The following is a 57,671-nucleotide window of genomic DNA, read 5'->3' as shown; positions in this document are numbered from 1 at the left end:
ATTCCTACTATATGCATAGGAGCTGGACCAAGCTGTGATGGACAAGTTCTAGTAATTCATGACCTTTTAGGCTTCAGTGAGACTAAACCTTATTTCGCGAAGAACTACATAAACCTAAACGAGATAATTAAAAATGCCGTATCTCAATACAGCAACGATGTAAAATCTGGTACCTTTCCTTCAAAGGAAAACTACAAGGACAGAGCTAATTGAGACATTCTCTCTGAAATGAATTTTAAGGATTCCTTTAAATTATCCTTGTTGTTAAATGATTGAAAGATTCTTTGAAGTTCATCCTTACTCATGTTTTTCATTTCTTTAACCCTTGTCGTAAGTTTTGGAACTACCCTGATGAAATTGTCAACTATAGTTATTGAAGCTGTCATAGAGGTTCTAGATAAAGGATTTAAATCTACGGCTATCACCTTTTTGCCTAACTTAATTAGGGCTTCAGTTCTATCGCCATCCTCCATAGCTAAGAACACTGTATCTGCCCTATATATCCCTCTAGAGCTTACCTTTCTCCTTTCACTGAATAATTCTTGAATCGTTTCTGACGCATCGATACCTACTCCTAGAACCTCTGATGCTCCAGCATCCCTTAAAATTTCGCCTATTTTCTTTTCTCTCTCTTCGTTCCTGTAAAACAAGTTTACCTCCAGAGGAGCATGTACTTCCTTAGATAGTTCAACGAGCTCCTTAGGAGCTAATGCAGCCATATTGCCGTTTACTGAAATTACAGGGTAAGACGATAAAAGGAGAAGTGCTGCAGCAGCTTCTATACTCCTTTCCGCGAACGCGTTAGTCCTCTCTCCTAAAAGGTAATCGAAACATTCTCCTCTACCGTGAGCTATTAGACCTTGTGGAACAACTGCACCTGTCTCCATCTGTTCTACCAGCTTTTCCCTGACAAGCAGGGTGTCTTTTCTGGGATGGGTACTTGGAATTAAATTACGGATGCTCCAAACTTTGATATCGTGTGAAGAGTCCACACTCCTTCCTTCGGATCTCCAATTTTAACTATTATGCCCTTCTTCCTATACGACAAAGGATAAGGAGAAATGAATCCCAAATCTTCGGTGAACTTCCTAGCTATTGAGAATAAATCCTGAAGAGGTAAGTTACAGCTATTTACCACTACATCCTTAACCCAATCTAGCCCAGAAATAATAGTAGATGTAGGAAGTTTCTCCAATATCTTTGAATAGATAACGCTCGAGTAATCATGCAGTCTAACTACCTCGCCGTAACCTGGAGCTCCAGGCTTCTTTCTGCATACTATGCCTCCAGAAATTTGAGAAATGACATCGCCAAATCCGTTTCCAGAAATTATCTCGCTTTCGTGTGCAGCAACCAGAGCTCTTTCCTCATCTATGCCTAACAGCTCGGATGCCGCAATAGCATAAGCCACGCTTAGTGCTCCACTTAAGCCATACCCGTAACCTAAGGGAACCCTGGAGTATGCCTCAATTTTAACCTTACCTAATTTTTCTTGTAGGAACTTTATGTTTGGCATTTCCATGAGTGGAATGCCGTTAAGAAGAGTACCTTCACCTCTCTTGGCCTCCGCTATTAAGGAAGGCTCTAACGTCATGGATATACCTATGGATCCACTTTGCTCAACAGTGGAAGATTTTACAGGATACCATAACAATGAAACCGATAAAGGGACCCTTATTAAAACCATGTTATTAACTTTCTAGAAAACATTAATAGATCTTATTTAATATTAATTACGGTAAATGTGATCTTAGACGCCTCAGTATTCAGTAGAGCTGCTAAATACATTGATCCTAATGACTTCAAGAAGTTCTATCCAAAGGAGGAAATGGAAATAACGTTAGGTAGGCTTACTTCCATGAATGGTACTTTACTGAAATTAAATAACGTCAAAGTGAGAAGCTCCCCTGAAAGGACATCTGACGGAAAGGCGGCTAAGATCATAGAGCAAGTTAACAATGTATACGCCAAATTTCAAGTTCCAGCCGGAGCTACATTCTCTGACGTTATAGCAGAAACCGAAAAAGAGGGATTCTATCCGGCATTATTTCCCATGTATCTAGAGGGAACCGTAGGTGGCTTTGTAGCTACCAATGGGTCTGGATTTGGAAGTTACAGATTCGGTTTCGTGAACTTCAAGAAGTCCGTGCACGTTCTCGAGAACGATAACGTGAAGATGCTTGCTGTTAAGTACAACGAGCTTCTAGAGAGCAAGACTGAGATCCCTTATGCATGGAGTGGAATAATTTACGAAGACGGAACGACCCTCTATTATTCCCCTGTCTACTACTCGTCTCTAATTTCTGAGCAAGATAGAGGTAATATCAATACTGGAGACCTTATCAAGAAAATTCATCAACAGACTAAGAAAGTTATCAAAAGGGATTATATACCAGTCATTTTAAGGACTTCTGTAGATAACTTGCCCAGAATTAAGTCTTCTTTTAATATGGATTATACATGTGGATATATTATTAATCATAATTCACCTTCGAAACAAGGTGTTTTAATTGGATCTATAGAGGAATCGAGGATATCTGATTTAATGAATTTCCTCAAGTCTAACGCTGAAGTGTATCCGTGGCCATCTTTATCTGAATACGAAGAGATACATAAATTCATAATTGACAAATTAAGAAATCTAAAGAAACCTGAAGTTAAAATTCCGAAGAGGTTCACCAGAGCTAGAAATGAATATATTGACTCAATGAAATGCATTAACTGTGGAATCTGCCTCAACTCATGTTTATCTTTTAAAATAACTAAAAATCCACTTTACTCTCCTCCTGGAAGATTTGGTAGAATATTGACAGAACGTGATGCTGACTTCTGCTTTGGATGTAAGGAATGTGAGGAATCTTGTCCAGTAGGTATTCAAATTTCATCAATAATGGAAGTTCTACCTAAATTCAACGAAACTTATGAGAAGTTATCTGTAGATACTCCCAAGGCTAGCCTAGACATAAAGCAAATGGTGATGGAGTTAGATTCGAAATATAGAAACAAGCCTGTCTTTCTTCTAGTATCAGGTTGTGCAACTAAGTATGATCCCCTTGGATTAAAGGGATTTCTAGGTTTCTTACACTCCTCTAATGGAAATCTTCCTCCAGGAATGTCACCAAGGGTTAACTTGATAGATGGAGAGTGCTGCGGATTTCCTGAGTACATTTCTGGAAACGAGGAGGAAGCTAGAAAGTATGTCATGAGAATAAGGGAGCTCAAAGAACAAGTTGGAGCTCAAGGCGTCTATTTCCTTTGTCCTGAGGGATTATATGTTTACAATAAACTTAGCGAGGATGATGGCATTTTAGCTTATGATGTTCTCAAGGCAAACGTAAACCAGGAAGAAGTTCACGCTGGCTGCTGGGCTAAGAAACTGGGGATAACTGGAAGTCATGGAGAATGTGCAGGAGTCTGGGCTATGTCATATAAAGGAGGAACCTTTCCCATTACAGCAAAGAACTATTCAACGATTTGTCCTTTCTCTACTTGGAAATTTGGGACAGCATCAGTCTATAGCAAATTTGTTATCAAGGATATAGGTACACAACAAACTTCAAGCTCATTCAATGATACGGATTTGGTAGAGATTATTATAGATTCCGTAAAGAGATCGCTCTTAAACGCTGCTGACGAGATAGCTGGAAAGGTATATTTCTGGAAGTCTGGTGGATCTCAGTACTTCATATTAATTTCGTCTTCAATAGCAAAGAAGTATTTCTATAAGACATTATTCGAAAACATAACCAAGAATCAACAGTTAAAGGAAGCCACTAAGGAAATCATAGCAAACAAAACCTTATTTAACGAGAAGATAAAATCTATCTCTGAAATAATTTCACATCAGAGTTTTGATGATGCAATAACTAAACTTCAACAGAGAATCTTGCAGTCTCCTAATTTGGAATACTCCATGAAAGATGTAGTGAATTCCAATGATTTTATAAATGCCTTGAACAGAATATCCAAGTTAATCATCACGCCTTCTATAATATCAGATGCATTAGCTGAGGCCGCATACCTCTAAGTTAACGACCTCATAAATAAAAGGTTAGGAGTTGGAAAGTAATTAATGAAAATCAAAGTACTTTACTTTGCCCTGCTCAAAGATATAACAGGAATTCAGGAGGAATCCATAGAAACTAATTGTTCCAACGTTCAATGCCTAAAGGAACAGTTAGAGAAAAAATGGGGGCAGGCTTTCTCTAGCCTTATAGAAGGAAAAAAGGGAATAAAGGTAATTTTCCTTATTAATGGAGAAATAAAAGATGAAATTAAAGATGGCGACGAAGTGGCGTTAATGCCACCTCCAGCTGGAGGGGATTTAATCAGAGGAAGAATAGATATACTAGAAGAAATAAGGAAGTTTAGAGAGTCTGCTCCCCCGGAGGCAGGTTCCCTTGTAGTTTACGTAGGTTTCGTCAAGGGAAAGATAGAAGACCACCAAGTGCTTGAGTTAGATTACGAAAGTTATGACGATTATACCAAGAAGCGTTTTCAAGAAATAGAAAGAGACATAAAGGCTAAGTATAAGGACATAGTTGATATAAAAATTGTACATGCAATAGATAATATGAAGCCTGGAGAGAACGTAATGCTAATAATGGCGCTAGGAAGAGGAAGGCAGGATTCCATAGAGGCTGTGAAGGAAACCGTAGAGCTAGTTAAACATACAACGGGAATTTGGAAGCTCGAGAAGAGGGACGACGGTGACTTCTGGGTGGTAGCGGGGAATACTAGGGTGAAGAAAGGCGATGTCTAGACATTTGTATAGCTTGTTGTCAATTGCAGGATTTGACTCAGGTAACGGTGCTGGCGTGGAAACCGATATCAAGGTATTCGACTTATTAGGCTTCCATGGTGTTGGCGCAATAACTGCAATAACTTCACAGAATACCACCGGCGTTAAGAAAATATATCCTTTAACAGGGGAACAACTAAGGGAACAGATAAGGACTATCTTTGAGGATTTTGAGGTCATTGGAGTTAAGACTGGAATGGTGTACAACTCTGAACAAGTTAAGGTAATAAAGGATGAACTAAGAGATAAGAACTTACCAATAGTGGTAGATCCAGTAATTTTCGCGAAGGATGGGACTTCTCTCATTGATGAACCTAAGAGCTTTATTGAACTTATCAAGGGAGCATTTGCCATTACCCCCAATGCGGATGAGGCTACAATCCTCATAAAAGGAAGAAAAGAAGAAGTGAAGAATCAAAGGGAACTTTGCACTGACCTTCTCAATAAGTATGATAATAATTACGTTGTGCTTAAGGGAGGTCATATACCAGGGGATAAGTCAAAGGATGTGTTGTGCTGGAAGGAAGGAATTACCGAGTTCTATTTACCTAGAAGATTATCCAAGGATACACACGGAACCGGTAGCGTATTCGCTTCAGCCCTTCTTGCATATTACTTGAAAGTTGGAAACATGATCGAAGCTGTATCAAAAGCTAAACTTCTAGTATACGAGGGAATATCTCACGGAATAAACGCTGGTAGAGGAATAGGACCTATCGATCCTTCAGTGCAACTCAGGAAAGAAGCCATGAAGTTTAAGGTCATGGAAGATATGAGAAGGTTCTCACATTTTATTAACCAATATAACAATAACTTCTATCATCTAATTCCAGAGGTTCAATCAAACTTAGCACACTCCATAGAACCAGAACTTGTAGACGATCTAAATGATATAGCTACATTTGAAGGAAGAATCATAAAGGAATGGAATGGCAACGTAAGAGTAGGCTTTCCATCGGTCTTCGGATACCCTACCCATACGGCTAGGCTTCTATTGGGCTTAATAAAGAGGGGAGTGAAATGTGATTCTTTGATAAATGTAAGGTTTGATGAGAGATACGTCAAGGCTTTGATGGACAATGGTTATAGAGTAATAGAAATAGACCGGGAAAAAGAACCTACATGGGGAGAAGGTAAAACCATGGAATGGATTGCGGAATTATCCTATAGAGAAAACGCAACTGTGGCATTTGACAGAGGGATGAAGGGAAAGGAAGCTATGATCAGAATATGGTCCTACGGTATATATGATATTATAAAAGCTTTGAAAGTATTGCTAGACTAGGTGTAAATCATGATTCTACAAGCAATAACTTCGTGCAAGAACTTAGTTAGAACGGGCTGGATGCAGAGCGGAGTTCCTCCATCCTCAGGAGATACTGTAGCCTCGCATTCATTTGAGGCTGCGATATTAGCATATTATTTAGCAACAGAACTGAGCAAAAGAGGAGTGAAGGTAAATCCAGATCACGCGTCAGCTATAGCTCTTTTTCATGATTTGGGAGAGTCGTTGTTAGGAGACCTCCCAAAGTGGGCATCCCAAAGGATAAACAAAAGGGAAGCTGAGCTTGAAGCATTCAAGGAAATAGGGGTAGGTGAAGATTTGTTCGCTGAACTAAAAAATGGCGAGACAATGGAGGCGAAAATAGCAAAGCTCTCCGATAGACTCTCCACGTGCATTGAAGCTAAGAGGCTTATTAAACGTGGATATAGCGTAGAAAGAATTGTGGAAAGCTATATGCCGGAGATAGAGAGAATTCTAAACGATCCTAATCTATCTCTCTTGAGGGAAACTGTTAACGAGATGCTCTCCTAATTGGCGTTTCTGACCTCGCTTTTAGGAGTAACTTTCCATTCATATTTTGAGTGTAGAAGTCCCTTAATATATCCCTTTAACAATGCCCAATAGAAAGGTAAACCATAACTTAAGTTAGCGTTACGATTTACGTAAATTGTGGGAATTGAAAGAGATACGTAAATTAACAATGAAACGATGAAGGGTAAAGGACTAACTAATGGAGCAATTAGAAGATCAACGCCTAGGACAAAGAAAGGAAGTATGTAAAGTCCCCATTGATTGACATAAAGGAATCCTTCTATTCCTCTAAGTCCTTTACCTAACATATAGAACGATTCGGAAAATAGCTCGCCTGATCCATAAGCCCAACGGGAAAGCTGAGAAACCAGAGATTGAACGTTGGGAGGAGACAAGGTATAAATTAATGGATCCTGAATGTACGTAACCTTTATTCCACTTAAGAAGAGCCTTATTCCAATTTCGAGATCTTCCGCCATAGAGCCTTCCTTGAATTCACCTATCTTCTTTAAAACTTCTTTTTTCAGCAACAAGGACGATCCATTTGGAAATATTGGTAAACCTAGCTTAGACCTACCTCTGAAAAGGGATCGCATGGAAAACTCTGTCATTGCAGAGTAGGATCTCTCTAGTTGATTCTTGAACTTCTCCCTAACCTTGAGCTTAAACGCTATGGCGTCACAGTCTAACAAGGAGACCTTATCCATAAAGTCACTTTCCAATCTAGCCTCAACGTCTAGGAAAAGCAGGGTATCGTTCTGACTAGCTTGAACTCCTAAGTTGAGAGCACCAGCCTTTCTTCCCTTTCCATTACCCTTGATTACCTTAGCGAAATCATATTTCCTAGCTAAATTCTTGATTTTTTGCAATGTATCTTCCTCATCGTCTGAAACTATGATTAACTCGAAATCATGAAAAGATTGCGTTGATAGGTTGCTTAGGAACTCTTCAACTGTCGGAAGTTCCTCACCCTTTATTGCAGTAACTATGCTTATCTTCTTACGATTTCCCCGCTTTACTATATCTTGATAATCACTCACATTATAATATAAAAACTGTAATAAGTTCCACGCGGAAGGAAATAGAATTACAATTAAGCTGAGAAAAAACGCTATTGAAAAGTCTAGATTAAACGACATATGCTATTTAGTTACTAAAGCCTTCTTTATGTTGTCTATTGCCTCTGAAGCCGTGCCCCATCCTGAAATTTTGACCCATTTACCCGGCTCTAATTCCTTGTAATGCTCAAAGAAATGAACCATCTTATTTTTCAGCGCATCTGGAATGTCGGTTATTTCCCTTATGTTTGAGAAAGTTGGATCTATCTTGTCCTTTGGAACTGCTATTATCTTAGTATCAACTCCTTCCTCGTCAGTCATTCGTATCATTCCTATTGGTCTGGCCTCAATAACTGTGCCAGGATAGAAAGGTTGATTGCTTATAACAAGAACATCTATAGGATCTCCATCGTCGGCCTTGGTACCAGGAACGAAACCGTAGTTGAACGGATAAACCATGGAGGTATATAAAACCCTGTCAACCTTTACTACTTCTTCCTCTTCATCATATTCATACTTTACATTAGATCCCATGGGGATTTCTATTAAAACATTTACTAATTTTGGAAAGTCTTTTCCTGCTGACAACTTCATGATTCTCACCTTAAAATATCACCATTAATATTTAAGTGATTCTTTAAGGAGATAAGGCTTTCAAAGGGGAAACTAACGTAATTGATTGACCGACTCATTAAAATAAATCTTTTTAATATAGAATAAGTTTCTTTTATACTAATTAAATAATAATATAGATAGTAACTAAGGTAATTATTTCATTTAATATGAAAACTAAGTATAATGAAAGATTTTTAATACAACTGTGCCTAATAGAATTCATGGGCTTATTTAAGAAGGAGAAAACCATAAACACATCCGTTCCTCTAGAACAAATAGTAAACAGCTTTGTGACATATCTTCAAGGACAAGGTTGGAAAGTACAACAACTTAGCGGGAACGGAAAGGCTGTCATCCAAGCTCAAAAGGCTGGAATATTGAGAGATATATTCACTGCCGATAGAGCGTTAACATTCACCTTAGAACAAGCAGGCAATAATCAAGTTCTAGTGAGAGTGGGAGCAGGAAAATGGATCCAAAACATTGCTGTAACAGCTATAGAAACAATAGTGCTTTCAGAGCTATTTCTATTCGTTGACGTTCCAGAAATGCTATGGAATACCCATGTGGAATCAGAATTACTCAAAAGATTGGAGCAAATTGCCCAAGGTATGACAGTTTAAGACATAAGAGAAAAAAAGAACTAATTTTTTATTATTTTTATTGTGACTTCTTACTTTTACAGCTGAATTTTTATATCACTATTTTATTAAGAAGGCAGAAATTGATAAAGCCTTATAAAAAGAACTATATGTATATATAAAACGATAAGATCAATTTATACTTTTCCCTTTCTGAGACAATAAAGAGGAGTGAAAAATTATCTCCTTAGTTGTGGCGGCGCTACCTTTAAGCTACTCATAGCTTGTACTTCCCTTATTGACTCCTCAGGCCTTATGCTGTATTTGATTATGTATTTCTTAACTTCCCTATAGCTCTCGGGACTCTGTACTACTGGCTTAGCTGAAGCTAAGAGCTTCAAGTACATGGACCTCTTCTCTATTTCTGCTTTAGCCTCATCTAAGCTCCTTCCCATCTCCTCTATTCTAGATCTCAGGATCTTAGCTGAATCTAGCTCTAGTAAATGAACGTCTGACCTTGGCTCCCAGCTCACAACCCTTCTATAATCGTTAGGAGAGACTATTTCATCTACACCTACAGCACGCCTCCTTAGCACAACCTTGTCCCCAACGAATACTGGAAGTCTTCTCACGTTAACCACTATGTTCATCATGGAGATCCACTCTTGCGGTATATTCAGAGGGTTATTCATCAACCTCTTTATAGCAGAAGCCGTATCATAAGCGTGAAACGTCGTTGCACCGCCGTGTCCTGTGGATATTGCTTGAAACAATACGTAAGCCTCTTGACCTCTTATCTCTCCCACTACTATTAGATCTGGTCTATACCTTAGGGAGAGCTTCAGCAAATCCATTAACGAGATCTCCTTTCCAGTTCCGCCATATGCTGTTCTAGAGTATAACTGAACCCAGTTATCGTTTGCTATCCTTATTTCTGGAATATCCTCTATGGAAACTATCTTCATAGACTCTTTTACTAGATTCAAGAGCGAACCTAGAACTGTAGTTTTTCCCGCTCCAGTGACACCTATTACCATAAATGACATTTTCATATCTATGGCATACCACAAGTACGCTGCTGCATCCGCTGATAAAACCCCAGAATTTATCAAATCTAATATAGTAATTGGCTTATCCGCAAATCGCCTAATTACGAAGCTGGAACCTCTTGCGCTTACCTCGTTCCTGAACGTTGCAGCAATTCTATCTCCCTTTGGTAACATACCGTCTGCTATAGGATCTGCAATTGATATTGTTCTTCCGGTTAATGAAAGTAGTCTCAAAACTATTTGATCGCTTAGCTCATTACCATCTAGATCATATTCAAGGATTTTCATATTTTTAGAGAAAACTACGTTTGTAGGAACATACTCAAAGCTCCTATGGTAAACGTAAACTGGTAAGTCTAAACCAGAATAAGATATATCTTCTACCTCGCTATCGGCAATCAATGACGTTAATACGTTGTATCCAAACATATTCCTGAGTAAATAGTAAAGGGCTACGTTAGCACTTATGGACAACTGATAAAGGGTCCCCTTTTGACCTCCTATTATGCCAAGGTCTTTCCTCTTAGTGTCGAGATCAATTAAAACTTTACCTATGTTAATATCAACTGACTTACTTAGAAGCTCCCTCTCTATTTCCTCTATGATTTGCATGTAAAGCGAGAAAGTAGATTGATCAATTGGGGGTTCAAACAAGTTGTACTTATAAATTCCCTTCTCTTTATCGTAAGTAATGAAGACGTGTGGATTAACTATGTTATACTCTATATTATTTTCCAACAAAGAGTTTTTTACCTTTTCTGGAAGTATTGTCTTTAAATCAATGTCATAGTCAGATATAACTTCAGTTATATCCTGCGAGATGACAGAAACAGGATATAAGGTAACCGGTAAATCTTTGATATTCAACATAACGTCGCTAGTGGCGGACCCAATGCCACTTTTTGGTTTAAATTTAATTGAAGGAAACTTTGGCATAAGAATATAAATAGAAAAAGAGGTATATTAACTTTTAGAATGTTGGCCTTGCCGTAGATACTAAAGTTATATGTTGAGCTATTATAAGCAATATTACAGTTATTATAACCAGTATAGCAGAATGAATTAGACCTACTGAGGTTCTTCCAGAGCTTAGTTTTCCTACTAGAAGCCCTGCTAAGAATGAATTGAAAAGTGAAGATACAGATATAATATACAAAGCGTTAGGTAGCAGAACTTGAGCTTCCGCTAAAGGGCCATATGATAGACTTGCACCATGTTGTTGAGATAACACGTAAACCATGGAGTTGCCCAATAGAACTGATGCTACAAGAGCTAGAATTATACCGACGTAAGGAGTATACAGAAGTACCTTTATCCTTGAAATATATTCCCTCCTAATTCTTATCTGAGTAGAAATCTGGTCTGCCAAAAATTCCACAGTTTCCGGAGTTAAGCTACCTATCTCTATCATATCTGCTAAACTTATTAGAGACACCTTGCTTGAGAAATCCATTATTTGCTCTGCAGCCTTCTTGAACGAGTCCTTTAAAGGGTAACCTAATCTATTGTAGATATCAATAGTGTCCAGTACTGTATTGAACTTGCCCATTTCCTTGCTTCCCCTCAAGTTTCTAATTACAGCTTCTGGGGATAAACCGGCTCTCAATCCCTCTGATACTGCCCTCAAGAAAGCCACAACATAAATATCGTAACCAGTGCCTCTTTTCACTTCCTTCATTGCTAGGATACCAGGCGGAATTGAGGCTATCAATAAGCCTATTGTTATGGCTATTACAGTTGGGTTTATGCTAGATTCTGCTCCACTTAGCGTAAGGAACATTACCAATTGATTCGGAGTTCCAACAAAGGGAGGTATCTTGTTAATTATAGCTAAAATAACAAACATTACTAGCAGGCCTACTGGGAACGTTATAAAGAACAGTTTGTTTGCTTTAAGAGGTCTTTCAGGGAATTTGAACTGAGTTGCGTCGACTATATAGACAAATAACAAGTTTATTGCAGGTATTAGCAATACTGCCATTGCACCCAACAATTTGAATGATGAACCGCCTCCAAAAGACGGAAACAGTGCTTCAATTATCATGGCTAAGAAGAAAGTTATGAAACCTGAAGATAGCCAAATTACGTACCCTTCACCTATACCTTCTAACTTAGAGGCGCATCTGCAGCTGATACTTCAACGGCCTTAAGCAAATCCTTAGTCTTACTGTATATTGTATCTACTACAGGAGCACCAGTCCTTATTGCAGTAACGTAAGTCGTTAGGAAATCATTAAATAACTTAGAAGGAGAAATTGGTAGGGAATTTGTTATGGCTTCCTCCGTGCTTTCACCTAGAAATTTCATTCTCTTTGAAATATAAGCTGAAATTCCGCTTATGTTAGCAAGGGCATTAGACCTAGCCAAATAGTCAAACACGAACCTTACATTAAGTCCAGCCTTTAGAAAGACTAAGAATACCGAAGAGAATATAGGCGTTTCGCTGTCTATTCCTATTCTCCTACTCTCAATTCTTTGTGAAACGTTAATAGTATAAACTAAATACACTAAAGGGGGAATTATTATTCCAAATATGATCATCATCATTCCAACCGCTAGGTACTTGACATCATGAAGCCTTAGAAAATCTAAGAAGAGAAAGCCTCCAAAGACGAGCATTATTACTGTAAGGATCGAAGAGATTAGGAGAAATGATATTAGCCTTGATGCGTAAATTCTGGGGTCATCATTTAAGCCTGCCCTTTTTAGCTTCTCATCAAAAGACTTTGCCAATCCTTTGGCAAAACCGGAATTATAAAATAGTAAATCGAAAACTCCATACTGGGCACCCTTAGAGACTACGCCAATTCTTTGCTCATTCTCTTTTTTATTACCTTTCCTTAAGCTAAATTTCTGTCTACTCACATTATTAATGGTAAATTTCTATGATATAACTATTTCGTATGGATTTCTATTATATCCTTATCTTCGAGAATATGATCGCCACCAACTTTCTGTCCAGGGAACTTTACTGATTTACCCCATACCCTTGCATAACGCATTCCTTCTGCAAGGGAAGAATGCAATCTCCTTGCAACATCCATCACGGTAGATCCTTTTCTCATAATCAGCGGGTCCCCGGTGGCGTCTTCTCCAGGCTCCTTGGTGTAAACCCTTATAACGTCAAGACTCTCAAAAAGAACTTTCGGCAACTCTCTCCTTGCCACGTTAAAAGTTAAAGAGTAAACATCTACACCAAGAGGCTTTGGGGATACCAGAACGCCGGGCTTGAAGGTAACTGATTCAAATATAGCTTTCTCTACATCATCCATAGTTATTTCCCCGAGGATCCTAACAATTGCAGACTTTATTCCAAACCCTTCAAGATACTTTCTAATCTCGCTTTCGCTAGAATCTACTATTTTGCCTAAGTTAACTATTCTAAGCCCAGAGTTTCCATATCTGGATCTCTCTATGATAACCTTACCACGAGGTTTCTTTAGAAGTACGTTGTTATCCTCTAAGAATTTTTTTATTTGTTCGTACTCCTGAAGATCGTTTGCAACGATAACTATAGCGTCGGCGTTTCTGGCAAGACCAACAACTTTACTCAATGGAACGGTAAGGGGAGGGTTAACTAACTGCAACTTAATGTCCTCAAATGGAGCCATACCGGGAACTGGAACATCTCTAGGTATAACCTTCACGTTAGTGAGTGCTCTCAACAACTCAGTTCTCAGAAAGGCGTCTCCTAAGAGCACTACTTGACCTGCGCCTGCCTTCTCCACAAATATGGAAAATGATCTTTTCCCTCCCCCTTTTCTCTTCTCTTTTTCTGCTTCCTCTTTTAGTTCAGCTAACCTTCTCTTTGCCCAATACACTAAGTTTTCTGTGCCCTTATGTTTTGGAACATAACTTAGAAAGTCTTGTATTGCCTTAATCTTCTCCTCAGGGGTCTTTGCGTCCATCACCTTCATCCATTTTGCCTTTGCCTCCGCAGGTAAGTTAGTTACCAACTCCAGACCCCCCTTTTTTCAAGATAATAGTTAGGTGCAATACGATTTAATATCTTCCATGACCTCCTTAAAAAAGGCGGAGGAGGTTCGCCTTTTTCGTGTATTTTGGAAATCCAATTGATTGTCTTTTCGTCTGAAGGATACCCTGAACCAACATCACCATATTTTTCCTTAATCTTATCTATTTCCTTATCCCTTATCACCTTTGCTATGATACTGGCTGCACTACACTCAACGAAGTTCACATCAGCTTGATGAACAACGTTAGCTTCTATACCTAGGAGCTTCAAGTAGACTATAACCTCAGTTTCTCGTCCAACCTTGTCAACAGTGACTCGATTGGGCTTAAGATATAACATGGATGAAATGATCTTATTTACGGCTTGATAAGTCAGAGAATTCAAGTTGTTCAAGTCTATCTCTTGAGGTTGCACTTTTACTACTGAAAACGCGGACGCTATTTCCACAATCTCATAGAAAAGTTTCTCCCTACTTTTCCTGGACAGAGCTTTGCTGTCCCTTACTCCTTTATCTTTTAACTTATCCAACAGACTATCCTCAATTGCAACGCCTGCCACTACCATTGGACCTATTATAGGTCCCCTTCCGGCTTCATCAATTCCAATTATCATAATCTCAGAGATATAACTAATTTACCGGTTCTCTTTCCGTTCTTTAAGGATTCTCCTTCAAAACTTTCCTTAACTTCAGCCTTGACCATAGAAATGATGGATGATACTAACCTTTTCGCCACGGTTCTACTAATGAAATAGTAATCTACTCCTTCCTTTCCTATCTTGATGTCTGATAGATTGTTAATCACTTCATTAGAAAAGAAGGATTCAAAGAAAACTCTCTTCTCATTCAGACTTCCATTTCTAGTCCTTAATTGAACTACTGCGTCATAAAATCTGCCTCTCTTTTTCATGCAAGAGTCGCATAATGCCTCTTCTAAGTTAACATAAACTAGCTTTTGAACGTGTATAACTTCATTTGCAACTTTTCCAGAGAACGAAATTAAGGCAACATCTTTTCCATTCTTGTCCTTAGACATCTGCAGATCACTTTGATATTCAGTTAATTTATCGTCCATTTTAGCCCTCCTCATAATCTCATTATAGACTAAGTCTTCTATGGATAGATTTTCTATCCTGACCCATTTCCCGGAAATCCATTTCGAACCACATATTCTACATGTTCTTATGGTTACAGAACTGGGTACCTCAATCAAATCTTTTCTTTTTGCATAACAGGATGGACAAAGTAATCCAATGAGCTCCACGTCTTCTCTTCCACATGAAACGCAGAACTTTCGCCTGGACATGAGAATCCCCTTAAAGGTTGTAAACTTGAGCTATTTTTACTCCACTTATTTCCCTTACTCCGTCTTTATGTACTATACCTTTTTTTACAGCCTCTTCTACTAGGGAAGAACCCACTATGCTCATTACGGTAGCTTCATCTATTAGACCTAAGGCATAATCAGATTCCACTAAATCGCCTCCATAAAACTTCTCATTAACGTCTAACACCATGTCATTTTCCCTGAACCTCTTTCCTAGTAGCCCTTCCTCGCAAAGGTTTATGAGAACGTATCCCTGTGACCTTATTATATTAATGTGAACCTTCATGAAGGATCACAGGGGCTTTATTGGCGTCTGTGCTCCACATGCTAAACACGATATGTACCAAACCTTCTTGTCCATCTTGAGAACTGTATCTATGCTCTTGCAGGTCATACACTGAACGTAAGAATGAATGAACCTCTCCATAAGGGTGTTAATAACTTGGGAAGAGAACTTACCTTGTATAACCAGTTGACCGTTTCCCTCAGCTGTCCCTGGAGCTGCAAGTTCTTTAAGCAAGTATTTCGTGCATGTCTTAACATCCCTTCTTAATCTGTCACAGTATTCTCCGAAGTTCTTAACTATTGTAGTATTTCCTATATTATATACTACAAGTTCAGGCAGAGCTTGAATACCTTGTTTCTTAGCCCTCTCTGGAACCTTCGAGTAGAGCCTATCTAGCAAAGATAAATATTCTTTCTCCGTACTCACACTAACCCTATTAACACCCGGGTTTAAATTAATGATGATAGGATTTGGCTCAGAAGATTTACTTTGAGACATACGGATGCACTTTGAATAAGGGAGATACACTGATAATGAAGACTATACTTAAGGATAGGGAGTTTGTTGAAAGACCAGATGAAGCTGACGTTATAATAATAAACACTTGTGCGGTGAGGCTCGAAACAGAGGAAAGAATGAAGAAAAGGATTGGAGAACTAAGAAAACTAGGCAAGAAGCTAGTTGTTGCAGGGTGCATGAGCGGTGCAGAGCCTGGCACTGTCCTGAGCGTAGCACCAGAAGCCTCGCTAATAGGACCCCAAGCAATCGAGAGAATCCAAGACATCGTCGACGGAAAAGTAAAGTCAATACTGAACGGAGAAAGGGCATCAATGACCCCGCATGTAATGGAAGGAAAAATAGGCATATTGCCAATTGCAGATGGATGTGCGGGAGATTGCAGTTTTTGTATAACTAAATTAGCTAGAAGAAAGCTGAGGAGTTATCCTTTGCGTTCTATACTGGAGTCAGCTAAGTTTGCTCTTTCAAGGGGCGCGATAGAACTAGAACTCACGGGACAAGACACATCAGCTTATGGACTTGACTTTGGCGGGAAAATTAGATTACCAGATCTTGTGAGGGAAGTAACTAACCTAGAAGGTAATTTCATGGTTAGAATAGGCATGATGACTCCAGAGCAAGCCCAATCAATTATTGACGATCTAATAGAAGTGCTTAGACATGAAAAGGTCTATAAGTTCATCCATTTGCCGGTTCAAAGCGGTGATGATAATGTGTTAAAGATCATGAACAGAAAATATACAATAGATCAATACATCTCCATGGTTAAGGAACTTAGGAACAAGGTACCATATATAAATGTCACTACGGATATAATTATTGGGCATCCCGGAGAGGACGAAAATGCATTCGAGAATACGTTATCGCTGATGAAGAGCTTAAGATTTGAGAGAATACATCTTGCAATTTATTCCATGAGATCTAACACTAGAAGTGCATCAATGCCCCAGATTCCTGATAAGATAAAGAAGGAAAGAATGGAAATAGCATACAAATTATACGAAGGTATTTCACTATCCATTCATAAAGAATATGAAGGTAAGAACGCTAGCATAGTTTTAACAGAGATAGGTAAGAAAGGCTCTGTAATAGGTAGAACTTTGAATTACATACCCGTCGTTATAAGAGATAGCACTGATCTAGGCAAGAGAGTTAATGTTAGAATAGACGAAGCGTCATTCTTCGATCTAAAGGGGCATTTAATTTAAAAAGTTTAAATAGTATAAATACTCTCTTCTATTGATGGAAAACGTATACATTGTATCAGCCGTGAGAACTCCAATAGGTAGGTTCGGCGGAGCATATAGAGATATTCACCCAGCGGATCTTGGAGCAATTACCATAAAGGAAGCACTTTACAGAGGTAAGGTTGATCCTAAAGACGTAGAGATCACCATAATGGGAAATATACTTAGAGCAGGGCACGGGCAAGATGTTGCTAGACAAGCATCAGTCAAGGCTGGAATACCTATGGAGGTGGACGGATACTCCGTCGACATGGTTTGCTCTTCGGGTATGATGAGCGTAATGAACGCCGTCCAAATGATAAAGAGCGGAGATGCTGACGTTGTTGTAGCAGGAGGCGTAGAAAGTATGAGCCAATCTATGCTCGCAGTTAGAAGTAACATTAGGTGGGGTGTAAAGACCATAATGCCACCAAACAAGGTAGAGTTCATTGACACCATGCAAATGGACGGATTAACTGATCCGTTCAACATGAAGCTCATGGGACAGGAAGCCGACATGGTTGCTAAGTCACATGACTTTACTAGGAGGGAATTAGACGAGGTTGCTTATCAAAGTCAAAAGAGAGCATATGAAGCAACAGTAAAGGGATTGATGAAAGACGAATTAGTTAATGTAGAGATTAACGGACAGAAAATTACTGTAGATGAAGGAATAAGGCCGGATACTTCCTTAGAAAAGCTAGAGAAGTTAAGGCCAGCATTTACTCAAGATGGCTTCCATACCGCAGGCAACTCCTCCCAGCTTTCGGACGGAGCTTCCGCGATGGTTCTAATGAGCGAGAGGGCAGCAAAGGAAAGAGGATTAGAACCGTTGGCAAAAGTTTTAGGCTACAGTTGGGCTGGAATAGAAAGTTGGAAATTTACAGAAGCACCGATATTTGCAGTTAAAAAATTGCTAAAGAAACTCAACGCTGAAATAACGGATTTCGATTACTTCGAAAACAACGAGGCATTCGCAGTAAACAGCGTATTAGCTAACAGATATCTAGGAATACCTTATGATAAGTTAAACGTTTTTGGAGGCGCGATAGCTATAGGCCATCCTATAGGAGCCAGCGGTGCCAGGATAATTACTACCCTGATTAACGTTCTCAGTAAGATGGATGGAAAGAAGGGAATTGCAAGCATATGCCATGGTACAGGAGGATCTACTGCTATCGCAATTGAGTTGCTAAGAAAGATGTAATTTTACATTATTACTTTATATTTTTCATTTCATATATAAGCACATATATTAATTTATTAACTTTATGAACAGAAAAAAGATAGTTTCTTTGATTCACTACATTCATATGCCTATTTTAACAGTATTTTTCCTAAAGAATACAAAAATATTAAAAAGGCAAGTTTGAAGAAGTCGTAAATAATTTTTTATGTAACATTCCCTATAAATAGGCAGATAGGTGGTTAACTAGTTGTCTAAAAAAGTTAAGCAACCAGAAATTCCAAGCAATAGAAACGTACCAAAACCCGGTGATGGGGAGGCTATTTGTGTAGTTAAGAAGATGTTAGGCGGAGATCACATAGTGGTCAGCTGTTTAGATGGCAAAGAGAGAATGGCAAGAATACCTGGAAAAATCAGAAAGAAGGTCTGGATGAGGGAAGGAGACGTAGTTTTGGTAGGAATATGGGACTTTCAACCCAACAAGTGTGATATAACTTACAAGTATAATAACGATGATATAAAGAGATTAATTGAAGAAAAGGTAGTTTCAAGGGAAGTTCTAGATCAACTAAGAGGTTAATTATGCCAAAAAAGCCTCTTGATTTCAAGAAGAAAGAAGAAAAACGAAGAAAGGATGAGGATCTGTTTAAGGTAGTAGATTCAGCTATTGACACGGCTACTTACAACGGCCTCATGCTCGTTTCTAAAAAGCTCAATTTAGAAGAGATTTTTGGATCTATTTCCTCTGGAAAGGAGGCTAAAATATATCCTGCGAAGGATTTTAAAGGAAAGTTCTACGCCTTGAAGGTTTTTTACGTATCTACAGCACAGAGTAAAAAGGCTCTAATCAAATACACTAAAGGGGATTACAGATTTGAAGGAGCTAAAGTAGGAAGTACAAGAAGCCTGGTAGAACTCTGGACAAAGAAGGAATTTAGGAACTTAAGGGACATGTTTGACGCTGGAGTTAGGGTTCCAGAACCTTACATATTCTTCAGGAATATATTGGTAATGGACTTTATAGGCGAGAATGGAGTAAGGGCACCGCTCCTCAAGGAATTGCCAGACGATGAAATAAATGAGGATGTTTACATGGATATCTTAGAACAGATTACTAAGATGATAAAGAAAGCAAGGCTCGTTCACGGTGATCTAAGCGAATACAACATACTAGTTAAAGATAAAAAGCCTTACATTATTGACGTAAGCCAAGCCCTTCCCATAGAACATGATAAATCGTTAGAACTGTTAAAGAACGATGTGGAAAACATTAATAGGTTCTTTGCTAACAAAGGGATAGAAGTGCAAGGAACTGATTCGTTCCTTTCTAATCTTCTAGGTGATTTAGATGTTCATAACTGTGGAGGATCAGAAGATACAGGAAGTAAACAAGATAATCCAGAGACTGGGAGAGATGACCAGCTCTGAAATTACCTTCGATGAAAGAACGAAGACATATAATGTAATCCCAAAGGGAAATCCTTACGACGCCATGAAGGCAACTAACGTAATAAAGGCCATAGGTTTAGGTTTCAACGTTTCCGACGCTCTTAAACTTCTGAGCGATGAATATGAACTGGAAACAATAGATTTGAAGGACATAACGGGTAAGGATCAAGATGATATGAGAAGGATAAAAGCTAGGGTAATAGGAGAGAAGGGAAAGACCAGAAAGTTCATCGAAGAATATACCGGTGTAATTATGTCAATTCATGAAAACTACATCTCTTTCATAGGTCCCTTTGATCAAGTTAGCGTAGCAAGAAAGGCCGTAGAGTTAATTATCGTGGGTAAGGAACATCAATCAGTGTACAAATATTTAGACAGAGCAGAGAAAGAGCTAATGCAGTACAAGATGGATAAGCTAAAAAGATCAAGTAACAAGTTTTATGAAATCTAGCTCATCAACGCCTTTCATCCTAGATGTAACGTTCTTTATCACCTTGCCGTAAGACGAGATAACTTCTCTGTTGTGAGTATCCTCAATGAAAGTTAATATATCCTCAGTTTTTCCCTCGTAGATTAACCTAAAGAATCGAAGGAGTATCCTTTTAGGTTCGCTCAAGATTTCCTCAGTAACAAGTAAACTTGGCTCAGGCTTCATAAGTAGAGTTAAATGAGGTCCGTCTAATGTAGCTATCATTGCTATTTTATATGCACTGTACTCTTTCGTAGGAGACCTCTTTGTAGCCTTTACCTCGATATAGAAAGTTTGACCTTCTTTGTCAGCTTCTATATCATGAGTCGGCATATCAACTGATCTTATGTTTGTGAATTTCATATCTTCCAATATCCTGCGAGCTCTGTATTCCATTGCGAAACCAAATATTATCCCCTTTGCTCTGGACAAGGCGTACTCTAATTCCTCATCGGAAAAGTTATACTCAGATTTCAACTCATCCAGCGTATTCACAGAGGTAATAAATATCCTCAAAGAATATAAGCTTAGATAAAGGATACGAAAAACGTAATGAAAAAGAAGGTCACGTTGCTTCTTTTTAAAAAACAGTAGCAAGAATCTGAGCTCCATCGTTGATATATATTATATAAACCATGGGGTTCTTGAGCTACCGTTAGTCGAAGAAAATACCAAGGACTCCTCGTCTATCCAATGATGGAGTATTATCGGTTACATGTCTCTTAAAAATAAGCCAGGGAAATCATGAATTGAGTGAAATAGCGTGAGCGTAGGTATAGATTCGAGATCTTACGTTTCAGACTTTGATTTGAAAATCGGTGAGGCAGTGGCCCACATAGTGAGTGCTTCATCAGTAGTAGAGCAGTTGGGAGAATGGGATTCCTCTCTTCAAGAAACGGTAAGGAAGTACGTTGACTTTTGGATCGTCGAAATGTCTCCCATATCCTACATCCCCGGCATGGTAGAAGCCATCGGAGATATGATAAACAAGAGGATAACGAGAATTTTAGATGAGATATCAGAGGATGAATTAGGTTACTCTCTGGATGTAATTCTAGAGTTCAAAAGGAAAACTGACCTTGGTATACCAACCATGGACCAGGCTGATGTAGAGGTTAGATGCGAAAGAATTTTAACTGCCTTAGGAGTAGATATAAACAAATTGGCTAGATTTTTAGAAAGAGATAGATTAAATGGTCTGATCTCCGCAGTTGTAATAGCGATAGGAATATCTTCAGTACGTGATAGACAATGGACTCAGGAATCTCAATAACTGCTGAGAAGTTGGTCGATGTAACTATTAAAAAAGCTTGTCATATAAAAATTGATAATCAGGAAATTATAAAGTTAGTAGGTATTTCATCAAGAGAGATAGCTTTTCGAGTTACTGATAGCATTTCTTACTGGCTTACGTCTTCTCAAAATTCACTTTTGTATTGTAAAATCTGCAATAAAGGACCTTTCACAAAAAAAGGGTTGTATCTACACTTAAGTCGGCTTCATAGACAGGATATAAAGGCTCTTCTAGAGGAGGAGATAAAAAGGGAAGTTAGGACAGCCCTTTAAGTGCTTTATCTAAATCTTCTATTAGATCGTTCGCATCTTCTATTCCTACAGAAAGCCTAAGTAGAGATTCACTGATTCCTACGGCTTTTCTCTCCTCCGGAGATAGCGTACGGTGACTCATAGAGGGGGGATGCGAGATTACTGAATTTACTCCTCCCAACGTTTGAGCTGCCACTATGACGTTAAGAGACTTCATTACTTTGATTGCGTCATCTGCAGTCCCTTTCACATCAAAGCTGACTACTCCTCCGAATCCCTTCAAAATACGTGATGCAATGTTAAAGTCTTGATGTGACTTAAGTCCGGGGTAGTATACCTTAGATACGCGCGGATGGTCCTCTAGGAATTCAGCTATGGTCATCGCGTTACGGTTTATAACGTCCATTCTGATCTTTAAGGTCTTCATGCCCCTTATTGTTAAATAAGCAGTATGAGGATCTAGGGATGTACCCATAGTTCGCCTTATTAGATCCACCTTTGTCATCACTTCCTTTGGGCCTGCAGCTAACCCTACTATTACGTCATTATGACCAGCTATGAACTTTGAAGCACTCTCTACGACTACGTCAGCATTTAGATCAATAGGCTTCATATTGATGGGAGTTGCAAAAGTGTTGTCTACTATTATAGATCCTCCTTTCTCCTTGGCTACCTTTGAGATCTCTTCTACGTCAAGGACTCTCAAGAGAGGGTTCGTAATGCTCTCTAGGAAGACAACATCGACTCTCTTAAGCGACTCTATTAACTCTATTAAGGAAGATGAACCTACTGGAGATACTTCGATCTTGACTCCCCAGCCACGTAGGAAATCATTGAAAAACCTAAAGGACCTGCCGAACATGTCCTTGTGTATTACTACCACTTTACCAGGAGATACATAATGAAATAGCGTAGTTGAAATTGCGCCCATTCCAGAGGAGAAGGAAACCCCCATTTCTGCATTTTCCAGTTGGGCTATTTTCCTAGATAACTCACAGATAGTCGGATTAGCTTCACGTGAATATCTATATTTTTCGCCCTCTGGAAACTCAAAAGCAACAGTCTGGTAAATAGGAGTTGTTATTGCACCAGTTTCTTTGTCTACGCTTTCGTTTACAGATTTTGTAGACTCATTCAACCTTCACACCACCTGCAATTTTAGCTTCTTTTACCTGAGCTGAATATCCAAATGACGCTATCAATTTTTTGCCTTCTTCTTCTATAGCCTTTATCTCAGATTCATGGTCAACTAAAACTAATATCGAAGGACCTGCTCCGCTTACACATGCCCCTATGGCATTATGTGAAAGGGAGATCTTCTTTAGCTCAGGATAGAAAGGAAACATAGGTAACCTAGCTTTCTCCACTATTTCGTCATTTAGTCCATTTGAAATGAGTTTCCTGTCTCCGCGTTCAAGTCCAAGCATAAGAGAGAATCCGAATCTCATATTTTTAACATAACTTGACATATCTACAGTTTTCGGAACTAACTCTCTTGCTTTTTTTGTCTTATCCTTAGCTTCAATTGAAGGTATGAAAAGTATGAACTTGAAGTCATAATTCACGTTGAGGTTAACTGTCCTCTCTCCGAGGACTGCAACGAAACCACCGAAAATGCTTGCCGCGACATTATCTGGATGAGGAGATCCCGCTATTGCTCCCTCGCCTAACATGGAATACTTAACCATGGAATCCTTGCTTAGACCTAGAGAGAACAAAGAATTAACTGCTGCTACTGCTGCTGCAGCAGATGCACCGCTGCTACCTAAACCTAAACCTGCAGGTATTCCCTTCTTTACTTTCAGGATAATCCCTTCCTTTATCCCATAATCCTTCATTAGTGACAAAACTGAAAATCCCGCTGAATTCTTAGTGGGATCTTCGGGTATGTTACTATTATCTGTCATTACAACCCTTAATCCACCCTCTGACGTGCATGCTTCAACTTCGTCATAGAAAGCATCATGAGCCACGGAAAGTATGTCGAAACCTGACCCTAAGTTAGCCGAGCTTGAGTATGCTATAGATCTTTTACATACCACGGAAGAAAAAGGGATAGCACGAATTTAAGCACTCCTGCCTATGAACTAGACAAATTAAGATCTAGAATTTAATTTTCTATTTTATTCTTTATAACTTTAACTAAGTCTATTCCTTTATCGGTTAGCGCTACAAAGTAAATCTTTTCCTCGCCTATTTTTTCTCCTTTGATGAACGCGTCATTAGATATCACCTTTGCTTTTCCTATAAAACGAGGTGCCAGAGATCTATATTTCAACTTTATAGAAGGGTTATTAACTAGCTTAGAAAGCGAGACCCAATCATCATAACCTACACAACTCCCATTTCCGTTAGTCACCAAGTCTCTTTTTATTTCTAGATCGAAATGTGAAGGCTTTTTATAAAGCGAACTAATTACGAGGAGGTCACCCACATTATGCTCCAACATCTTAATTGCTGGATAGCTTCCTAAAGGATAAACTGAAGCGTCAAGATTGGTTAAGAGCGGATCCTCTTCACCTATAATCACAGGATCGTCATGAAAGCTAGTTACTTCTACCTTGATCTTTTCGCCCTCCTTAACGTAAGAGCCTTCTGTTAAACCTATGTAACCATGTGCCATGGAAAAAGTGCCGATCATGTAACTGTCGAACTTTAAAGGTAAGGCGAAATATTCATTTCCTTTCCTCAACAATAAAACAGGTACGTAAGTGAACCTTTTGCTGTCAGCCTTTACGTCAATTAGCGATATAGCTTCTAACGTCGAGTTCTCCTTAATCTGAGCATTAAATAGAAGCCGTGACGCAGGTCTAACTACCTTACGATAAACCATTATTGAAGACACCATATTTCCTGGAAGGCCTACAACAGGAACTCCGCGTATTAACCCGAGGAATGTTGGTTTACCAGGCTTGAACTTAATGCCATGAAATATCATTTGACCTAATTCATTGATAACTCTGTAGACGTAATCCCTCTCCCCCGCACTTGTACCTCCAGTTGTGATCACCAGATCAGATGTTTCCACTGCACTGGATATAGCGTTTTTAATAGCTTCATAATCGTCCTTAACTTGTTCCAGATTGAGTACCTCAAAACCGTCTTCGCTCAACGCGGCCTTAAGATAGAACATATTTGACTCGTAAACTTTTCCTAGAGTTAGTTCTTCTCCCGGTGGAACCAACTCGTCCCCCGTACTGATCACTGTAACCTTTGGCTTCGCGAAAACGTAAACCTTAGTTTTACCCATTGCAGAAAGGAGACCTATCACTTCAGGTGATACCAAGGTTCCCTTTCGGATTGCTTTAATTCCAGCAGGAAGATCGCTGCCTATCCACCCTACGTTTAGCCCAAAACTTACCTTATTTTTTACTATTATCTTACCTTCAATTACCTCTACGTCCTCTACTTTAACTACTGCGTCTGCACCTTCAGGTATCATAGCTCCAGTATCAACTTCCACTGCCTCTTCACAAGTGTCGATACTGATTTTAGAATTCTCACCTATGTTTATCTTGCCTTTCAAGGTAAATGAGGAAGGGGTACATGAACTCTTTACTGCATATCCGTCAACGGTAGATCTGGAGAAGGAAGGTAAGTCGATCGGAGAATAGATATCTCTGGATATAACCCTTCCTAAGGCTTCATCTAAGGGTATTTCTTTTTCCTTCATTCTCGGCTTAGGAACTAGCTTAAATTTCTCTATTGCTTCCTCACTACTTATTAGGGAAGAATCCTTTAAAATAGACCTCATTGATGTATATGAACTAGAAAATAGATTTAAAATATAATTAAAGAGGCTTTCTCCAACTCATTTAATATAGTTACTACGGGTTCAATTAACTGATCTTTACTTATCTCGTTCTCTTTACCCTCATCTTCGGATTCCTTCTTTAATTCTTCTTCTATCTTATTTACAATATTTTCAACGCTTGTAGAACCATCACATAAAGACCATACATAGTAAGCTATAGGATGAACTTCGAATACCTTGTCATCTCCCAGTTTTATCATGAAGTTTTGACCGTCTTCGGCCATGTCTAAAAATTCGCCCTTCTTAGTTGGCTTCTTTTCTTTTACTTCATTAAAATCCATTACTCCTCTTCCCCTTCGTTCCTTCTTCTTCCGCCGTAGTTATTGTAACCTCCTTGTCTATAACCTCCAAATCTTCGGCCTCCTCCCCTGTTAAAGTTGCGTCTAGGAGGCGCGTAGTCCTGAGGTGCTTCTGGTATTGTTTCAGGTATTTCCGACTCCTCCGGTATTTCTTCGTCAGACTCAGAAAATGTCGATTTACTTCCAGCGTTAAGCTGAACTTGTCCTCTAAACGCTGTAGTCCATACATTGTCTATTTTAACCACCGAACCCTCCTTCAGAGGCTCTTCCTGCTTACCCCAGATTGTAAGCTTTGCCCTACCAGTTTCATCTCCTACCATTACTTCGCTTATTGTTCTGGGACCATTCTTGGTTTGTATATCCTTGGGTTCAGAAACCTGAAGAACCCTTACAACTATAGAAATACTTTCCATTCCAGGTTTTAAATTACCTATTTTTTCTACCATACTACTCGACTCTTACGATTTATTTAACTAACCTCGTAGACCGCATTTAAAAAGTTTGTTTAAGAAGGTTATCAAGGTATTTTTAGCGTTAATTAATTCCTTCATTCGTATTCCGCTACTATTGAATAAAGAGGTTCATTGTCTTGTATATACGCTAGCTAAAGAATAATGTAAATCCTCTACCATTAAAGAGTATCAACTATAAAAAAGTAGAAGAAATTTCCATATGAGACTAAATCTCAATAATATAAACAAGAAGTATTATACCTTATTTATTAAAAAAAGAAAACCTTTCTTAATAACAACTATGTTATGAATTATCTTCCTCATTGACAGTGATTAAAGTAGATCCGTTTACAGTCATGCTATGAGCATAGTTCGATACTTGATAATATATGTATATAGTAACGCTGTAGTTACCGGGCTGTAAATACACTTTCTCCTCATCATGAGAGTCCGCTTTATGATGATCATTATTGTTATTATGATCCGAAGTTAAGATTACTGTATAATTTGCAAATTTTATAACTGCAGTAAAGTTAGAGAATTCTCCTTTTAATACGTCATTATTTAGTTCAAATTTGTAGTAGCCTGGACTATGAATTTCCATCGAAGCAACGGCGCTATAGTTTCCGCTCTGTCCTGCAGTTAGGTTTCCTAGGTTAATATTAGCAGGCAATATCGTGTCGCTTGATGTATTACTATTTCCATGAATGATATAACTAACATTAGCTAATGATCCAGAAAAAATTGTACCAGCTGCTGCTATTCCCAATAGAGTTAAAGGGATGAAGATCCCGATTAACCAGATTTTTGACATATTTACCTAAACTATGCTACCAAGAACAACCCTTTAAGGAACTACCACGGAACGAAGAATGAAACCGTTATTTTTTATCATCAATTATATAAAATATTCTTCCGTCTTTCTTTACTTCCTTTATGTAACCTAGGGAAATTAACTTCTTAATTCTCCTGTACGTTGTTGTTTTAGGCAATTTAGTATATTTTACAATATCTGATAAAGTTATATTGCCTTTCTTTATTGCCTCTAGAACCATAATATCCCTATCGTTTAAGTGAGGGTCCTCAGGGAGTTCCACTTCCGTTCCGCTCTCTATTTCTGTCGAAATATCTTGATTTTTCTTTATTCTAATCACTTTTCTTTCTTTATATATTAAATATCCGAATAGTATATTAACTGTAATTATAATAAAAATTAATATATAAAATAAACTTAAGCTATTTTCTTTAGATTTAGTAGAGATAATAGAAGAATACAATAAAGTAATATTAGATGAATTAAATTGTATATAATAGTTTTTCCCCACTACCTGAAAAGATGATGGAGAAGGATCTACGTAATTTAATGTAAAGTTGTCTGGAATTATTACTGTAATATTCATGACGTAAGGTTCTTTCACGTCTACTACGCCAGGCTGGAAATGAGTTTCATATTTAATTGTAATATTAGTTATGTTATAGAAGTAAATTTTATTATTTGAAATATTATACTTAGAGCCGTAAACTACAAGATCAGAAATATTATTGCCAACAAGACTTTCACACTTCTGGTCAACTACGTGAGATATAACAGTACCGTTATAATATAGAATTAAAGTAGAAGAGTTAACATTAAAGGTCAACATAAAAATCATGATGAAGATAATGATTAACAGCGTCTTCAACATTCAACTAAATGATCCATCTCAGGCAATTAAAAAACTTTTATATAGAAATAAATTGTTCCACCAACGTTCCAAAAGATTCCTTTTAAGCCAAACAAAAGGATCATATATATTGACGAAATGAGACAACACTTGCTTGTGGCGTTAATTATCATTACGCTAATAGCTAATGTAATATTGGGCGTAGAGCTATATACTACACTCCACCCTAACGTCAACGGAGGTACAAACAAAACTATCATTCCAATAAGTAATGTCTCTATAACATACAAGGCTAATTACTCTAATTCGTCACTTTATTCTTTCTCTTTTGAAACTAAACTAAATTTAAATATATTAAACGAGGGTAAATATATAATAGGAATTAACCCTTATGGTTTCAAGCAATTATTCGTTCTTATACAGCTCAAGGATCACAAAACAATTGAGCTTACCCTGAACGAGACTACAGCCATGGTCAAATTGAACAAAGACGATAGAACAGTAACCATGTTCGTCTCAGGGGAAACCTATGCGAACTTAAATCAGAGTCAGATAATTAATAATTTAAATCTATATATTGAATATATTAATAATAATAATTGATATTAGATTATTATTTCAGCCTCAATATTTTTGAGACAATCTAAAAATATACAATTTTCAAAAACTGGCAATATGTGTCCAACTTTAATTTAATTAAATTTATTTTTATATAAAAAATTAAATTATTTCGTGATTTAGCAAAAAGATGACGTCAATTCTTAATTTTTGTTTATAAGCCGTTAATGAGAGATTAGAAGAGACAGAAATGAGCGAGAAAGATTTCCTAGATTTGCCTAAAAAGTTTATGGAATCCTTGATGATACCTTTCGTTGGTAGAGAGGAGGAGGCAAAAGTATTGACCTTGGCTTTACTAACCAAAGAACACGTCATCTTAATAGGCGAACCCGGAACAGCCAAATCCGCTTTAGCTAGAAGAGCAGCTGAGTTGATGAACGCTAAATTCTTCATGTACCTCCTCACTAAATACACAGAACCTGCAGAGTTGTTTGGCGCTCTGGACATAAATTCCTTGAAGGAGGGAATTTATAGAAGAATAACCAAGGATAGGTTGCCAGAAAGCGAAGTAGCTTTCCTTGACGAGATATTCAATGCTAACTCCGCAATTCTGAACGCTTTACTCTCACTATTAAACGAGAGAGTAATATATGATGGCTATAACGTAATTAAAGTTCCTCTGAGAACTTTAATAAGTGCTAGCAACAGGATTCCCGACGAGCCCGAGCTCGACGCTTTATATGATAGGCTTCTGTTAAGACATTATGCAAAACCAATAGGTGAAGACATGTGGAGACAGCTCATTGACTCGGCATGGGAAATAGAGTTCACAAGTAAGTGGGCAGTAAAGGAGCCAGTCATGTCTGTAGAGCATTTGGATAAGCTTTATTCTTACTTGTCTCAAGTAGATTTGTCGGGAGTAAAAAGTAAATTACTTAAAATTTACGCAATGTTAGAAGAAAAGGGAATACATCTAACAGATAGAAGAAAAGGAAAAGTTCTAAAGGTGGTATCAGCACATTCCATATTGAATGGAAGACTTAAGGCTAATGAAGAGGACCTAATTGTACTTAAATATATTGCTCCCAGAGAACTAGATGACTTCGAGAAAGTTTCGGCTCTACTCTCAGAAGAATTGAAGACACCTATAAAGTACATGAAAGAACTTAACGAAATCTACAATAACATCAAGGAAGCTGCTAAGTACGTTGATGCAGCCACCGAAACTGACCCTAGGTTAGTAGAACTTATCAGAACCTTAAAGGCCACAAGAGACAGGATAGTCCAGTTAGGGAAAGAGAGCGGAGATGAAAAAGTGGAATCCTTCTCAAAGGAAGTATTAGACGAAATAGATAGACTCATGGAAAGGGTAGCCAGGAAGCTGGGGATATATCCATGAGCGATGGAATGTTAAGAGGAGTAGATTATGAAGATCCGATAGTGAAGTTCAGAGGAGAAAGAATACTATACACACTAAAGAAGGTATCTGGACGTGAAATGCAACTAGACCCAAGCTTTCTTGTTGACACTTTCTACATTCATTATCTCCCATTACCGTTGATGTCAACCAAATCTGATGTACCAGAAGATAAAGGCGTTATGTACTCTTTGCTCAATTCTATAGTATCATCTGATCTTGTAATAAAGAACAGGGAATACTCCATTGCGAACTCAGCCGTAAGCGTAGCATTAACAGTTAGCTATATGCAACACCTGATTGAGGAACTAGAGAAAATAAAGAGAACTTCACAGTCGCAGGAGGAAAGAGATGCTGCCGAACAGATATTGAACGGCTTAATGAAAAACGCTTCGTCAGGGCAAGGAAGAGAACAGAGAGCCAGAGATAAGAATACCCAACAAAACTTGGAGAAACTGCTCAAACAAGCACATGAAAAGGCGATGTCAAAAGCAATGGAGGATGCTAACGCAGTAAAGAACATGCAGAAGATCGTTGGAGGAAACGGAGCAGGTACAGGAAGTATGCTTAACTTTGAGGGAGAAATACACGAGGTACTAAGGCTCTCTAGAAACACTGAAATAAGAAAAATCTTAGAATTCCTAAGCGGACTTCCAAAGTTAGGTTCCATATCTAAGAAGAAGACTACGAGATACTCTAGAGGAGAACTATTTGGATATGAAGAAGGTGATGATATAGAAAGAATAGTTTCCTCCGAGCTAGCCCTACCTGATGAATTGTTCTATCTTAAGCTAGCTGAAGGTCAAGTTCTGCTTTACCAAAAACAAGTAAAGGAAAGCGTTGGGCCTATTTACTTGTTGCTAGATAAAAGCGGTAGCATGGATGGTGAAAAGATAATATGGGCTAAGGCTGTTGCGCTAGCTCTATATAGCAGAGCAAGGAGAGAAAACCGTGACTTTTATCTCAGATTCTTTGATAACATACCATATCCTCTAATTAAGGTAATGAGAAATGCTAAGAGCAAAGATATAATCAAAATGATAGAGTATATAGGTAAAATAAGGGGAGGAGGAGGTACAGACATAAGCAGATCCGTAATTTCTGCCTGCGAAGATATAAAAGAAGGACATGTAAAAGGAGTCAGCGAAATAATCCTTCTAACTGATGGAGAAGACAAAATAGCAGAAACCACAGTTAGAAGATCTTTAAGGGATTCCAATTCTACTTTGGTTGCAGTAATGATAAGAGGAGATAACGCCGATTTAAGGAGAGTTGCTGACACATATTTAGCTACATATAAGTTGGATCATGATGATCTACTTCGTGTGGTAGAAGCGTAAAGTGAAAACTTACTAATAAATATATACGCTATTTTTATTATAGATTGTTTTAGCTATATTATAATAGGCGACGGCTATACTCAACTAACGCCCGTGAGTCACACGGGAGGATGAGGTTGAGGCCTCATCTTTCTTAATGATAAAATGGGAAGATGTTTGATCAAAGGAAGTTAAAATACAAAATGTTCATATAAGTCGCAATGTTCGCTCTATATGTTTTTATGTTAGAAGAAAAATTTTCTAACGTTGTATGAGAAATCAAAAATAATAGCCTCAATGTTTCTGATGCTGAAGGGACTCACGTAGTTGTTTTATATAGTCTTTTAAAAATTTTATATCGTCCCTCAACCAGTCGTAATTTTCCTCATATATCCACATCAATCCACCTGCAGCATCAACTACTTCGCCCTTAAGTTTCAATTCCTTAACCTTGGCTTTCCAATTGAATACGTCCTTAGAAACTATAAAGATGTAAAAATCCCCATTATTTCTAAGATGAACTTTCCCGTTAAATAGACCTGGAACTTCATACTCCAACTCCTTTGCAAATGGACGGCGCTCAGGAGTTTCCCTTACATCGTACCAATCCTTGAATTTTGCACCCTCTGACTTTAGGATTTCCTCAATCTTCTTAGTTTCCATCAAATAACACCTTTTTGTTTAAGGATTTCCTTAGCGTAGTTACCTATGCCTAATTCTTCGGGAGAAAGTCCGAAGGAGAGACCCAGTAGTTGGGTCACGTAAATGGCTGGAAGAGTCCAACTTACTTTGAACTCGCTCTTCACCTTGTCCTGTAACGTATCAAGTTGAAGATGACATAAAGAGCAAGGATGAATCATTATATCTGCTCCACTTGTCTTTGCAGAGTTTAGCACATTGAAGGCTAGTTTAAGGCCTCCCTTAGGATTGCTACCCATTAATGGAAATCCGCAACACGCAGTCATCATGGGGAAAGGAACGGGAGTAGCTCCAGTAACTGATATTAGATCTTGGAGAGAGTGAGGTTTAAAGGAGAGTTCAAATCCCATGATCTGCTCTGGTCTAAGCATTTGACAACCATAATAGGATCCTACCTTCAATCCTGTCAGTTGTTTTGTAATGTGATTCTTAATAGTTTCAATTCCAACATCCCTCACTAGGACCCAGACTAGATGTTCCGCTGTTGCCTTGTTATTGTAATTGATCGAAGTTCCTTCAATTCTTTTATTTACTCTCTTCCTTAAGTCCTTATTTTCGTTGTACTTATAGGTTGCTAATCTGTGGCTACCCAAACAAACGCTACACGGAGTTACCATCTTGTCCAGTCCCATTTTCTCTACATTGGAAAGATTTCTCAAGTTCAGAGCAACATGAGCTTCCTCATCCTTCTCATCAAGGAAACCTCCTCCACAGCAGTTCCAGTCTTCAACCTCTACCAGCTCAATTCCTAAGACTTCAGCTACCCTTTTTGTAGCAATATCCACGTCCTTTGATAGGCCGTGAGTCGCACAACCAGGATAGTATGCAACCTTCATTCATTTTCACCAAGGGTCATTATTTTCTCTATATCATTTAAGCCTTTGATAGGCACTTCCTTAATCAAAGCATACTTCATTCTACCGCTCTTTATCATAAACACCATGTCAGTCATTGCTTGAACTAGGCCATATGTTCTTAGATAGACTTCAGCTTCGAGCAGCTTCCCAGATCTCCTTATTGTGTCGGCTATGGCGTTTACATGTTTCTCTCCAGTTTCCACTACCTTCGTCTTATCCTTCATCTTGCTGCTCCATGCCCTTGTTTTCTTTATGGTTGTAACTGGCTCTATATCCCTTGGACATACGTTGAAGCATTGATAACAATATGTACAACGCCAGGAACTATCTATCAATATTTTCATTCTTTCTTCGGTTATAGTATCTCTTGGATCTGCAAGGAACCTATATCCCTTAGCGTGGGCCGCTGGGCCAAGGAATTCTGGATCGTTCTTTACCGAGGGACATGAAGAAACACATAACCCGCACCATATACACTGAGCGAACTTCCACAATTCCCTTTGATCCTCTGGAACTAAACGATGTTCAGCTTTGCCGTCCAGAACTTCCTTTGATGGATATAATCTAGGTTTGACCTTATACATCCTTTCGTAGAAGTCGTCAAGATCCACCACCAAATCCTTAACTCTAGGGAACCATTCCATGGGTTCCAAGGTTATTACGTTAGATCCGTATTCATTGATTAACTGTAATGCCAAGGTCTTACAAGCTAACATAGGAGCACCATTAATTTTCATTCCACAGCTTCCGCAAACAGCCATGTGACAAGCTGCTCTATAAGATAAGGATGGATCCTGCTCCGTCTTTATTCTCCTGAGTACTTCGGTCATTTGTGTAAAACGATCTACCGTTAGCTTGTATTCCTGCCACCATTCTCCCTTGTCTGGAGAGAACCTCTTTACCTTAACTATGATTTCCTTTTCCTCGTTTCTTATTGCGGAGGATTTAGGTTCCATCGATTTTTCCGTAACTTGGTTTGCTTGTACCATCTCACATCACCTAATACACTCTTAATTCTGGTTTCCATTTGGTCATCTTAACTGGTTTATATCCAATCTCTACCGTGTTTCCTCTGAGGTAAGAAATTGTGTGCTTTAGCCAATTCTCGTCATCCCTCTGTGTGTAGTCTAGCCTATAGTGAGCTCCTCTTGATTCCTTCCTGTTCAACGCTGCAGAAGATATAACAATTGCTAGGTCCATCATGTTCCTCAACTCTAAGGCATTGAAGAACTCGGTATTGTAGGTCTTGCTCTTGTCGTTTACGTACATCTTGGAGGTCTGTTGTCTTAACTCCTTTACTTCCTTTACTGCCTCTATCATTCCATTCTCTTCCCTAAATACACCGACCTTATCCCACATCACATCTCTTAGCTTGTTCTGAATCTCACCGAAGTGCACTCCAGACTCACTTTTCACAAAAGAGTACGCATCATTGACTAGTTTCTCCAACTCTCCTTCATCTACAGAACTTGATGGAGAAGTTGTTGACTTAAGAAAACTTGCTACAGTCTTTCCAGTTTCCCTTCCAAACACCAAGGTTTCAAGAAGAGAGTTTGAACCCAGCCTGTTGGCTCCGTGGACCGAAACACAAGCTGCCTCACCTGCTGCAAAGAGACCCCTCAAATCGTGGTTAGTTCCAGTAATATCTACGTCAATTCCTCCCATGTAGTAATGTTGAGCTGGCCTCACTGGAATAGGTTCTACGGTAGCATCTATTCCGGAGAAGCTTTTCGCTGCTTCGTAGGCTAAAGCTAGCCTCTCCTTAATGTAATCTGGACCCAGATGGGTTAAATCTAGACCTACGAAACCTCCAGGGAAGCCTCTTCCTTCTTTCACTTCAGTTAAAATTGACCTTGAGGCTATATCTCTGGGGGCTAAGTCGAGCTTGTTAGGAGCATACCTTTTCATAAAACGCTCTCCTTTGTTGTTTATTAGAACTGCCCCCTCTCCTCTTGCTGCTTCGCTTATGAGAATATCTGAAGGATAAAGTGCTGTAGGGTGGAATTGAACAAACTCCGGATCCTTTAACGCAGCTCCAGCCCTCAAAGCCATGGCATAGCCGTCGCCAGTATTTATGTAACTATTAGTGGAATGTCTGTAAAGCATACCCATACCTCCAGTTGCCATAACCACTGCTTTGGCCTCGAAGAATACTGGAGTCATGCTCTTCATCTGCATTGCTATAATCCCTCTTACCCGATCTCCGTCCTTGATCAAATCAAGCGCAAACCATTCGTTATAGAAGTCAACATCTAGCCCAGAGGTTCTTTCGTATATAGTATGAAGTAAAGCCATACCAGTCTTATCTCCCACGAATCTAGTCCTAGGATACGTTTGACCCCCAAAGTACCTTACGGCTACCCTCCCATCAGGTTGTCTATTGAAAAGAGTTCCCCATCTTTCCATGGTCATTGCTATTTCTCCAGATTTGGCAGAAAGGAGCTCGGCAGCGTCCTGATCTACCAGATAATCCCCTCCTTTAACTGTGTCGTATGTCATGTAGTCAGGGTCGTCGTTGGGATCAGAATTACCTGGTATATAAGCTGCGATTCCTCCCTCTGCCGATGATGAATGAGATCTAGTTGGAAATACCTTGGAAATTATAGCTACCTTAAAGCCGTCCCTACCTATCTCATGAGCCGCCATGAGACCCGATAGACCTGCACCTAGAACTATTGCGTCATAAGAGAGTTTCTCCATTTCATACAACAATTGCGGAAAGATGTTTAAAAACATTAGTAAGGTTAGAGCAAATCAAGAAGGTTGTTTACAATATAAGTAGGTTTTATCATGACCCTATCTATGTCTTCCTCCTTAGATATTCCAGTTTGAACCAAAATAGTATCTATTCCTTCATCATTTCCCATCTTTACGTCTGTCTCCAGTTGATCTCCGATCACCACTATTCTATCTTTATCCGTAACGCCTGACCTTTCCATTACTACCTTTAACATCCACGGATTAGGTTTACCTGCTACGAAATCAGGTTCCCTGTTTAGCGCAAAGGAAATTGCCTTAACTAAAGCTCCAGCCCCCAACTTAAGTCCTTCCTTTGAAGGCCATAGCTTATCCATGTTAGTTGCTACGAAGAGAGATCCTTTGCTAATACATCTCATAGCTAAAGATAATTTATCGTAATTGCTAAGTCTATCTAAACCCACAACTACGCTATCTGGTAAGTTTTCATTGGCATCACTTACCGTTAGTACCTTGAAACCAAACCCTTTAAGTTCATCAGACAAGCCTTCTTCTCCAACCACGAAGACACTTTGAACGTTGCCTCTTTCCTTAAGATAAGTAGCTGCAGAGACTGAGCTTGTAATTATGAGGGAAGGATTCACGTCCAGGCCCAGATAAGATATTTGCCTAGAGAGTAAGACCCTATTAAAACCAGAATTATTAGTCACAAGAGCTAGCTTTTTACCTTTAGAAGTCAGTTCCCTTAGTGCCTTTATGTTTTCCCATATTGGTTCTCCTTCCATTAATATTACTCCGTCAACGTCACTAACTATTAAGTCATACTTGCCTAGATTCAAATTGCCTCAATATGTCTATCTTTTCCTTCAGTTTAAAGTTGAGATCTTCGTCATTTAGGAAGAACCCAAAAAGTCCATATGGATAGTATAGAGCGTTTTCGCAAGTCCATTTCCCCGTGAAGGGTAAGGTTAATTTAAAATAATTTGATTTTGCACCTTGAAAAATAAACACTAAATAACTTTCCTCATCATTAAACTTGACTACATATAACTTGCAATCTACTAAATCATTTTCAATTATTTTTTGAGCTCCTAGTTTAACTTTATCTAAGAAAATTTTTTTCACCCCAGTTATATAGATTACTCGTGAACTCCGAAGAACTTACCAGACACTACTACTCAAAGCTGAAAGGTTTACCCGACTTTAAAAAGATAGCAGTCTTCAGCATTCTTGAGTATGCGTTAATAGTAGGAAGATCTTTGGAAACAAGCCTACTTACCTTGCTTTATGCCTTTATCCTTTATTTTTCCCTAATCTCTATTATATTCCTAAAGAACTTCAAAACTGCAATGTTTCTAGGTGACGTTACAGCTCTGCCTTACCTCATATTATCACTCTTTTCCTTTTCCATTTTCGCATTTGGCTTTACGTTACCCATACTTTCATTTTCCATGCTCTTAAGATATGGGGAGAAGAAGTCGTTGATGTTTAGTCTCTTAATTTCTCTGCTCCCAATAGTATTTTTTCCCAAAGAAGTTGTAATTTATCTGATCTACTTGGCTGCGGTTTCATTTCTATACTATCTTTACCTATGGAGCATAAACAAGAAGGGTAAAGACATAGTGGGTATAGCTTCGTTAACCATACTCAGGCCATTCATGAAGGCAGTCATGGAAAAGGATTCAAAACCTTTAGATAATTTCTTTGAAAAAACTTCAGAGGAAAAAGAGATACATATAGCGTTAATTAGATTAGACGACAAGATTCTAGTTATTCCGCAGATCCACTTTGGGATCTTCGGAAATCAGGGAAGTGCAAGACTGCCTTACAAAATTGAGGGGGAGATAAAAGACGCAATAGTCTTCCATGGTCCAGGTAGTCACGAAATTAACTTAGCTACAGCCAAAGAATCGGATAGAATAGCATCTATATTGAAAGGAAGGATTGAGGATGAAAAAGAATGGCAAGAAGCTGTATTCAATGGAATAACCTTCCATAACATAGGAAACTTTCAAGCTACACGCTTAGATTTCTCAAAATTCAGCATCTCATTTCTAGAGAGCCCAATTTCGGGATTGATGACCTACCAGAGCAACTTTGGGAAGAAATTATTAAATACAATAATTTTGTAGTAGACACTCATAACACGTTCTTAAGCAGGGACTTTGATAAGATTGAAATTGAGGATCTAAAAGAATTCTTAAGGGAAAAAAGACAGGGAACAAGCCAAAAGAAGCTATACATAGGTTATGCTGAGAGCTTGTTACCAAATAACTGCGATGGGTATTGTAACAAGAGAATCAGAACATTTGTTATAAGCGACGGTGAGAAAAAGATAGCCATAGTTTACTTCTACGCCAACAACTCTGAACGCGAAACTAGGGATATAATAGCCAAATCTGGTGAAGGTCTAGTAGATAGAACAATAATGGTGACCCCTGACGATCATTCTTGCGCCGGTTCTTCAATGGTCGCAACATATCTTCCTGCAAGACCTTGCGACAACATGTATAACATAGTAAGGAAAACAATAGAGGATGCATTGTCCTCAGTGAAGGAGGTCTCAAGAATTTCCTTTATGGTAGTAAAACTAAGGGCAAAAATGATCGGAAAAATAATTTCCTCCATGCTGGAAGGATTGGAAAAAGTAGGTAATTTCGTATCTAGGACCTTCTGGGTTCCATTGGCTCTTCCATATTTCGTATTTGCCTTATTTTTATATTTCTTAAATTGACTTATTAAAATCTAAGATGATGGAATCAGTTTGGGATTTCCATATCATTAGTTCCTTAGGATCTTGAGGATATGACTTGTATTGTTCCTTAATCTTCTTCATGTACTCGGCGACCGTCTTAAGTTTCATCAATAGTGATGGCCTGCCTAGCCCTGCAATTACCCTAGTAGCTTTCTCCGCAACAGAAAGTTGCAAGTCGCCTTTTTCACTGGCCACCAAAAGGTCCTCCTCCTTTATCACCTTCTTCCTCATTCCGTAGTCTATATCCTCATCGGAAAGCTTCTGTAAGAAGCGTCTAAATAGATCTAGACTGGCCTGCTTGGCACCATACCTTTCAATATAACATAGATTTGCATCCCACATGGACTCCTTGCTGTAGTCATTTTTTTCTAATGCACCCATTATAGATCTCGCAACACAGAAACCTGAAATCATAGCAGAACCTTTACCACCTCCATGAACTGGATTTACAGTGAAAGCTGAATCTCCTATAACCGCCATTCCATCCCAGACTATCGTGGCAAGAGGTCTTCTAGTTGGAACTAATGCTCCTCCCTTTACCACCAACCTATCCTTATCGACGTCGGGGGCATATTGATCTAAATACTTCTGATAAAAGTCGTGTATGCTAGGATATCCCATTCCTCCTTGTATTCCTAAACCGACGTTGACCTTGTTAGGACCTTTAGGAAAATACCACCAATACCCTCCAGGAGAGGCCTTCTGTGAGACAAATATTTTGAGATACTTATAGTCTTCAATTTCATCCTTAGTATAAAGGACTTCTCTATATGCTACATCTGCATCTCTGTCGTCTAAGGGTTCAGTTACGGGTAATTGCTGAGGCAATTTACTTCTGAAGCTCATTGAATAACCAGTGGCGTCTACAGTGACGTTAGCTCTAACCTCGAGAGTCTCGTTTGTCCTTCTGTTGTAAATTATGGATCCTACAACCTTTCCTCCTTCAACTAAAGGCTTCATTGATGTTGTATTATCCATTACTTCAACTCCCTTATCCTGAGCTTCCTTCAATAGGCGTTGAGTGTAAGCTGGAGCGTTCAACTCGAAACCTTCTCCTTTTACAGTCCACTCCGTCTTCATGTCTGGGCTATACAGCTTTATGCCCTCAATTTTGCCTTCAAGTTGATCACCTTCAGGATATGGAAGACCTAAATTATCGAAATGCTCCTTACTTACTGCGTCTCCACAAGGTTTGTCCCCTATTCTATTCCAAGGCTTGCTGTCAATTAGAAGAACCTTTATTCCCTTCCCAGAAAGGTGCCATGCAGTAGAAGAACCAGCTAATCCTCCACCTATAATGAGGACGTCGTACTTTAAGTCCTTCAAGACTATCTAACTAATAATTGAGATATATGTAGCTATAAAACTACTTACACATGTCCTTAACTAAATTTACCTTATAGGAATTTGGAATAGACTGAGATATTTTCTTTATTATATTTCTCTTTTCTTCATCGCAATAAAATATTATACCTACATTATCTGAGAACTCTTCTTGAATCACCTTCATCATTTTCTCGATCTCGTCTTCTTTCCAAGTAAAGATTTCAACGCCCAGATCTATGTTATCAAGTAATGGTTCTCTAGCATACGAAGTAAATTCGTGAAACGGAATATCTGTAATGAAGTGTAAATATACTTTCTTGCCACTACTAGCCCTCGAACTTCTGAATACATATTTTATTAGGTCTGGTATGTTCTCCGGTCTAGTAGAAGAGATTACAATTATGGGCCTATACGTTATTGACATAAATGAGTAATCAAACATTCACATAATAATGTTTACCTTTAGGCCTTGAGGCTCCTTATGTAATGAGATGAGTCCGTTAGCACTAGATAGCCTCTGCTATCTGGAGGATATTCCCTAGTTATTCCGCCAACATATATTACTCTGGCTAACTTGTCTATTTCTAGCCTTTTTGGCTGTCCTAAGACTACCCAATCCCAAGGTCCAGCTCCGATACTCCTCCTCAATTGGTCAAGGTCTCCCTGATGACCATGAAGAATGTAGTACTTCACTGAAGCTGCCTCAGTTATGTACATTGTAGTTCCAATTATCTCTTCCCTGTATCTAGGCTCTGCGGTTATGCATTTCACTGCGTGTGGATCCATATCGCCCTGAACGTAGACAACTTGGGCCCACGGTGCAATGCTCCTTATAACGTACAGCACATCTATTACTCTAGGACATTCGTAATCCCAATAACACTGAGTTGTATCGCCGTCCAGCACTATTGTCTCCGGTTCCTCCTTCTTTATTATTGTAGATAATGTGCTCTCTATGTGGGGTTCTGGGAACCTTATATTACTTAAGACTAAAGTTTTCACTGGAAATCACCCTTATATATAAGACATTGAGTCTTTTCACTATTCTTAAAACATCTTGGCATTCCGTTTGTGTTAAAATGGGCAGAAACCTCACCATATTTACTTAATCCTATCATTCCTATATTTCCTTTACCAAATATCGAAGTGACCTTATCAACTGAAGATCTTATAGCGTTATCCAATGTTAAACCCATAGAAAACAAGATGTCAACCTCCTTTGCTGGAAGCGTCTTCAATATTATCTCTCCTATTCCAGTTGAAGATACACCTATTCTCTCAGTAGCGTAGAAACCTGCGCCGGGTATTGGAGAATCTCCTATCCTCCCTGGATCCTTTCCAGATATTCCTCCTGTACTGGTGCCTGCCACTATTCTTCCTTCCTTGTCTAAGGCAACGGCTCCTACTGTGTCTCCCCCAGAGTCATGAAAGCTAGACGTTGTCTGAATTCCCTTAGCTATAATTACGTGTTTACCTTTTCTCATAACTTTCAATGCCTCCCTGATTGGATTCCCAGAATTGACAAGAACCACCGAACCTGCACTCATAGTTTTCCCGTCCATCAAACCGGCATCCATTTCAACATTTCCTTCACTGTTCTTTACGCTACCCTTACCAGCGTCGAAGAGCCCAGAGTCCTCCATAAAGGATATTGCTTCTACTACCGCTTCTATGGACGAGCCAGAGCTGAATTCCTCAAAGCCCCTCTCCGTGGCTTCCCTGATAGCTTTCTCAACTTCATGTAAATCTTTCCCTTCCCAATAGCCTGCTCCACCATGTAAAATAATCACAGGAATAGAAGATATCACGTGATAATGTTACAGATATATTTTTTATTTTTTACTTACTACTTCCCTTCGAACATGAAGGATACAACAGTACTCATAGTTTCGGTTTTACTTATCTTGTTAACTGCTGTCCCTGGTTTCGTCCATAATCTTCCAGCCTTTGTAATAGGCTCCATAATAGACCTAACTATTGCAGGATATTTTCTTTACAACGAAAGACCTTGGACTGGATATAAGGCATCCGTAACTAGCACGTACTTCAGTGGTCTGGTTGCATTAGGTGGAGGGCTGGGAGTATTCCTGATTCTTCCCCTTGAACCCAGATACTTCGCTGCAATAGCTCTAGTTGACGCTATACCTTTCATAGTTTCCTTTGCATTTTCTCTAAGATTCCTAAAGAATTTAATAAGAACAGGAAATATATTATCTACTGGAAACGGTTTCCTTGCCTTACTTTTATTAGTCTTCATAGGGGGCCTCGTCGGAAGGTTCCTAGATAACTTCTACGAACTTATAGTTGTTTATTCAGGTTTCTTAATAATGGGAATTTTAGCTATGATGTATTTTAGAAAGTAAGGTGAAAATATGGACATAGCTGTAGTAGGAGGAGGTCCTGCTGGTTTATCCTTTGCCTGGTTAATGAAGGGAAGAAGGAACTATGACGTTACAGTTTACGAGGGACTGGACAAGGTAGGATATAAACCTTGTGCTTGGGGATTGATGAATGGCGTGGAAGACTTAATTCCTTTAAAAAAGGAACACATCGTAAGCGAAATAAAGGGGTTTAGAATATTCCTTGACGGAAAGATCGTACACGATATAAGAGGAGATGAAAGACTTGGATACATAGTAGATAAACCGATGATGCTCCGAGATATGGCATCTCAACTCAACGTTAAATATAAATCAAATGTCTCAGCTAAGGAAGGAAAGCCTTTCGTAAGTTCCCAAGAGCTTAAGGCTGATAAGGTTATTTTTGCAAACGGGCACTACTCATTACCTAAGGATAGAACAGTTCCAGCCATACAATACGTTACAGATTTCCCTCAAGATCCTGAAGTCGTGGACTTCTATTTCTACAGTGACTTGTTAGGCTATGCATGGGTCTTTCCAGATAGAGAGGGAGCTAAGATAGGAATAGGAGGATATGCAGACGTCAATTTTCTTCAAGAGAGATTGAAGCCATTAGTCAAGGGAAGGGTATCCCTTTTTCATGGGGCTAGGGTTTCAGACACTGGAGTTGTAGAGGACAGACTAAACGGTAACTACATGGGTGAGGCTTTAGGTACAGTTTATGCCCTTACAGGAGAAGGCATACGGCCGTCAATAATTTCAGCTAAAATTATGGCTGAATCCATTCTGGAAAATAAGGACTTTAAAAAGGAATTCAAGAAGTCTAAGTTATATAATTCCCTTAAGGTTCACGCCAAGATAGTTTCCGATTCTAAAGGAAAGGATAAGCTTGAAGGATTAACGAAAGTCTTGATGAAGTCTGATCCTAAGTTAGTACTTAAAGTAGCGTTAGGTGACTTTAACAACTTCGATCTACTAAAATTACTGGGGAGGACAATCTTTTGAATTCGTATTATCTTGACGATGTGGATAAAAGAATCTTGAACATATTACAGGAAGATGCAAGAATACCTTTTTCAAGACTCGCTAAGATGCTGAACCTAAGCGAAGCGACAATTTACATGAGAATAAAGCGACTTAAGGAGAACGGTGTTATAAAGGGTTTCTTTACAGATATCGATTTCGATAAGATAGGCCTAAGTGTAGTAGCTTTCGTAATGATCAAGGCAGAGCCTAAACAATATGAGAAAGTAATAGAAGAGTTGATAAAACAAAAGGAAATTTTTGAAATATATGACGTTACAGGAGAGTTTTACGCTCTCCTCAAGGTTAGAGTCGAGACCAGAGAAGAGCTGGCTAAGGTCTTGGATAAGTTAGGTAACTTGGAGGGTGTAACTTCAACTTATACTATGATAGTATTAAGAGTACTAAAGGAGAAAAGAAACGTAGACTAACGTTAAGATCAGGGCGAGAGCTCATCTTCACCTTTCAGACGGTTTGTTAGTCCTCATTTCTTAATCTTTTCTAAAAGATGCTTAACTATAAATCTTGCAGGGTCAATCCCAGTAGCTGACTTGAACCCATGCCATAAAGGTGATGCATTTACTTCCAGGACTTTGTAATCCTTTCCTTCGGTATCCTCAACTACATCTATTCCAGCGTAATCCATTTTCATGGCTTTTATTACCTTAAGTCCTATCTCTTTCAATTCCGCAGATAATGTAACAACCTGAGCTACTGCCCCTTGAGCTACGTTAGTTTTCCAACTTCCATTAGCAAACCTGAATATACTCCCAATTACCTCATCCCCCACTACAAATACCCTTATATCTCTATCAGGCTTCTTAATATATTTTTGAACATATACAGGCTGATTTACGGAAAGTATGGATTTAGATACCCTATAGGCTATATCAGGGTCTGAGACCTTTACAGACCCTAGACCTAGACTACCTATGAGGGGTTTTATTACGACCTCTCCCCATCTCTGAGTTAGCAACATCGCTTCCTTGGGGTCCTCTACCATAGCGGTTTCAGGTACAGGGATACCGTTCTTTGAAAGCTCAAGTAGACTAGCGTATTTGTCTCTAGCTAAAGCTATAGACTCAGGCGAGTTCATTGTTGTTATTCCAATATGTCTTAGAGCCTTCAGTGAGTTAAACCTCTTGACGAGCTGCTCCGTCGTAGTTATAGAACCAACGTTTCTTATTAGGGCGCCATCTAAAGTAAAGTTCCTTCCAGCGTAGTTAATTTCCTCCCCTTTCTTAGATATTATCACGTTAAGTTTGGATGGTCTAATGTAATATGCTGAATGACCTTGGGATTTTATCTCTTGCAGAAGTTCTTTCGACGCTTCAGTAACCTTTTGAGACTCATGAATCACAGCAATTTTAATATTATTTCACCATGTTTCCGCATATTTTCATTAATTTAAAAACTATCTATACCAGCTTCGTTAAGTAGTCCCGTAATGAGGAAATCGGGCATCTGCTGGATATCGCTTCTAAAATGCGATATAAAAGGAAGTTGATTTACCATCTCTATATACCTTTCTTTATACTTAAGGAAGCTGTTTTTAACATATTCTTGAGTCTTGTCGCCGGCCAGTTCGTAAAGTTGTCTCGCACTTCCTACTAACTTTTCTGGCTCCATCGTCTTCACGTCTGCGTAGTCGTCTATTACCTGATACATCACTCCTAGAAGTCTACCCATTTCTAACAGAGAATCTAATAGCTCAACCTTATGAGAGGCAAAGGAGGCTATACAAGTGGAAAGCTTGAAAAGACTGCTAGTTTTAAGGTCTATGGTCTGCTCATAATCTTCCTTCTTTCCGTAAAGATCCTTCAATGCACCAACTGCAGTATCCTTCCATAGATTTATACTGGTGTTTAGAGCTATCTCCCCGTAAGTTGAAATCATGTTAAGAGCTGTCGGTATTAGGTAATTTGTTACGAATATCACCCTCCTATTTCCGTAAACAGTCCATGCAGATTTGTCCCCTCTTCTTGTTACATCGTAGTCCACTATGTCGTCCAAAGCCAAGGAAGCTGAGTGAAGTATTTCAGTTGCCACTGCTCCTTTCAGTGCTGATTCTATTGTTCCTCCCAAGGCTTCAGTGAAAAATAGGGCTAATGTCCCCCTAAACCTCTTCCCGTCCTTCATAATGTATTTAGACATTTCCAAAACTTCCCATTCTTTCACTCCCTTTAGAAAATCCTCTATCATCAGGTCTATAGTTGATTTAGTTTTTCCCCAGAATTCTAATAATGACATCTCAGGCACCCATTTTAAGCGTTAGATAGGAGGGCGCAAGTATCGGATCTGCGTCCAGAAGAATTTCCTTTACTTCCGATTTTTTTGAGATCATTGTTCTTACTCTTCTCATAATCATCATGTCAGAACCATTATATATTATTAATGAATTAATTAATATATTATAGTTTGCAACTGTCTTAACATCAAGACCTGCATTTTTGAGATAAGCAAGTGATGGTTCCATTGTTGGAGATAGAATTACTTGATACTCAGATGGCTTTATGCCTTCTCCCAGAGAGTTTAGCCAATCATGAAGGTCCGAGAGGTCTAAAAGTTGATCTATTATTCTCTTGACCCTAGGAGTCAGCTGAGCCTTCTTGCATAGAGATAATACAACAGAAAGGGAAAGTGAAACTGCACCTAAGCTTTTAGGCTCAAATAAGGTCAAATTTAAATCTCCTCCTCTTCTTTCTAGTCCCTCTGGCAAGGAAGAGGTAAATAGATCAGTGCTGAACCCAGTGAACCTTAACGTATCAGTTAATCTAATTACGTTATCGGTGTCCGTAAGGAAGCCTACTACCTTTCCGGGTTCAACATAAGGTGCAATATTAAGGATAAACTCATTTACGTCAAAAATCCGAGGAGAATAGAAGAAAAGGGATGCTAAAGCTCTGGCGTAAGTAAAAGCGGAAAGCCTTCCAAAATCATCATAAATAATGAAATCAGGTTTTGATGAAATATCTAGGGGTTTTACAGTAAGGCGTTCTCCAGAGAATTGCAACAAGAGCACTCACCTCGCTCTGGTTCCAGAGGTAAATCCTTTATTACTTCCATGACAAGTTTCTTGGCATTTTCTGTATTCCTCTTCATTACAGAAGTGACCTCTTCCGCAGTTACAGGTACGTCAGCAAACACGTCATAGTCAGTAACCATAGCTAAAGTTGCATAGCACATTTGCGCCTCACAAGCTAGGTTTACCTCTGGAACCGCAGTCATCCCTATGATGTCTGCTTTAAATGACTCCTTCCATGTCCTACTCTCCGCCCTGGTAGAAAACCTTGGACCTTCAATGCATATATATGTTCCCTTTTCATGGACAGTAATGCCAATTGACTTACTTTTCTCTACAAGCCTTTTCCGTAACGAGTTACAGAAGGGATCAGCCATGGAAACATGAGCTACCGTCGGACCGTCAAAGAAAGTGTATTCCCTCTTCTTTGTCATATCTATAAATTGATCTGGAACCACAAAGTCTCCTGGCTTATAATCCATCCTGAGGCTTCCTACCGCTGAAACTGATATAATCCATTTTACGCCTAATTCCTTTAACGCCCATATATTAGCTCTATAATTTATCATATGAGGGGGAATTCTATGACCCTTTCCATGTCTTGGAAGGAAAGCTACGCTAAGGTTGCCCATTTTTCCTATCGAAATGTAGTCGCTTGGCTGTCCATAAGGGGTATATACCTTGATTTCCTTTACGTCGCTTATATATGAAAGGTCGTAAATTCCTGACCCGCCAATAATGGCCACTGATGCTCTTTCTTTCTGCTCTAACACATGAAGAGTTAATCGTTGTTTCGATAAAAAATCTTATTATTTTTCGTAAACTTCCCCATTCAAGAGAAGATTTTTAACTTGCCTTCTGACTAAGGTTTTGGTAATAGTCTTGGTTAAAATACCCGTTAAGGTTGTAACGTGGGATGATATAGTAAAGCTTTCAACTAATTTATCAAGGAAAATTAGAGAAAGCGGGTATAACGTTGATGTTATAGTTGCAATAGCCAGAGGAGGATTAGTTCCTTCACGAATAGTCGCTGACGTACTAGGCGTAATGGATGTTCTATCTATAAAAATAGAACATTGGGTAGAAACTGCTTCTCATACCCCGCAAGCTAAGGTAAAATACAATTATACGTTATCTCTTGATGGAAAGAACGTGTTAATCATAGATGACATTACAGATACCGGAGACAGCATGGAGTTAGCTAGGGATTACGTAATGAAGAACTTTCACCCTGAGGTAGCTAAAACTGCTACCATGCAGCACATATCCACAGCGTCCAAGTCCACTCCTGACTTCTTTGCAGAGGAAGTCAGGGACTGGACATGGTTTATGTATCCTTGGAATTATTGGGAGGACATGATAAATCTCGTCGGTAAAATACTTAAGGAAAAGGCAGAAACGAAGGAGAAGTTAGATTCAAACGAAATTGAAAGAGATTTCAGAGATAGTTATGGAGTTTTACCCCCAATCCCGATAGAGGACGTAATAAAAGAGATGCAGTATAGAAATAAAATATAATTATAGCTTTTTTTAAAAAAAGAAACAATAAGTGATAATATTTTTAGTTTAATTTAAATCTAAGTTTACCTACTGCGCCTCCAAAGGTCTTACCTACCCATTCAGCGTCTGGAAGCTCGCTACCTACTATATAAACGGTAGTTCCAAAGCTTTCTGCCTTCTGTATTAAGTTTTGCAGTTCCTGATTGTTAGGATCGTCGTAAACTATCAATGAGTCTACAGCACCCATCTCAATGGCCTTCTTTATTTCATTTATACCGTAAATTACCATGCCATCGTCTTTAGCCAGATGATACTTTATCTCGTCCATTAAGTTATTTACCTTTATGTATTTCTGCTCCTTTAATATGTCTGAAGCCTTGATCACCATATCCCTTAGTCCAACTTCTCCTTGATCTGCGAGATCATAGAGAGGCTGAAGTATAAGCTTCTTCACTCTATAGTCGACGTAATCGCCCTTGTAAAAATCTTCTTTTGCGTACCCTGGTCCCCCTAGTAATATCCCCCTTAATTTCTTATCCTCAATGATTGGAACAAAGTAAGCGTTAACCTTCTCTCCTACTTCCTTTAAGAAGTGATCGTAAGCTTCCTCAATTAATCTGTCAATACGTCGCTGTGACTGTCCTCCCATCATATGTTTTCCAGGGACGTATCCCTCAAATTCTTCTAGAACCTCTATCCTAGATCCCCTTAGTAAGCCTATAGTAGCTTGGTCCCTCTCAACTATTATGAGACCAAATGCGTCAGAATCCTCTACCATATCTTCTAAGAACTCGGTATGGAAGAACTTGTCAGTTCTATAGAAGAACACTAGAACCTTCTCTGGAGGAGAAAACATGTAACATTTATACTCATTAGTATCAAAATTTTCTCCACAAAACATTACCAATCCATTTTGGGGTATCTTAGTTATCTGCGTTAACCTATCTATTGCTCCAGTAATGGCTGATTCCACAGCATCTCTAGTACGTTTTAGCTTTATGTTCTGTGATATCGACGCTTCCTCCCTCAACAAATTAACTACGTCTGCTACTGGCCTTCCCTCTGGAACGTACAACGAGAGCAGAACTGTAGCAGGAGCAGACCATTTCTTAAGCTCCCTTAAAAGTACTTTTAGCTCTTGTCTACTTATGGAGTATTTGTCAAAGACTCATCCCTAATCAAGAAGAATTTATCCCTGAAATTATTAAAGGTTAATTGTGATAGCCTTGGATAAGAAAACGTTTTTATGCCATTTTAATTTAGTAAGTATTGAGCGGGAGTGCCCGAGCTAAGCCAAAGGGGGCCGGACTGAGGCTCCGGTGGCGTAGGCCTGCGTGGGTCCAAATCCCACCTCCCGCACTTTGATACTAAGGTACTCCTTAACGATTTGATCTAAAGATCCTATGTAATGATCCCTCCTATTACTCCTATCACCATTCTCTATAGCATAAACGTAATACTTCCCCTTGACTTCCCTTATTCTGATATCACCAAATGTGAAAGTCTTATTACCCATTACCTTGTTATCAGCACGTCGTTTTAAAAGCCTTGATAATTATCATATCAGTCGTGGTTATGAAAGAAAGTGATAAGGATTCCTCGATTTAGAGAATATCTCAGTTTCAGCCTCAAGTTTAAACAAAATAGTGGGCCTTTGCATAAAATTTTAATATCAAAGAAATATACACATTAATACTTTTTCTATATTTAATAAAGAAAAGTTAGATGTAATTGAAGATACTCCCACATAAAGAGCATTTATATAGCTTTTTCCTCTGATTAATTAAGATTGATAACGACGAACCACATTTAGGACATAAGACGGAGTAAAGCCTACCTTGAATCTTTCTCCCATCTGCTACGATAATTTTATCATGTGAATGATCATAGCTCTCCTTTAATATAATCTTTTCATTGGACTTAGTTTTGAACCCGCAGTTTTTACATACTGCTATGTCTTTCCTTATCGTCAACATTCCATTACATTTAGGGCAAAACTTCATGCAATCAATTTGGCTATATCGTTTTTAATTGTTATCATAACAACTTCTCTAACCGTGAATAAAGACATAGGTAGAAACGCTGAGAGAGAACTTGTGAAGATCTTAAGTTCAATGGGATACAGAGCTGTTAGAATACCAACATCAAATTCTTCTCCTAATCCACTTCCTGATGTTTTTGCAACATTTGGAGGTACTTTACTCGCATTCGAAGTGAAAAGCACGTGGGAGCCAAAACTCAAAATAAGGGAAATTCAAATAAGGAAGATATTAGATTTCCTTTCTATGTTTACTATGGAAGGACATGCATATGTTGCAGTTAAGTTCAAATCTTTCAAGAAATGGGAATTCTTTGAGGTTTTGAACCCATCCAGTATTGAGGTCAAGGTAGGCAACGGGATAGACTTGTCTAGTCTCTCACATATACAAAGATTTAACGCTGAGGAACTTATCTGAAGAAAGCTTTAAGATATATCTTTGCGAGAAAGCTTTTATGTCGTTTAATCCATCGGAAATGAAAAAGTATGTAAATAAGGATAGCTCTGTTCTAGTAGTATGGGACGTGCAGGAGACATTGGTAAACTCGATATTTAATAAAAATGAATTTATTAACAAAACTAAAGAGTTAATAAGGGAAGCTAGGTCTAAGGGAATTCCGATAATTTACACTAAGATAACTCCATTCCCAGAGAAATTTGAGTCACCACTTCGAAAGGGCTGGAAAATGAATTTTGGTGACATTGTAAATGAGCTAAAGCCTGAAGAGGGTGACCTCGTGCTAAACAAGAACACCGCAAGTATTTTTGTAGGAACTAATGTAGAACTCCTGATGAGGAACGCTGATAAGAAGGCTATAATATTTAGCGGAATTGCAACTGAAATAGGAGTTGAGAGCTCAGCTAGGCACGCTTTCAATCTTGGAATAATCCCTGTAATCGCTAAGGAAGCGGTATCATCAAGAAACAAGGAGGCCCATGAGAGGTCTTTAGCTAACATGTCATTGATGTTCCCAGTGTTAACAAATCAAGAAATATTAGAAATCTGGAAATAATATGGAGAAAAATATACTTGCACATGTCTCACAACATTACATGCTAATAGACGTTTAAGAAAAAATTAGATTATCTCATAATTTTAGAACTGTAGACGTGATTTCCTTGAGTTACGAAAGATCTCATCGTCCTTTTGCTTTTTAAATTGAAGTCCATTAGCCTTAACTTTGTGAAGAAATTTATAGGCCAATTCTTCATAACAGCGGCCTTAACGGAAATAAGCTTAGTCTACCCCGTTCATTTTTATGCCCTTTACCACTCAATGCTGCTGCTGGGTTTGATAACGGCCTTATATAACGGCCTTAATGGTATAGGATCCTACCTTTGGGGTTTCGTTCTAGACAACATGAAGTTAAGAAAAGAGCTTTCCATAGGCTTAAGCATAATGGGAATAGCGTCTGGAATAACATATTCTGTAAATGGACTAATAGGATATTCAATTATAGGTTTCATATCTTCCTTAGATGCACCGCTCTACTCTTTGATACTTCTTGAAACTTTAACGGAGGAAGAGTTAGTTAAAGGAAATTCCATATTATCAGAGATCTCCCTTGCAGGTAACATAGCCGGAAGCATCTTGGCTTCCGTCTTTCCTAATCCACTCATGGTAACTGGCCTGTTCCTTCTATCTCTAATATCTAATCTAACATTTGTCCCTAAGTATGATGGAAAAACTAACGCAAATAGAAAGGAAATGTTTAACGATATAAAGAATTTATATTATCCTGTCATTTCTTATTTTGCATTTAACCTTTCAGCTGAGCTCTTTTTTACGGTTTACGTACCCCTAAACTACTCAATGGGAAACCCAGAATATGTTGTGTTCCTAAGTTATACCATTCTCTATATAGTTGATGAGTTCATGTACAGTAAGGTAGTAAACTTCGTCAAGGGAAAAGAGGTTAGGTATATTTACTTTTCAATATTTGGAAGGGCATTAATCTCACTTTCTTTAGCTCTTCTAGTGGAAACACAGTTGAAGATTGGATTAGGTATTATGGGATTTTTCATGGCTTATGGACCTATATTTCCCTTGTATAGCACTGCGTTCTTCTCTGTTGTAGTGAAGGGATTGAAAAGAAATAGGGCTACCATACTTGGGCTTTTAAACGCTGCTGAAGATGTTGCGTCAATAATAGGTGGATTAGTTTTAGGATTAGCGGAGACGTTATCTGGAGCCTACATGATGAGTTTTTACGCGCTTGCAGTAGCTATGTTCTCGTTCTCTGCATACCTCTCCTCGAAAGGGCTTCAGAGTAAGCCAGCTTCTCCTCAGAAGAAGAAGGAATATACTCAGGCATCCTCTTAGGCTTTCCATCTCTTCCTACTCTAACGTAAGAAAAGTAAGCCGTACTTACGTTTTCTATTACATTAAATGAAGGATCCTCCCTGATTACATTTATCACTGTTTCCATTGATGTGTTTCCCACATAAGTTATACCTGCTCTAATTGTAATTATATCGTTAAGCCTAACTGGCGAATAAAACGAGAGATTTCTCACGGCTACAGTTACAACTGTATCTGGAGAGGAATCATCGTGATATCTGGTATAGCCTATTAACTTAAGTCCTAATGTGCCTCCCATATCATCCATTAGCTTCATCAATCTACCTGCGGAGATTATCCTTCCATCATAGGTCATTTCTGGAGATACATGAAGCGAAGTAGTTACCCTATGCCTCAAGCCTAAGGTTGGATCATGAACGTCAAACCGCATATTACGGTTAAGTCCTTCAAGTCTCTTGGCTCGTCTCTCTAGAGCCTCCTTTACCATCTTATCGTGAGAAGAAGAGACCTCCAATTCCTCTGTGATCTTTGTAGGTCTCAGAAGATCGTCTACCTTCACGTATGATCCAGACGCAGATACCACTTCCTCCCCCATAACTATTGCCTTCATAGAAACCTCAACTGAAGTGTTCCCCTTATGAAGGGTTTCAGCTCTGATTTCGACCAGATCTCCTAGTTTGACTGGTTTCTTGAACTCAACGTCGTCAAGAGAAGCAAGAAGAGTTACTCCTCTAGTTACCTTTCTGGCTGAAAGCATGCCAGCCTCAGCCAGCAAGCTTAACATATCTCCTCCATGAAGTCTTCCCATGAAGTTGGTATCACCATAATGAATTAGCTTAACAACTGTAACTTCGGTGTCACATATCTTCGTTTAGATCACCGTTAGTTTCATTTAAAGGTTTTGAAATATGAGAATATTTACTTCTTCAGCCATCTTTGTATACTTTTCTCCCCCTCTCCTAGAGAAATCAAGTAGAATGTCCCTGAGTTGTTTCAAAACGTCAACGTAATCTATCTTCTTGACTGCGTCTTCAGGTAATGAAGAAAAATCTACTCTCTTCTCACTTCCAGATAGAAAAGGCAAATATTCGTCCTCACTCACGCTTTGTATAAATAGACCCTTTCTGTCGAGATGGTATTCATGGGGTCCTCTCTTTACCAGAAAAATGGAAAAATCGTCTGATGGAGGAATTAACTTTGAAACTTCCTTTAGAAAAATTATTGCGTTGTCCTTATTTTTCTCTTTCATAAATTTACGAGTTACTTCGTCTAGCATGTTCACAATTCACTTAAGCGGTTTTTAACTTCACCTAATATTTTTGACTAATGAACTGATGAAGTTCCTCACTTTCTAACGAGAGCGAATGATTTCCACTTGTTTAGCATAATCTATGTAAAGACACCAAACTACTGAGAGAACATATTTTAAAGTTTAGTACTTCTTTCTCCCCTTCTTTCTTCATACATTATTTTATGACATTCTTGAAATGTCATAATGTCCTAAAGGCGGAGGCACAGGCACTTTCAACCTGATTTTCCCCTCTCTAAACCAAGGTGAGAGTATGTAAGCAACGCCGTTTTTCTCCCAAGAAAGGACTTTAGCCTCAGATCGCGAAAGTCCCATATTTTCCCCAACTTCTTGTTTAATCCTGAAGAGAACCTTTGTATTGGAAAGTTGAACTACTATATCACTGAGATCTAACGGGTTATGAGTAGCAAATATAAACCCGAGTTTCCTTCTTCTCCCCAGCCTCATCATTGTGGCTATCTTCCCTGCTACTTTCCTTACGTAATATGCATCCTCTTCTCCTCCTTTGCCAGATGGAAAGAATCTATGTGCTTCGTCTATCACTATCACAAATCTTCCCTTTACTATACCAGATCTCATCTGCCTCTCTCTGAAATCAAAGATCCTATCTAGAAAGAAATAAGCTAATATTTTTTGTGAAAATTCCTCTATTTCGCTATTATATAGATCAAAAATAACTAGTCTTTGATCTCCTTCTAGAGAGTCCCTGAATCTGTCCTTTTCAACTGGAACATCAAAGAGACCAGTATCCCTCATGGTATAAAGTCCTCTCCTTATGTTATCTCTGGTGCTCTTATGAACACTGTTTCTCTCAAATTCTTCATCGTCCAATGATTCTATAAGCTCTTCTAAGCTCCTAATTTCCTTTCTTGAGAGTATAAATTGTCTTAGGAATTGAGAGGCTTGTTCAGTGAAGTAAGGATTAAGCCTATTAAATATCCTTTTAATCTCAGGAAATTTGAAATAAAATGGATGGATAAATGCATCGGACTTCCAGTAATCAGTTTTGATCATTATTCGGTTATCTTTAACGTCAGTTTCCACGCTCAATCCCTTAGATGACATGAAGTCAACAACTGGCTTCACGAAGGCGTTAAAGTAGGATAAAGTGACGTCATTTACGGTCTTAGCCTTATTTTTCCTTCTCCAGAATGAAGTAACAGGAAAAACTATATCTGCCGTTAACCCATTTATCCCTGATTCGTATAAGTTGGAGAAATCGGATCTACCCTTTTGCACAGCAGGGTCGTTTAAGTTAGGTGGTAAAAATACGTTGTAATAGTCCCCAGTTGCGTCTAGAACGAATATCTTGGATTCATTCTCGCTAAGATACAAACTGGCTATCACATCCTTGATGAAGGAAGTTTTCCCAGCCCCCGTAGTTCCTAACACGGAGACGTGAAAATTCAGGTCTTCAGGGGAAATTCCAACTTTCACCTTTGTATATGCGTTATCAAGGTAACCGAGATAGAGACCTCCCCTTCGAGTGTCCAAAGCTTTCTCTATGACGGATGGATTAGGTAGGAAAACTGGAGATTGAGGTTCCAGTACTAGATCAGCTACCTCAAGCTCGCCTCCTGAAAGTACATCCATCCTAGTAAGAGGCTCGCATTTCACAACCACATTGGTTATTAAAGATCCAGGTTCATCCTCGTTTGTGGAGGACGCACTCAAAACGTTTGAGTCCCCTATAAAAAGCGAAGTTGCATCCGTTCTCTCATAACCAACTATTCTTAGTAAAACGAAATAAAGCGTTTTTATATCAATTGCTCCAAGAAATATACCGACTCTACCTAGAAAGGGTAGTTTATAGTAAGTTACTGGATCAACTGAGACGTTTATCATAAAATCATCTGGAGTCACCCTAGACGGCATATGCCTGGCTACTTTACCTATGATCTGGGACCCCAGAGTTACAGCTAATGTATTGGCTTGCGATATTCTTTCCTTAATATTATTGAAGAGAGATTCGTCACTCAAGTCTGCACCCCTATTCTAGAGCTGAAACTGGCTTGTACGCCTATCCTTTCCATTATAGTTGAAATGACTCTCAGTACTCCGGAAGTTACTGCCTTAGCTGATGAGTCAGCAATAGCTAAAATTGACGGAATGCCATCTTTCGTGAACTCTAATGAGGACATCATATTTACAATCTTCATATCATTAGAGGTAGTCTCTATCCTTAATACGGAGAATTTCTTAACGTACGGATGAAATGGATAAATTAGATAATTAACGAAAATATCAACTTGATCTGTCTTTTTAAAAGGCCCTACAACGATGGGTCTATAAGGCTTAGAAGCCACGTTCTCGTACAGCCTCAACAAAAAAGCCTCGTCATTTAGAAAGGAAAGGGGATCTACTCTGTATTTTGCCACAAAGTCCCTTCTGAAGCTATCCTTTATGGAAGACCTTAAGAACTGCGACTTATCCAACCTTTTGACTATACCCACAACGTTCTTATCATTCAAAACAGTTTTCCTCCTTTGACTCAGCTTCTCCTTAACTTGATACCTAAGAAACATTGAGGGAGGAAAAATAGGGCCATCTATAATTAAAAGAGAACCGCTGGAGATTTTGCTCGAAAGAATAGCTTCAGTCTCCAGTATCAGCCTTATTTCCGCCTCTATTGTTTCGGGGTTTTGAAATGAACTAAAAGGTGTTCCATCTATGGATGTGGTTGATATTATTTCGCTGGAATAAAGAAAAGGAGTAATTCCTGAAGATTTGAAAGAGGAAGCTAGTGCAATAAAAGGTATTGATAGATCCAGAGATGGGAGACCAGAGATAGAAGGATAGACTCCCACTAGAGGGTGCATACTAGAAGAAAGTGACACAGAGGCTATGCTAACAACCCCTTTGGAGGACACGAAGGTTCTGCTGCTTCCGTCCACGGCAAAAACGTCTGATGGTTCGATGTATTCTACTTCCTTTATAAGTTCATCAACATTTGTTGCTGGAGTTGACACCTCATTGTCGTAAAATTGAAACTCGCCTCTTTCCAACAACTCATTGTCTAAATAGCCAACAATGTACTTCTCTACAACGTCGTAAAGAACTGTCCTCAAGTCTAACCTCTGCATTGTCATTGTACAAAACATAATTAATAATGAAAATATTTAAATATGGTGCGTTGAAAGTTGGTAATACCGGTTTTACCTAATCACCAGCGTATATCTTTCTTGCAGCCAAAACCAGGGGATCCCATACTCTAGCTACCGCAGGCAGGTAAGCGTTTTCCATAAAGAATAGGTCTTCTACAGTAGCACCCTTCATAATTGCCTCAGCTAATACATCTAATCTTCCTAATACCTCTTCTTGACCTACTATCTCAACTCCTAGAATCCTGCTATCCTTTTCATTTGCAATCAGCTTAACCCATATGTCCTTTGAGCCTGGGTAATACCTAGCTCTGGTCTTATGTTTCACTAAAGCTTCCTTTATCTTAAAATTGTACCTTGTTGCTTCTGCTGATGTAAGGCCTACCTTACCTACAAGGGTTTCTCTATATTTAGTTATCATAGTTCCAACTACTCCAGGGAACTTCTTCTCTATGCCACTTACATTAAACGCTGCGACGAATCCCATCTTGTTGGCAACCGGTGCGTAAGGAACCCAATCAGACTGCTTCGTAATCAAGTTGAAGGACTGAGCGACATCGCCAGCTGCAAAGACCCCCTTCTCGCTAGTTTCCATTTTCTCGTTCGTCACGATAGAATCATAAACGCCAAGCTTGAGTTGACCCTTAACTAAGTCTGAATTAGGTCTCACTCCAATCGCTATTACCGTTCCGTCCACTTTGTATTCACCTTTATCTGTAATTACTAACCGTCCCTTGTCTCTTACCTCCAACACAGCTTCGCCTAGCCTTAAATCGATCTCGGAAATCATCTTAGGTAAGAAGAATGAAGATATGTCCTCATCCACCATCCTGTTTAACGGGTACTTACCGCGGTGAATTAGAACTACTTTTTTCCCCTTCACTGAAAGGGCTTCAGCTGTCTCTATTCCAAGTATCCCTCCTCCTATTACGGCTATCTTGTTTAGCGACCAGAGGGCTTTACGTAACTCTGAAGCGTGAGCTGGATGGTGAACAAAATACACCCTTTCTGTTCCATCATTCTTCACTGTAATCGGAACTGAGCCTGTAGCTAAAATTAAGTAATCGTAGTCAATTGATTCCACCTTATCTTTAATCTCTACTGTAACGTGTCTGTCCTTAATATTCAGTTCTTTTACCCTTGTGTTAATTCTTAGATCTATTCCTCTTTTTTCAATGAAAAATGAAGGTTCATAAGTCATAAACAAGTTAGGATCGTCAAATAATCCTTCTAGAAAATATGGAACTCCGCAAGGCGC

At 38.8% G+C, this 57,671-nt stretch carries 64 protein-coding genes, 1 tRNA gene and 2 pseudogenes (2 of these 67 cut by a window edge); 25 read left to right on the top strand and 42 right to left on the bottom strand.

Going from position 1 to position 57,671, the window contains the following annotated elements; genetic code table 11:
• Positions 1-213, top strand: partial view of a 3-methyl-2-oxobutanoate hydroxymethyltransferase gene (panB, locus tag RQ359_RS08830; RefSeq protein ID WP_054837911.1) — the final stretch only. 591 nt of this gene lie to the left of the window's left edge; the window shows 213 of its 804 coding nt (coding positions 592-804); its start codon lies off the left edge, out of view; its stop codon occupies positions 211-213.
• On the opposite strand, the gene RQ359_RS08825 is transcribed toward panB, so the two are convergent.
• Positions 192-992: a 4-phosphopantoate--beta-alanine ligase gene (locus tag RQ359_RS08825; RefSeq protein WP_338116978.1), complete on the bottom strand. Its 801-nt coding sequence runs from the start codon at positions 990-992 to the stop codon at positions 192-194. The genes panB and RQ359_RS08825 overlap by 22 nt on opposite strands.
• Positions 947-1,687, bottom strand: a complete 741-nt coding sequence (locus RQ359_RS08820) for a GHMP family kinase ATP-binding protein (protein ID WP_054837912.1) — start codon at positions 1,685-1,687, stop codon at positions 947-949. Before RQ359_RS08820 ends, RQ359_RS08825 begins: the two co-directional genes overlap by 46 nt.
• Positions 1,688-1,744: 57 nt before the next feature.
• Here RQ359_RS08820 and RQ359_RS08815 point away from each other — a divergent pair, with 57 nt between their 5' ends.
• The 4 genes from RQ359_RS08815 to RQ359_RS08800 are packed head-to-tail and all read left to right on the top strand — an operon-like array spanning position 1,745 to position 6,617.
• The gene (locus tag RQ359_RS08815) at positions 1,745-4,027 is read left to right on the top strand and encodes a 4Fe-4S dicluster domain-containing protein (protein ID WP_156016815.1); all 2,283 of its coding nucleotides are present in this window, start codon (positions 1,745-1,747) and stop codon (positions 4,025-4,027) included.
• A gap of 45 nt (positions 4,028-4,072) precedes the next feature.
• Entirely contained in the window at positions 4,073-4,762 is a 690-nt protein-coding gene (locus RQ359_RS08810) for a MoaD family protein (protein WP_156016817.1), read from the top strand.
• Complete coding sequence (thiD, locus tag RQ359_RS08805) at positions 4,755-6,086, top strand: bifunctional hydroxymethylpyrimidine kinase/phosphomethylpyrimidine kinase (protein WP_083476901.1); 1,332 nt, start codon at positions 4,755-4,757, stop codon at positions 6,084-6,086. The genes RQ359_RS08810 and thiD overlap by 8 nt, the downstream gene beginning before the upstream one ends.
• 6 nt (positions 6,087-6,092) lie before the next feature.
• On the top strand, positions 6,093-6,617 hold the full coding sequence (locus tag RQ359_RS08800; protein ID WP_054837915.1) for an HD domain-containing protein: 525 nt from the start codon (positions 6,093-6,095) through the stop codon (positions 6,615-6,617).
• Here RQ359_RS08800 and RQ359_RS08795 read toward each other — a convergent pair.
• Together RQ359_RS08795 and ppa are read right to left on the bottom strand one after the other, a co-directional pair.
• Positions 6,614-7,657, bottom strand: a complete 1,044-nt coding sequence (locus RQ359_RS08795) for a glycosyltransferase family 2 protein (RefSeq protein ID WP_162308986.1) — start codon at positions 7,655-7,657, stop codon at positions 6,614-6,616. The genes RQ359_RS08800 and RQ359_RS08795 overlap by 4 nt on opposite strands.
• A 102-nt stretch (positions 7,658-7,759) precedes the next feature.
• Positions 7,760-8,269: an inorganic diphosphatase gene (gene ppa, locus RQ359_RS08790; protein WP_156016823.1), complete on the bottom strand. Its 510-nt coding sequence runs from the start codon at positions 8,267-8,269 to the stop codon at positions 7,760-7,762.
• Between the two features lie 242 nt (positions 8,270-8,511).
• Between ppa and RQ359_RS08785 the strand changes: the two genes are divergently transcribed.
• Positions 8,512-8,913, top strand: coding sequence for a hypothetical protein (locus tag RQ359_RS08785; protein ID WP_054837966.1), 402 nt, complete (start codon positions 8,512-8,514; stop codon positions 8,911-8,913).
• A 197-nt stretch (positions 8,914-9,110) separates the two neighbouring features.
• Here RQ359_RS08785 and RQ359_RS08780 read toward each other — a convergent pair whose 3' ends face one another.
• The 8 genes from RQ359_RS08780 to RQ359_RS08745 form a co-directional block, all read right to left on the bottom strand.
• Positions 9,111-10,856 carry a type II/IV secretion system ATPase subunit gene (locus RQ359_RS08780; protein ID WP_054837918.1) on the bottom strand — a complete coding sequence of 582 codons (1,746 nt, stop codon included), beginning with the start codon at positions 10,854-10,856 and terminating at the stop codon, positions 9,111-9,113.
• A 34-nt stretch (positions 10,857-10,890) separates the two neighbouring features.
• Positions 10,891-11,964, bottom strand: a complete 1,074-nt coding sequence (locus RQ359_RS08775; protein WP_457921166.1) for a type II secretion system F family protein — start codon at positions 11,962-11,964, stop codon at positions 10,891-10,893.
• Positions 11,965-12,026: 62 nt separating this feature from the next.
• Positions 12,027-12,785: a hypothetical protein gene (locus tag RQ359_RS08770; protein ID WP_457921165.1), complete on the bottom strand. Its 759-nt coding sequence runs from the start codon at positions 12,783-12,785 to the stop codon at positions 12,027-12,029.
• 29 nt (positions 12,786-12,814) lie between these two features.
• Positions 12,815-13,876, bottom strand: a complete 1,062-nt coding sequence (locus RQ359_RS08765) for a TGS domain-containing protein (protein ID WP_156016825.1) — start codon at positions 13,874-13,876, stop codon at positions 12,815-12,817.
• On the bottom strand, positions 13,870-14,508 hold the full coding sequence (gene rnhB / locus RQ359_RS08760) for a ribonuclease HII (RefSeq protein WP_156016827.1): 639 nt from the start codon (positions 14,506-14,508) through the stop codon (positions 13,870-13,872). The genes RQ359_RS08765 and rnhB overlap by 7 nt, the downstream gene beginning before the upstream one ends.
• Positions 14,505-15,200: a 60S ribosomal export protein NMD3 gene (locus RQ359_RS08755; protein ID WP_156016829.1), complete on the bottom strand. Its 696-nt coding sequence runs from the start codon at positions 15,198-15,200 to the stop codon at positions 14,505-14,507. Before RQ359_RS08755 ends, rnhB begins: the two co-directional genes overlap by 4 nt.
• Before the next feature lie 10 nt (positions 15,201-15,210).
• Positions 15,211-15,507, bottom strand: coding sequence for a DUF424 domain-containing protein (locus RQ359_RS08750; protein WP_156016831.1), 297 nt, complete (start codon positions 15,505-15,507; stop codon positions 15,211-15,213).
• A 6-nt stretch (positions 15,508-15,513) separates the two neighbouring features.
• Positions 15,514-15,933, bottom strand: a complete 420-nt coding sequence (locus RQ359_RS08745; protein ID WP_054837922.1) for a translation initiation factor IF-2 subunit beta — start codon at positions 15,931-15,933, stop codon at positions 15,514-15,516.
• 44 nt (positions 15,934-15,977) lie between these two features.
• On the opposite strand from RQ359_RS08745, the gene RQ359_RS08740 reads away from it, so the two are divergent.
• From RQ359_RS08740 to RQ359_RS08720, 5 genes are all read left to right on the top strand, one after another.
• Positions 15,978-17,234, top strand: a complete 1,257-nt coding sequence (locus tag RQ359_RS08740) for a tRNA (N(6)-L-threonylcarbamoyladenosine(37)-C(2))-methylthiotransferase (RefSeq protein ID WP_156016835.1) — start codon at positions 15,978-15,980, stop codon at positions 17,232-17,234.
• A gap of 34 nt (positions 17,235-17,268) precedes the next feature.
• Positions 17,269-18,459, top strand: coding sequence for a thiolase family protein (locus tag RQ359_RS08735; RefSeq protein WP_156016838.1), 1,191 nt, complete (start codon positions 17,269-17,271; stop codon positions 18,457-18,459).
• A 229-nt stretch (positions 18,460-18,688) separates the two neighbouring features.
• Positions 18,689-19,018 carry a translation initiation factor aIF-1A gene (locus tag RQ359_RS08730; RefSeq protein ID WP_156016840.1) on the top strand — a complete coding sequence of 110 codons (330 nt, stop codon included), beginning with the start codon at positions 18,689-18,691 and terminating at the stop codon, positions 19,016-19,018.
• Positions 19,019-19,020: 2 nt separating this feature from the next.
• Positions 19,021-19,866: a serine protein kinase RIO gene (locus RQ359_RS08725; protein WP_156016842.1), complete on the top strand. Its 846-nt coding sequence runs from the start codon at positions 19,021-19,023 to the stop codon at positions 19,864-19,866.
• Positions 19,787-20,338 (top strand): KH domain-containing protein, encoded by a 552-nt coding sequence (locus RQ359_RS08720; RefSeq protein ID WP_054837923.1) that lies wholly within the window; start codon positions 19,787-19,789, stop codon positions 20,336-20,338. The genes RQ359_RS08725 and RQ359_RS08720 overlap by 80 nt, the downstream gene beginning before the upstream one ends.
• On the opposite strand, the gene RQ359_RS08715 is transcribed toward RQ359_RS08720, so the two are convergent.
• Positions 20,312-20,851, bottom strand: a complete 540-nt coding sequence (locus RQ359_RS08715; RefSeq protein WP_054837924.1) for a hypothetical protein — start codon at positions 20,849-20,851, stop codon at positions 20,312-20,314. The two genes, RQ359_RS08720 and RQ359_RS08715, sit on opposite strands and share 27 nt — an antisense overlap.
• 268 nt (positions 20,852-21,119) lie before the next feature.
• Between RQ359_RS08715 and RQ359_RS08710 the strand changes: the two genes are divergently transcribed.
• Both RQ359_RS08710 and RQ359_RS08705 read left to right on the top strand, forming a co-directional pair.
• Positions 21,120-21,629: a hypothetical protein gene (locus RQ359_RS08710; RefSeq protein ID WP_054837925.1), complete on the top strand. Its 510-nt coding sequence runs from the start codon at positions 21,120-21,122 to the stop codon at positions 21,627-21,629.
• Positions 21,608-21,922, top strand: coding sequence for a hypothetical protein (locus RQ359_RS08705; protein WP_156016846.1), 315 nt, complete (start codon positions 21,608-21,610; stop codon positions 21,920-21,922). Before RQ359_RS08710 ends, RQ359_RS08705 begins: the two co-directional genes overlap by 22 nt.
• Here RQ359_RS08705 and RQ359_RS08700 read toward each other — a convergent pair.
• The 7 genes from RQ359_RS08700 to RQ359_RS08670 form a co-directional block, all read right to left on the bottom strand.
• Positions 21,906-23,039 (bottom strand): aminotransferase class I/II-fold pyridoxal phosphate-dependent enzyme, encoded by a 1,134-nt coding sequence (locus RQ359_RS08700; protein ID WP_156016848.1) that lies wholly within the window; start codon positions 23,037-23,039, stop codon positions 21,906-21,908. The two genes, RQ359_RS08705 and RQ359_RS08700, sit on opposite strands and share 17 nt — an antisense overlap.
• A complete protein-coding gene (locus RQ359_RS08695) occupies positions 23,032-23,943 on the bottom strand; it encodes a homoserine kinase (RefSeq protein WP_338116980.1) in 912 nt (303 codons plus the stop codon). Before RQ359_RS08695 ends, RQ359_RS08700 begins: the two co-directional genes overlap by 8 nt.
• Before the next feature lie 68 nt (positions 23,944-24,011).
• Complete coding sequence (locus RQ359_RS08690) at positions 24,012-25,655, bottom strand: molybdopterin-binding protein (protein WP_156016850.1); 1,644 nt, start codon at positions 25,653-25,655, stop codon at positions 24,012-24,014.
• A gap of 26 nt (positions 25,656-25,681) precedes the next feature.
• A complete protein-coding gene (locus RQ359_RS08685; protein WP_054837928.1) occupies positions 25,682-25,996 on the bottom strand; it encodes a PqqD family protein in 315 nt (104 codons plus the stop codon).
• Positions 25,996-26,460 (bottom strand): single stranded DNA-binding domain-containing protein, encoded by a 465-nt coding sequence (locus tag RQ359_RS08680; protein WP_156016852.1) that lies wholly within the window; start codon positions 26,458-26,460, stop codon positions 25,996-25,998. Before RQ359_RS08680 ends, RQ359_RS08685 begins: the two co-directional genes overlap by 1 nt.
• Before the next feature lie 310 nt (positions 26,461-26,770).
• The gene (locus RQ359_RS08675) at positions 26,771-27,280 is read right to left on the bottom strand and encodes a hypothetical protein (protein WP_054837929.1); all 510 of its coding nucleotides are present in this window, start codon (positions 27,278-27,280) and stop codon (positions 26,771-26,773) included.
• Between the two features lie 67 nt (positions 27,281-27,347).
• Positions 27,348-28,151, bottom strand: a complete 804-nt coding sequence (locus RQ359_RS08670; RefSeq protein ID WP_083476904.1) for a helix-turn-helix transcriptional regulator — start codon at positions 28,149-28,151, stop codon at positions 27,348-27,350.
• A gap of 117 nt (positions 28,152-28,268) precedes the next feature.
• On the opposite strand from RQ359_RS08670, the gene RQ359_RS08665 reads away from it, so the two are divergent.
• The 3 genes from RQ359_RS08665 to RQ359_RS08655 all read left to right on the top strand — a co-directional run bounded on the left by RQ359_RS08665 (position 28,269) and on the right by RQ359_RS08655 (position 31,445).
• The gene (locus RQ359_RS08665; protein WP_054837931.1) at positions 28,269-28,733 is read left to right on the top strand and encodes a hypothetical protein; all 465 of its coding nucleotides are present in this window, start codon (positions 28,269-28,271) and stop codon (positions 28,731-28,733) included.
• A 205-nt stretch (positions 28,734-28,938) separates the two neighbouring features.
• On the top strand, positions 28,939-30,087 hold the full coding sequence (locus tag RQ359_RS08660) for an AAA family ATPase (RefSeq protein ID WP_156016854.1): 1,149 nt from the start codon (positions 28,939-28,941) through the stop codon (positions 30,085-30,087).
• Positions 30,084-31,445 (top strand): vWA domain-containing protein, encoded by a 1,362-nt coding sequence (locus RQ359_RS08655; RefSeq protein ID WP_156016856.1) that lies wholly within the window; start codon positions 30,084-30,086, stop codon positions 31,443-31,445. The genes RQ359_RS08660 and RQ359_RS08655 overlap by 4 nt, the downstream gene beginning before the upstream one ends.
• Before the next feature lie 273 nt (positions 31,446-31,718).
• On the opposite strand, the gene RQ359_RS08650 is transcribed toward RQ359_RS08655, so the two are convergent.
• From RQ359_RS08650 to RQ359_RS08625, 6 genes are read right to left on the bottom strand one after another with little or no spacing between them, the layout of a single operon-like run.
• Entirely contained in the window at positions 31,719-32,087 is a 369-nt protein-coding gene (locus tag RQ359_RS08650) for a succinate dehydrogenase (RefSeq protein WP_156016858.1), read from the bottom strand.
• Positions 32,087-32,959 carry a CoB--CoM heterodisulfide reductase iron-sulfur subunit B family protein gene (locus RQ359_RS08645; protein WP_054837933.1) on the bottom strand — a complete coding sequence of 291 codons (873 nt, stop codon included), beginning with the start codon at positions 32,957-32,959 and terminating at the stop codon, positions 32,087-32,089. Before RQ359_RS08645 ends, RQ359_RS08650 begins: the two co-directional genes overlap by 1 nt.
• Positions 32,956-33,936 carry a succinate dehydrogenase/fumarate reductase iron-sulfur subunit gene (locus tag RQ359_RS08640; RefSeq protein WP_054837967.1) on the bottom strand — a complete coding sequence of 327 codons (981 nt, stop codon included), beginning with the start codon at positions 33,934-33,936 and terminating at the stop codon, positions 32,956-32,958. The genes RQ359_RS08645 and RQ359_RS08640 overlap by 4 nt, the downstream gene beginning before the upstream one ends.
• 43 nt (positions 33,937-33,979) lie before the next feature.
• Positions 33,980-35,680, bottom strand: a complete 1,701-nt coding sequence (locus RQ359_RS08635) for a succinate dehydrogenase flavoprotein subunit (protein ID WP_054837934.1) — start codon at positions 35,678-35,680, stop codon at positions 33,980-33,982.
• 44 nt (positions 35,681-35,724) lie between these two features.
• Entirely contained in the window at positions 35,725-36,516 is a 792-nt protein-coding gene (locus RQ359_RS08630; RefSeq protein WP_083476905.1) for an HAD-IIA family hydrolase, read from the bottom strand.
• Complete coding sequence (locus RQ359_RS08625) at positions 36,497-36,802, bottom strand: hypothetical protein (protein ID WP_054837935.1); 306 nt, start codon at positions 36,800-36,802, stop codon at positions 36,497-36,499. The genes RQ359_RS08630 and RQ359_RS08625 overlap by 20 nt, the downstream gene beginning before the upstream one ends.
• Before the next feature lie 20 nt (positions 36,803-36,822).
• On the opposite strand from RQ359_RS08625, the pseudogene RQ359_RS08620 reads away from it, so the two are divergent.
• Positions 36,823-38,411, top strand: a pseudogene (locus RQ359_RS08620) (DUF2070 family protein).
• On the opposite strand, the gene RQ359_RS08615 reads toward RQ359_RS08620, so the two are convergent.
• From RQ359_RS08615 to RQ359_RS08600, 4 genes are read right to left on the bottom strand one after another with little or no spacing between them, the layout of a single operon-like run.
• Positions 38,403-39,758 (bottom strand): digeranylgeranylglycerophospholipid reductase, encoded by a 1,356-nt coding sequence (locus tag RQ359_RS08615; protein ID WP_156016862.1) that lies wholly within the window; start codon positions 39,756-39,758, stop codon positions 38,403-38,405. The pseudogene RQ359_RS08620 and the gene RQ359_RS08615 sit on opposite strands and share 9 nt — an antisense overlap.
• A 40-nt stretch (positions 39,759-39,798) precedes the next feature.
• The gene (locus RQ359_RS08610) at positions 39,799-40,182 is read right to left on the bottom strand and encodes a DUF5751 family protein (protein ID WP_162308988.1); all 384 of its coding nucleotides are present in this window, start codon (positions 40,180-40,182) and stop codon (positions 39,799-39,801) included.
• A gap of 38 nt (positions 40,183-40,220) precedes the next feature.
• Entirely contained in the window at positions 40,221-40,760 is a 540-nt protein-coding gene (locus RQ359_RS08605) for a metallophosphoesterase family protein (RefSeq protein WP_277021235.1), read from the bottom strand.
• Positions 40,757-41,566: an isoaspartyl peptidase/L-asparaginase gene (locus tag RQ359_RS08600; RefSeq protein WP_338116981.1), complete on the bottom strand. Its 810-nt coding sequence runs from the start codon at positions 41,564-41,566 to the stop codon at positions 40,757-40,759. The genes RQ359_RS08605 and RQ359_RS08600 overlap by 4 nt, the downstream gene beginning before the upstream one ends.
• 54 nt (positions 41,567-41,620) lie before the next feature.
• On the opposite strand from RQ359_RS08600, the gene RQ359_RS08595 reads away from it, so the two are divergent.
• Genes RQ359_RS08595 through RQ359_RS08585 form a run of 3 tightly spaced genes read left to right on the top strand, consistent with a single transcriptional unit; the run spans position 41,621 to position 43,572 of the window.
• Positions 41,621-42,121 (top strand): hypothetical protein, encoded by a 501-nt coding sequence (locus tag RQ359_RS08595; protein WP_054837937.1) that lies wholly within the window; start codon positions 41,621-41,623, stop codon positions 42,119-42,121.
• Positions 42,122-42,130: 9 nt separating this feature from the next.
• On the top strand, positions 42,131-43,123 hold the full coding sequence (locus tag RQ359_RS08590) for an NAD(P)/FAD-dependent oxidoreductase (protein WP_156016868.1): 993 nt from the start codon (positions 42,131-42,133) through the stop codon (positions 43,121-43,123).
• Positions 43,120-43,572: an Lrp/AsnC family transcriptional regulator gene (locus RQ359_RS08585; RefSeq protein WP_054837938.1), complete on the top strand. Its 453-nt coding sequence runs from the start codon at positions 43,120-43,122 to the stop codon at positions 43,570-43,572. The genes RQ359_RS08590 and RQ359_RS08585 overlap by 4 nt, the downstream gene beginning before the upstream one ends.
• Before the next feature lie 53 nt (positions 43,573-43,625).
• Here the strand turns inward: RQ359_RS08585 and RQ359_RS08580 are convergent, their stop codons facing one another.
• The 4 genes from RQ359_RS08580 to RQ359_RS08565 are packed head-to-tail and all read right to left on the bottom strand — an operon-like array spanning position 43,626 to position 46,936.
• Entirely contained in the window at positions 43,626-44,501 is an 876-nt protein-coding gene (locus tag RQ359_RS08580; RefSeq protein ID WP_256201782.1) for an ATP-grasp domain-containing protein, read from the bottom strand.
• A gap of 47 nt (positions 44,502-44,548) precedes the next feature.
• Complete coding sequence (gene gdS-2 / locus RQ359_RS08575; RefSeq protein WP_054837970.1) at positions 44,549-45,391, bottom strand: hexaprenyl pyrophosphate synthase; 843 nt, start codon at positions 45,389-45,391, stop codon at positions 44,549-44,551.
• Position 45,392: 1 nt separating this feature from the next.
• Positions 45,393-46,157, bottom strand: coding sequence for a hypothetical protein (locus tag RQ359_RS08570; RefSeq protein WP_156016870.1), 765 nt, complete (start codon positions 46,155-46,157; stop codon positions 45,393-45,395).
• Entirely contained in the window at positions 46,124-46,936 is an 813-nt protein-coding gene (locus RQ359_RS08565) for an S-methyl-5'-thioadenosine phosphorylase (protein WP_054837940.1), read from the bottom strand. Before RQ359_RS08565 ends, RQ359_RS08570 begins: the two co-directional genes overlap by 34 nt.
• A 109-nt stretch (positions 46,937-47,045) precedes the next feature.
• Here RQ359_RS08565 and RQ359_RS08560 point away from each other — a divergent pair, with 109 nt between their 5' ends.
• Positions 47,046-47,681, top strand: a complete 636-nt coding sequence (locus tag RQ359_RS08560) for a phosphoribosyltransferase (protein ID WP_054837971.1) — start codon at positions 47,046-47,048, stop codon at positions 47,679-47,681.
• Between the two features lie 43 nt (positions 47,682-47,724).
• Here the strand turns inward: RQ359_RS08560 and prf1 are convergent, their stop codons facing one another.
• Complete coding sequence (gene prf1 / locus RQ359_RS08555; protein ID WP_083476909.1) at positions 47,725-48,813, bottom strand: peptide chain release factor aRF-1; 1,089 nt, start codon at positions 48,811-48,813, stop codon at positions 47,725-47,727.
• Positions 48,814-48,936: 123 nt separating this feature from the next.
• On the opposite strand from prf1, the gene RQ359_RS08550 reads away from it, so the two are divergent.
• Positions 48,937-49,022 (top strand) — tRNA-Leu (locus RQ359_RS08550).
• Positions 49,023-49,038: 16 nt separating this feature from the next.
• On the opposite strand, the pseudogene RQ359_RS08545 reads toward RQ359_RS08550, so the two are convergent.
• Both RQ359_RS08545 and tfs4 read right to left on the bottom strand, forming a co-directional pair.
• Positions 49,039-49,179 (bottom strand): annotated as a pseudogene (locus RQ359_RS08545) (putative integrase); the annotation flags it as partial.
• Between the two features lie 205 nt (positions 49,180-49,384).
• Positions 49,385-49,666, bottom strand: coding sequence for a transcription factor S4 (tfs4, locus tag RQ359_RS08540; RefSeq protein ID WP_157042925.1), 282 nt, complete (start codon positions 49,664-49,666; stop codon positions 49,385-49,387).
• Positions 49,667-49,720: 54 nt separating this feature from the next.
• On the opposite strand from tfs4, the gene hjc reads away from it, so the two are divergent.
• The 3 genes from hjc (at position 49,721) to RQ359_RS08525 (ending at position 52,024) form a co-directional block, all read left to right on the top strand.
• On the top strand, positions 49,721-50,119 hold the full coding sequence (hjc, locus tag RQ359_RS08535) for a Holliday junction resolvase Hjc (RefSeq protein WP_054837972.1): 399 nt from the start codon (positions 49,721-49,723) through the stop codon (positions 50,117-50,119).
• A gap of 37 nt (positions 50,120-50,156) precedes the next feature.
• A complete protein-coding gene (locus RQ359_RS08530) occupies positions 50,157-50,714 on the top strand; it encodes a cysteine hydrolase family protein (RefSeq protein ID WP_156016872.1) in 558 nt (185 codons plus the stop codon).
• 170 nt (positions 50,715-50,884) lie between these two features.
• Positions 50,885-52,024 carry an MFS transporter gene (locus tag RQ359_RS08525; RefSeq protein ID WP_156016874.1) on the top strand — a complete coding sequence of 380 codons (1,140 nt, stop codon included), beginning with the start codon at positions 50,885-50,887 and terminating at the stop codon, positions 52,022-52,024.
• Here the strand turns inward: RQ359_RS08525 and RQ359_RS08520 are convergent.
• The 5 genes from RQ359_RS08520 to RQ359_RS08500 form a co-directional block, all read right to left on the bottom strand.
• Complete coding sequence (locus RQ359_RS08520) at positions 51,927-52,811, bottom strand: acyl-CoA thioesterase (protein ID WP_083476910.1); 885 nt, start codon at positions 52,809-52,811, stop codon at positions 51,927-51,929. The two genes, RQ359_RS08525 and RQ359_RS08520, sit on opposite strands and share 98 nt — an antisense overlap.
• An 84-nt stretch (positions 52,812-52,895) precedes the next feature.
• On the bottom strand, positions 52,896-53,279 hold the full coding sequence (locus RQ359_RS08515; protein ID WP_156016875.1) for a Rossmann-fold NAD(P)-binding domain-containing protein: 384 nt from the start codon (positions 53,277-53,279) through the stop codon (positions 52,896-52,898).
• A gap of 195 nt (positions 53,280-53,474) precedes the next feature.
• Positions 53,475-55,292: an ATP-binding protein gene (locus tag RQ359_RS08510; protein WP_054837945.1), complete on the bottom strand. Its 1,818-nt coding sequence runs from the start codon at positions 55,290-55,292 to the stop codon at positions 53,475-53,477.
• A complete protein-coding gene (locus RQ359_RS08505; protein ID WP_162308989.1) occupies positions 55,289-56,395 on the bottom strand; it encodes a DNA double-strand break repair nuclease NurA in 1,107 nt (368 codons plus the stop codon). The genes RQ359_RS08510 and RQ359_RS08505 overlap by 4 nt, the downstream gene beginning before the upstream one ends.
• A gap of 76 nt (positions 56,396-56,471) precedes the next feature.
• On the bottom strand, positions 56,472-57,671 hold the 3' portion of the coding sequence (locus RQ359_RS08500) for an FAD-dependent oxidoreductase (RefSeq protein WP_156016879.1). 120 nt of this gene lie beyond the right edge of the window; the window shows 1,200 of its 1,320 coding nt (coding positions 121-1,320); the start codon falls outside the window, past its right edge — the gene reads right to left on this strand; the stop codon is at positions 56,472-56,474.

This window comes from Sulfuracidifex metallicus DSM 6482 = JCM 9184 (assembly GCA_032834875.1).
In the GTDB taxonomy this organism is placed as follows: domain Archaea; phylum Thermoproteota; class Thermoprotei_A; order Sulfolobales; family Sulfolobaceae; genus Sulfuracidifex; species Sulfuracidifex metallicus.
Note: the sequence above shows the minus strand (reverse complement) of the source record. Positions and strands in the feature narration are given on the sequence as shown.

Coding starts and splice junctions, on each gene's coding strand:
- RQ359_RS08665 (WP_054837931.1), top strand. CDS start 28,269: ATGAGACAACACTTGCTTGTGGCGTTAATTATCATTACGCTAATAGCT.
- tfs4 (WP_157042925.1), bottom strand. CDS start 49,666: ATGAAGTTTTGCCCTAAATGTAATGGAATGTTGACGATAAGGAAAGAC.
- RQ359_RS08675 (WP_054837929.1), bottom strand. CDS start 27,280: ATGTCAAAAATCTGGTTAATCGGGATCTTCATCCCTTTAACTCTATTG.
- ppa (WP_156016823.1), bottom strand. CDS start 8,269: ATGAAGTTGTCAGCAGGAAAAGACTTTCCAAAATTAGTAAATGTTTTA.
- rnhB (WP_156016827.1), bottom strand. CDS start 14,508: ATGATAATTGGAATTGATGAAGCCGGAAGGGGACCTATAATAGGTCCA.
- RQ359_RS08515 (WP_156016875.1), bottom strand. CDS start 53,279: ATGCTAGACGAAGTAACTCGTAAATTTATGAAAGAGAAAAATAAGGAC.
- RQ359_RS08640 (WP_054837967.1), bottom strand. CDS start 33,936: ATGGAACCTAAATCCTCCGCAATAAGAAACGAGGAAAAGGAAATCATA.
- RQ359_RS08650 (WP_156016858.1), bottom strand. CDS start 32,087: ATGGAAACTAAGAAGATTGAGGAAATCCTAAAGTCAGAGGGTGCAAAA.
- gdS-2 (WP_054837970.1), bottom strand. CDS start 45,391: ATGTCATTATTAGAATTCTGGGGAAAAACTAAATCAACTATAGACCTG.
- RQ359_RS08725 (WP_156016842.1), top strand. CDS start 19,021: ATGCCAAAAAAGCCTCTTGATTTCAAGAAGAAAGAAGAAAAACGAAGA.
- RQ359_RS08635 (WP_054837934.1), bottom strand. CDS start 35,680: ATGGAGAAACTCTCTTATGACGCAATAGTTCTAGGTGCAGGTCTATCG.
- RQ359_RS08780 (WP_054837918.1), bottom strand. CDS start 10,856: ATGCCAAAGTTTCCTTCAATTAAATTTAAACCAAAAAGTGGCATTGGG.
- RQ359_RS08680 (WP_156016852.1), bottom strand. CDS start 26,460: ATGGTAGAAAAAATAGGTAATTTAAAACCTGGAATGGAAAGTATTTCT.
- RQ359_RS08755 (WP_156016829.1), bottom strand. CDS start 15,200: ATGTCCAGGCGAAAGTTCTGCGTTTCATGTGGAAGAGAAGACGTGGAG.
- RQ359_RS08705 (WP_156016846.1), top strand. CDS start 21,608: ATGGACTCAGGAATCTCAATAACTGCTGAGAAGTTGGTCGATGTAACT.
- RQ359_RS08685 (WP_054837928.1), bottom strand. CDS start 25,996: ATGGATTTTAATGAAGTAAAAGAAAAGAAGCCAACTAAGAAGGGCGAA.
- RQ359_RS08735 (WP_156016838.1), top strand. CDS start 17,269: ATGGAAAACGTATACATTGTATCAGCCGTGAGAACTCCAATAGGTAGG.
- RQ359_RS08820 (WP_054837912.1), bottom strand. CDS start 1,687: ATGGTTTTAATAAGGGTCCCTTTATCGGTTTCATTGTTATGGTATCCT.
- RQ359_RS08750 (WP_156016831.1), bottom strand. CDS start 15,507: ATGAAGGTTCACATTAATATAATAAGGTCACAGGGATACGTTCTCATA.
- RQ359_RS08610 (WP_162308988.1), bottom strand. CDS start 40,182: ATGTCAATAACGTATAGGCCCATAATTGTAATCTCTTCTACTAGACCG.
- RQ359_RS08645 (WP_054837933.1), bottom strand. CDS start 32,959: ATGAAGGTTGCATACTATCCTGGTTGTGCGACTCACGGCCTATCAAAG.
- RQ359_RS08505 (WP_162308989.1), bottom strand. CDS start 56,395: ATGCAGAGGTTAGACTTGAGGACAGTTCTTTACGACGTTGTAGAGAAG.
- RQ359_RS08690 (WP_156016850.1), bottom strand. CDS start 25,655: ATGAGGTCTATTTTAAAGGATTCTTCCCTAATAAGTAGTGAGGAAGCA.
- RQ359_RS08720 (WP_054837923.1), top strand. CDS start 19,787: ATGTTCATAACTGTGGAGGATCAGAAGATACAGGAAGTAAACAAGATA.
- RQ359_RS08655 (WP_156016856.1), top strand. CDS start 30,084: ATGAGCGATGGAATGTTAAGAGGAGTAGATTATGAAGATCCGATAGTG.
- RQ359_RS08810 (WP_156016817.1), top strand. CDS start 4,073: ATGAAAATCAAAGTACTTTACTTTGCCCTGCTCAAAGATATAACAGGA.
- RQ359_RS08595 (WP_054837937.1), top strand. CDS start 41,621: ATGAAGGATACAACAGTACTCATAGTTTCGGTTTTACTTATCTTGTTA.
- RQ359_RS08530 (WP_156016872.1), top strand. CDS start 50,157: ATGTCGTTTAATCCATCGGAAATGAAAAAGTATGTAAATAAGGATAGC.
- RQ359_RS08670 (WP_083476904.1), bottom strand. CDS start 28,151: ATGTTGAAGACGCTGTTAATCATTATCTTCATCATGATTTTTATGTTG.
- RQ359_RS08775 (WP_457921166.1), bottom strand. CDS start 11,964: ATGATAATTGAAGCACTGTTTCCGTCTTTTGGAGGCGGTTCATCATTC.
- RQ359_RS08785 (WP_054837966.1), top strand. CDS start 8,512: ATGGGCTTATTTAAGAAGGAGAAAACCATAAACACATCCGTTCCTCTA.
- RQ359_RS08520 (WP_083476910.1), bottom strand. CDS start 52,811: ATGGGAAGACTTCATGGAGGAGATATGTTAAGCTTGCTGGCTGAGGCT.
- RQ359_RS08660 (WP_156016854.1), top strand. CDS start 28,939: ATGAGCGAGAAAGATTTCCTAGATTTGCCTAAAAAGTTTATGGAATCC.
- thiD (WP_083476901.1), top strand. CDS start 4,755: ATGTCTAGACATTTGTATAGCTTGTTGTCAATTGCAGGATTTGACTCA.
- RQ359_RS08590 (WP_156016868.1), top strand. CDS start 42,131: ATGGACATAGCTGTAGTAGGAGGAGGTCCTGCTGGTTTATCCTTTGCC.